Genomic DNA, 57,671 nt, shown 5'->3' with positions numbered 1-57,671 from the left:
ATCTGACCGCAGCGCAGGTTACCGAAGTGCAGGTGGCGCGGAAGAGTGCACTGCAAAAACAGAACCCGGCACAACAGACCTCATCGTCACCCGCCATGACATCAGCTGCCCCGGGGCAGACCCCGCAGCAAACCAAAACCGCCCCGCTCACGTATGCACCGGTAAGTGCAATCGTTCTGATGGCAGGAATCGCCATATGGGTCCGGCGCCGGAATTCACCCCCATAACCATTTTTGTTTTTGGGTAATGTACTATTCCAGCCCCTGAATCCAGGAAGGATTTACGGAGTGAAAAAAGGTAAAAAAAAAATACCTGCCCAAAATTTTAATGCAAAAAGTAAATTCGTTTTGGAGCGGAAATACTGACGCTCCAGGGGCTTCGCCCCGCCGCTATGGCGCTCCGGTTGCGAAAGTGCTGTATTACCTGAATCGGGATTTTTTCGTAATACCGAGGAATCGCATGCGCCCCCGCCCCCAATGGGGCAGGGTTGGCGCAAAGGGGGGGGCGGACTGTTGTGCAGGGTAGATGTCAGGGGCTGGTTTGGCACTTTACCCTTGTTTTTTAACCGTATGGCCGGAGGCAGGATTGCCGGCGGGAATCTGCCTGATTTGAAGTAATAACAGGAACGACCAGGTCCCCCCTTTGCAGGTCTGCGGACGTTTCTCTCTCGTTAGGGGGTGAACGCATGCAGCGAAAAAAAGGAAAGCCCGTTTTCAACCCGGACTTATTTTGGTGTATCCGCCCGGCAGACACCGGCCCGTCTCACTTCTTCTGCACAACCCGCACAAGAGGCGAGCATCGCGAGAAAAAGTTCCCGATAAATGCTGCAAACTCCGCGTGCCAGCAGCCGGCTCCCTCGTCCACCGTCCAGCCGTTTGCAAGCGACTGGCGCACGTGCCGCCCAAGGCTTACCTGCAGCAGGGCACCTGAAGCAAGCAGGTCCTTTGCCGTTGTATATTCCCGAACAACCTCCATCTCGTACCGGGCGTTACTGACATAGGGCCCGGGAAGAGACGAAGAGAGGTGTTTCTCCCGGAACTTGTCGGCATTCACCCGGTTCCAGAGCGGGGGGCCGGCATGGGTGCGGATCTTTGGCAGGGTTGCAACGAGCAGCTCGAAGAGGAACATGCAGTGTTCCGGTTTCATCGTGTAATGCGCATGGTGGACGACAAAGCCGTTTCGCTCCAGGTCCTCGCAGATAGCAGCCGTGCTCCGCTTGAGCTGGGGGACAACGATCTCTTCGATGTACGGCGGGGTGGGAAACGTGATCGCGTAAAGGTACGTGCCGCGCTCAGTTACCCGCACCTCCAGTTCGTCCCGGGTGATTGCCCACGGCACCGGCAGGGCAAAGAAGTCCGGGGACGGGGATACAAGGTAGCCCCGCGCAAGCTCGACAAATTCCGCCATGCGGTCGAGTGAGACGGCTGCCGACACGTTGCGCCGGGGGTCCACGGGATCGATCACGATGAGCGGTTCATCGAACGCTTTCTTTGCATGGTGTTCGGGATCGATGATGATGCCCGGCCGCCATTCTGCCGCAGCAGTCAAAAGCCCGGTAAAGCCCCCGTAATAGAGTACGAGCAGCTCGCAGAGATACCCCGAAAATCCTTCTGTCATCTGGTCCGAGCCGTAAATCCCCCCGGCCTTTGCAAACCGTTTGAGGAGGAGGACATCGTCTATGAGACCATTGATCTTGTCCGTGATGTACCGCGTGTGAAACGGCGTCCGGTCGACAGCGCTCTGGATCTTTTCCGCACTCGCCACATTGTAACATGGAACGAGATCCACGTCGACACCATCAATGGTTGCGTTGATGTAGGGGTGCTCGGCGTACTTCTCGTGATAGTTGTCTGTGAAGCCGGCGGCGATACTGCGGGCAAGGGCAAGCCCCTCGGCCTCCAGCGCCTCCCTTGGCAGCAACGGGTCAAAGAGCATGAACACGTCGAGGTCCCGGTCGCCCCGCACCCAGGTATGGCGGGCAATGGACCCGACAATCATGCCCTCTGCCTTACCGCTTTTGGCAATAGCGGCAAGCAGTTTTTTCCCGAGACTGCAGATCTCGTCCCGCTCTTCTGCACCCGGGCGGATCTCGTCCAGAACTGCGTCTTCCAGGGGGAGACGGCTCACCATTTCACCTCCAGCAGGTCCTCGTAGACAGGGCCCCTTGGGGTAAGCGTACTCTTCTTGAGTTTCAGGCCGGTGACCGTGCAGCTCCCGTAGGTCTTTCCTTCAAGCGTGCGGAGTGCAGGAAAGAGCGAGGGATCCGCACTTTTCACCCGGGCAATCGTGGCATGGGAAAGGAACCTGCGGGTCTCGGGGGCAATGCCCAGCGGGCTGAGCACGGCGTCAATGGCGGACAGGAGCTCCTGGCCGCGCCCGGCATCGTCCAGGCGACACCAGATCGTGTGCGGGCGGTTACGGTTATTCACCGTGACTTCGCCGGCGGTGACGGCAAACGGGGCAAAGGGAATACCAAGGAGGGCATCTTTGATCTGCGGGATCCTGCCTTCATCCACGTCTCCCAAAAACTTGGCCGTGATATGGATAAGATCCGGATCCACAAAGGTCAACCGGGCAGAACAGGTACGGAAAACATCCTGTGCCGCTGCAAGCCTGCTACGGATATCTCCCGACAATTCCAGTGCCACAAATGCCCTGACCATTACGGTACTATTGCTCTATTCACCTACTAATGATAATCGCTCTTTTTACGGGACATATTGCCAGACATACCAAGATTTTTTTATTCACATACTGCCAATTGGATAGATGACAGAGTGAGGGTGTTTCCTGTGCCAGAGAATCCGGAACTGATCGTGTATACGCTAGAATTTTGTCCGCATTGCGACACATTGAAGGGTTTTTTGAAACAGGAAGGCTATACCTTCGTTGAGCGCGACCTCTCAACTGCGGAATCCCTCACCGAACTCCGGCTCAACGGGGTCTTTGTGAATGAAGCTCCCGTACTCCAGAACAACGAGGACTTCTATACATCTGCGGATCTTTTTCCCGCAGGAAACTTTGACGGAGCCCGGATAAAAAAACTCCTTTCGGGTGAGTAATGGCGCACTGGGAAACCAAACAGCTGACCTTTGAGGGATTGGCAGTTCCGGCTCTCCCGCACGTCCGGACAACGGACGGCCACATTGTAGACTGGGACCGGAACAGGATCGTCCGCCAGATCGTAGAAGAGACAAAACTCGTTGAAACCTTTTACGGGTACAAGGGTGCCAGCGAAGGGGTCGCACAGGAGATCGCTCTCGATGTTGAGAACCGGATCAAGAACATGGGACTCAAGTCGCTCTCGGGTCCCCTCATCCGCGAGGTAGTCAACATCGTCCTCTTAGAGCGGGGCATGGTGCAGTACCGGAACGTCTCAACCCGGGTCGGGACGCCGGTCTTCGATGCGCACCTCATCGATGTTGGCAGGGGCTTTGAAGCGCACGACAATGCCAACCTCCAGGAGAATGCCGAGACCTCGCACAAAAAGAAAGCCGACAAGATCTCAAAAGAGCAGTACCTCCTCCAGCTTCCGCCGGACCTGGCCGATCACCACCTATCAGGCGAGATGCATATCCACGACCTTGAATATTTCGGCACCCGCCCGTTCTGCCAGGACTGGGACCTGCGCTATTTCTTCTACTATGGCCTCATGCCGGACGGGAACGGCACAAAGGCTTCAGTTGCCGGCCCGGCAAAGAGGGCGGAAGTAGCCATCCTTCACGCAGTCAAGGCGCTCGGGTCCGCCCAGACAAACTTTGCCGGGGGCCAGGGGTACTACAATTTCCTCACATTCCTTGCCCCATTCATGGAGGACCTGCCCTACGAAGAGATCAAGCAGATGGTCCAGATGTTCGTGTACGAGATGACCCAGATGATGGTTGCCCGGGGCGGCCAGCTCGTCTTCTCGTCCATCCAGCTATCTCCGGGCGTTCCCACGCTCTGGCAGGACAAGCCCTGCGTGTACAAAGGAAAGGTCTGGGATGGCAAGTCAGCACCCTTGAGAACGTACAGCGAGTTCGAGCGCGAGGTAAGGCTTCTCTTCAAGGCACTCATGGAAGTGATGCTTGAAGGGGATTACTGGGGCAAACCCTTCAATTTCCCCAAGCCGGAGATCTCGATCGAGCCGGACTTCATGAACGAGCGCGAGGAGTTCAACAAGAAACATCCCGACCTGCCCACCTACCAGGAACTCTACCTCATGACGTTTGAGCTTGCCTCGAAATTCGGCACGCCCTATTACGACAACCAGCTCCCCGCCTACCGCGGCGCCGGAAAGGGCATCTCATGTTACCAGTGCTGCGCCTACCAGTTCTCGACCGTTGCCGACGAGGACTCGGATTTTGACCGGAAACTCATTTTCAGTGAAGGGAAGCACTTCTCCATGGGGTCATGGCAGGTGGTCTCCGTGAACTGCCCCCGGGCAGCGTACAATGCGGAGGGCGACGATGCCCGTCTCTTTGCCGAACTCAAGAAACTCATGGATGTTGCCGTCGAGATCTTCAAGATCAAGCGCCGCTGGATGGACCTGATCCGGGCCAACAGCCGGATGCCGTTTGCCATGCAGCGCCCCAAGGATCCCAATACCGGTGAACGGGGCGCAATTGCCGTTGATCTCGAAGGGCTGGTTTATACGATCGGGGTTGTCGGCGTCAACGAGATGGTCCAGCACCATACCGGCAAGCAGCTCCATGAATCAAAAGCAGCGTTCAAACTCGCCATCCGGGCCATGACCGAGATGGAGCTCTATGGCCGGGAACTGAGCCGGAAAAACAACATGACAATCGCCCTTGCCCGCACTCCCGCGGAGACCACCGGGCAGCGCTTTGCGGTTGCCGACCTGCTCGACCGCCGCTACCATGACTTTGCCAAAAACGTTATCAAGGGCGATATAGATGCAGGTCTTGTAAAACTCGGCAAGAGCCGGGACCTTCCCATCTACTACACAAACGGCACCCATGTTGCGCCGGGAGCAGATGTACCGCTGACGAAACGGATGGATATCGAGCATGTCTTCTTCCCGATCGTTGACGGCGGCAATATCTTCCATATCTGGCTTGGCGAAGCCCGGCCGGATCCCCGGGGGCTCATGGACATGGCAATGAAACTCTGCCGCAATACCCAGATCGGGTACTTTGCCTTCACCCGCGATATCACCGTCTCGCTCCGCCAGTTCCATGACCTTCGGGAGGACCGCAAATCCCTTGCGGACTGGTCTCCTTCGGACCTGCCGATCAAAGCATAGGCACCCGGTGCCCCTGAACAAGAACCTCCTTTTTTATTATGCACCGGGATGAATACCGGATATGGGAAACCATTTCTGCACCGCATGCGGCGAGGCACTTTCCGACGGTGTAAAATTCTGTGAACATTGCGGGGCCCCGGTGGACATGGACGCGTCCTCACTGGATTTACCGGGCTCATCATGGGAGTTACCCCCCAAAGAATTCCGGCAGCCCTCGGAAGGTTCACCAAAGAAGCTACCGGTCGCAGTTCTCGCAGGCATCATTGTTGTCCTTGTTGTTGCAGCAGTCCTTGCTCTCGTTGTCCTCCCGGGCGTTTCCAAAAATATCCCCACGGAGATACCGGAAACCCCGGCACCCGCCGTAACGACTATGATTCCGGATACCCCGGCACCGGTTCTCACAACCCGGACCCCAAGGCCAGATCCATACCCCGGGGCGCTCCGGATCAAAGACAGTTTTCCCTTTGGCTCCGGTGAGGTTGCCAGTCAAGGCACGGTATACCGCGTCTGGATGAACAGCACCTACCACTGGCACAATGACATGGATAACCGGTATTATACCCAGAAACCCCATGCGGGCAACAAATACCTCATCATCTTTGTAAACGTGTACAACAACGGGACAACACGGGTCTGGCCCCCGGCAGCCGGCACCATCAAAGTGCATTATGAGGGCACCGGGTACTCCATGGATTCCACGCATTATCTCCCCAACAAAGCGTACGACCGCAAGGCCACCCCTATCGAAGTACAGGAGATCCAGTATTACCCCAAGCTGTTCGGCTCGGAGTACGTCGAGGATTACGGCTACTCTCACGGGGACCAGACCGCATACCTGTACCCGGGAAAGAGCAATGCAATTGACGGTTACATCATCTACGAAGTTCCCGAATCGCTGACGCTTGACAGGGCCTATGCCCGGATTGCCTTCAACGGGGCTGATGTGGGCGTGTGGAAACTGGGGTAAGGAACAACACCTCCCGGGGATTCCTGCGGCAGAACGGATTTCCCGCACTTTTTTTCAAGAAACACGGTAAGGGCCAAAGACAGGAACGCAAATCCGTTTTATCGATATGCCGTACCCAGTGTCAACAATCCAGGCGGAGACCGTGCCGCGCCGGGGGGGTTTGGATCTCCTGCCCGGGCGAAAACAGGATGTATCCTTATGATAACGACACGCAGAGAAAAAACAGGTGTCCGGAACTGCAGCTCTCCGGTTTTCAGAGGATATTTTCTTTTTTAAGAGCTATATCCATCACACCGCGGTGGATGCGGTAATAACTGTGGATCCGGTCAACAGGATTGTCCAGCATGATCGTAGTGACGCGATCATCCACGCAGATCCGGACACAGTTCGTTTCGATATCGGCAAAGGGGGCCGTCTTTGTGCTGGCTGGCAGTGCGGCGGTGATAAAGACGTCATCTCCCGATTCCACCACTTCGTACGGAACCTCCCCGTCATCCTCGGGCATGCCGCCACGGAAGGTTTCCGGGTCATCGGACGGGTGACGGGTGATGATGGTATACCCGACAATCCGGGCATGACGGCTCTCGGGCATATCACGGACAAGATCTTCTACAATCTTTGCCAGGTTGTTGAACAGGTCATCGTAGGGACCATTCGGGTTATTCTGCATGGACACCTCGGAGCAGGTACCGCTCATCCTCCCGTGTCACGATCCCGGTCCGCTCGCACCGTTTCAGGATCTCCGCAAGCTCCCCTGCGGGGAGACTGGTTGCCTGAACCAGCTCGTCCAGGGTTAAGGATTCATGGGAGAGGGCAATTATTACGGTAATCTCTCGTTCGCTCCTGAATAAATCCTTATGGTTGTGGGCAATATCGTTTATCATCATCTCGATATCGTGGTTGACCTGTTCGAGGTTTGCGAGGATCCGGTCGTGCGAGCGGATCATCCGGCCGAGCATGGATACTGCCTTTTTCAGCCGCTCGTTCTTCTCGTCATCTTCTGCAGAAACCGCGCTGATGATCCGGATTTCCTTGAGGCTGACATCGATGAGGATATCGTGTGCAAGATAGTAGTATTTCCTGCGCCGCTCATCCATCTGGCAGGAAAGTATGGTCTCCTTCTCCATCATCTGGAGATGGTCGATGACCGCTTTGGGCGAGAGCATGAGCGTATCGGAGATCTCGGTGACAAAACAGGGTTTCTGCCGCAGCAGCTCGATTATCCGCCGCCGGTTCCGGTTCCCGAGTATATCGAGCAGCCGGGCAACTTCAACGCCTTCGCTCATCCTTACGTAATGTTAGTGAAGGGACTATTTAGGATTATTTCCTGCCCCGGGGGACATGAACCGGCCTGGTTTTCAGGTTCCGGCAGGATATGAGCCGGAAGAGGGGGGAGGTTACAGGTACCGGAATTTATTGAGCGGGACAAGAATGATAAACCGCACCCCCGCCTTCGGGTCCCCGGACTCCGTGATGGTAATGCCGGTAAATGCCAGGAGATCCCGGATAAGGAAGAGACCCTGCCAGGTTTTCGGCGACTCTTCGAAGAGGAAGATCTTCGCTTTGTTTTCCTCTGGAATACCCGGCCCGTTATCCTCGTACACGATTGCGAGGCTGTCCCCCTCCCGGTGCGCGGACAACCTGATCCGGGTGATACGTGTACCGCCGTAATTGAGGGAGTTCAAAAGCAGGGTAAAGAAGATCCTTGGCAGGAAGGGATCGGCAAATATCTCGGTCTTCTCAATATCTGCCCTGATCTCCACATCGGTACCGGGAAGCATATCAACGGCGTCGTAAAAAGCATCCCGGACCGGCTGCCATTTCGGGGAGGTGATCCCGCGATCCTGCATGCTGCGCATGAACGAGATCTGGTTCCGGATCGACTCGACGGATATGATCGTCTTGTCAAAAAATGCCTGCATTGCTTCCGGCGTGGTCATGAGCTGCGCCCGTTCCAGGGATTCCATGATCACCGAGAGATGATCGAGGATATCGTGGCGGGTAAGACTGAAGAGCAGTTCGGTTTTTAAGTGGATGGCCTCCTCGGTTAAATCCTCGGCAATGCCCAGCAGGTAGCGTTCGGCTTTCTCTGAATTGAAGATCGGGACAACAATTACATGGATGATCCGGTCGCCCTGTCCCCGGATGGAGATAGTCTTGGTCTTTAAGGCAATCCGGTTCAGGCGGGCTTCAGTGTCCTCCTTCTCGATCTGGGAAACCAGCCCTTTGGAGAAGAGTTCGCGGTCGGCCTTTCCGATAATGTCTCCGGCATGCAGGCCGAACAGGTTCTCACTGGCCTTGTTCCAGTACACGTATTTCCCGTCCCCGACATTCTTCATGAAGATCGCAATCGGCAGCTGGTCGATCATCTCCTGCTGGAAGATCTCATCGTCCTTCATCTTCAAAAAGGCAGATTTCAGCGAATCAACCATCGTGTTGATACTCTCTTCAAGAACCTGGAATTCGCGGACCGGCGGGCTCCCGATCCGGTGTTCGAGATCGCCTGAGGCAATCTTTTCCACATCGGTGACGATACCGGTGATCAGCCGGGTCAGCCTCCGCGAAACGACAAGGGCAAGAATACACCCGAGAAGAATCGCTGCCAGCGAGATAAGCAGGTGGAAAAAGAGGAGTTTGTCGAGAGAGTCGTGCATCAGGTCGGTGTTATACGTGATCTCGACAATCCGGCTTGGGTCGGACCCGTACTTGTCATCCCTGAGATCAACAAACAGGTACCGGACGGTTCGCGAGGAATCCGGGCTTGACACTTCAAAGGTTGAGCGTGTACGGATCGTCTCATTGAGATAATCCCGTACAACCGGCTCCGGTCTCGTACCATTGCTGACATACCTGCCGAGCGTGTTGAAAACCCGGTATTGTACAACGTACGGGTTTCCATACACGATATTCCGGATATTCTTGTGGGCATCCAGCTTGGCATTCATCGCATCGTAGGAGGGTCCCGCAAGTCCCAGTTCGAGCACGTACTTGTGATCCACCGTTGGCATGTAGGCATATTTCCGGTACTGTCCTGCACCCAGGAGTTCGTGAACTACCCGGTCCGGGAAGAAACCGGTAGAATTACGGATAGTGGAGAGGTACTTGAAGAAGTACGGGATCTGCTTAAAATCCTGCCCAAGTTCCGGGGCATAAGTAGTGGCAACGATGATCCCGTTCTCGTCAATGACATAGATGTCGAAACCCTCCCCGAGACCCGCTTGTATGGAAGAAAGATCCATCCTTGCGGGGTTATGACCGGACCGCTCATATTCATTCTTTACCGATATGAGCCCTTTCTGCATCCGGTCGTTGATGCTGTCATCGAGGATGTTCGATGCAGTGTCCGTAAGGTGGAGAGCTTCAATGATGTTCTGTTCGGTCTGGAACTGGAAGTGATGGGCTTCGCTTTCGAAATTATTCTTCGTGACAATATAGTCATTGGCGGTCAGGAGCACCCCCATGCAGATGACAGGGATTATCATGAAAAGGAGAATGAAGAGAGAGAGGGACCGGCTCTTCTGTGTGGGTTTATTGTTAGGATTCATGAGATTCCCGGAATGAAACGAACCGCTGGGGTTTTTTTAGCTCTGATACATTATCCATTTCGCCGTCACCAGAAACACTGCAATGCAGGTTAGCGGGCCTGCCATATTCACCGTGCCGTGACGTTGAGATCCGATCGTATTGTATTATCCAAATCCGCCGAATGTATCCAACTACACCAGATATCATTTTGGCAGATAAAAATCCTGTTATTTACCGTTTGAGGTTGCGGCGGTATATGTCGGGCTTTTCTTTTTGGGGCAAAAAAAAAGGAACTGGGAATAAGTTACTTCAACGCTTCAGCAATTGCTTCTTTTACGTTCTCATCCGGCTCGGTTTTTTGCGCCTGCCTAAGGGCATCGAGTGACTTCTCCCCGCCAATGGCCCCGAGAGCCCGGACCGCCATCATCCGGACATACTGGTTCTCGTCTTTTAACAGGATGATCATCGGTTCAATTGCATTGGAGTCCCCCAGTTCCCGGAGGCCTTTGGCTGCCATGTAACGGACATGGTCGCGGTTGTCATTGAGCCCCTGGATGAGCGGTTTGACCGCTTTCTCGTCAGCAATCCGGCCAAGTGCTTCTGCTGCACGGTACCGGGTCTCCCACTTGGGCTCTTTCATGGCGGCCGAGAGGGGAGCGATGGCAGCCTGGCCAATGGCAGAGAGCGCCAGGGTTGCCTGCTCACGCACGGATTTATCGAAGTCACCGAGCGCTGCGATAAGCGGCGGGATGGCACGGGGGTTCTTCGCTTTTCCAAGGAGGTACGCCACATACTGCCGGATATTGGGATCCGTGCTGTCCAGCAGGCGCTGGATCAGTCCATCGACCCCCAGTTTCTCCAGCTCTTCAAAACCTTCGGGTTTTTTTGGTATATTGAGTTCGGTCATAGTATATCCATGAAGTATCGCTTGTTTTCTTATATAAGGAGTGTCACCACGTTTTCCGGGTTTTCCGAGGCAAAAACCATCTGCAATTCAATAAAAACCCATGCTGCCTGCAGTCTTGTCAAAGTACTGCGCCACAGAAAGGACTTCATGTGCAGTAGCGGGGGGAAGGTCCTCACGGATCAGGATCCTGCGGTACGTGTGTCGGAGCAAAGATACGGTCTCGCCGAGATCGTGGGGGAGGACAGAGAATTCATCGGACATCTGATATGCGAGATAGTTCCGCAGACCTGCAACCTGGCAGATGCCGGTGCAGACCAGCTCATCTGCCGGACTGGTATTGACCCTGTGCAATCGCAGGTCCACGTTCAGCTGCACTGCCCGGAATAATCCGTCCTGGACCTCATCGAGGATTGCATCCATGGAAGGATCACAGTTTCCTGCTGACGGGCAGGAACGGCAGACCGGTTTTACATCCTCCGGTGCGAAAAAACTCGATCTGCGCGCAAGGTTAATACCGGCAGTATTCTGTACAGCGTGTTCAGGGTAATGTTCAGTGAGCATCGACGGTGTCTCCTTTCCGGGTTCCCTGTTGGGAGGGAGCCCGGATTCCGTTTTTTGAGGGCCGGACGAGATACACTTACGGTTTCCCATGCCCTGCATCTGGTTACACGGTCAGCAGCCGGGGTATTAAATTCGTGAAATCCCCCGGGTTGGATCCTGGAACCTGCAGGTTATACGAACAGGGATCTCCAGTCTGCGAGATCGTATTTTTCCGGATAACTGCCAGAATGTTCGCAGTTAACGCTTGATATTTATATTCACGCAGAGATGCTTTGTGTATGAACCACAAAGGCTTCGCACTTCTTGCGCTTGTGATTATTGCCATCCTTGTCACCGGCTGCATGGGACTTCCTGCCACGTCTACCAGCCAGGGTCTATCGGTAAAAGAGGTTTCCTACTCAAGCGAGAATTACGGGGGAGTCGCGTCAGACCGGCATGCAAGTCTGGCTGTCAGCAGTGCCGCACCCATGGCGGTGCCCACAGCGGCCCCTGCCGTTATTGGCGGTTCGGGATCAAGCGCTGTCGAGACCAAGATAATCAAGACCGCATACCTGTCCCTGGAAGTCAAAGATGTACCGGGAACCGTGGAAAGTCTCAAGGGGATTGCCACGGCAAAAGGCGGATACATATCGTCAACCAGTGTCCAGAAGAACTACAATGATGTTCTGACCGGGACCGTTGTCTTAAGAATCCCCCAGGCTGAATTCGACACCACCCTCGCCGGCGTAAAAGCGCTTGGCACGGTCAAATCCGCATCCACCCAGGGGGAAGACATAACCGAGGAGTACGTTGATCTCCAGGCCCAGAGAACCTCCTACCAGAACCAGCTTGCCCAGTACAATGCTATCATGAAGCAGAGTACCAAGGTTGAGGATATCATCAAGGTCCAGGTACAGATAGACCGCGTCCAGACCGAGCTCAACCGGCTTGACGGACGGCTGAAGTACCTCGACAGCCGGGTAGCGTACTCGACTATCACCGTCAACCTCCAGGAGCCCGAACCGGTCGGCGGCGACAGCGGGCGCAGCTTCATCTCCACCATCAACGAGGGCATTGCCGGGTTCTTCGGCATGATTGACGCCATTGTCATCATTCTCTTAACCCTGCTGCCGCTCATCATCATCGGGGGAATCGGCTACGGGGTATACCGTTGGCACAAGGGAAAGAAGCCGGCCGTTGAGAAAAGTGAGATAAAAGAGAAATAATTTTTTGGCGTTCTTACCGGCCCTGTTTTTTCTGTTCTTCGAGAAGGATCCGGATCTTTGTCAGCTCATCGAGAATTTTCTGGTCAGTTGTTGCCGGCAGGTTTTTTTCTCCACCGGTCCCGTCACCGGGCTGGGGCATCTGCCGGATCATGGACCGGATAAATTCCCGGAGTTCCTCAGCACTCGTAACACCCTCAATTTTTATCTCTGACGCCACCTGGCCGGAATATCCCGCAGTCTGGATGGCAAGGGTGGATATGCCAAGAGCCCGCATCACCGGGCCCTGCCTGATATCCAGGTTGGTGATCCGGTTGTAGGGCACAATCCCCGTAGTCCTGAACCAGATGCCGCGCTTCCAGCTCATCTCATCTTCGCGGAGCTCGTACCCATGCTCTCGTAATACAGGTGTACCCAGAGTAGGAAGATGACAATGAGTGTGATGACGAGAATCGCACAGAGCACGAGGACATTTGGACTCATTTCGCTTGCAAGGAGAAGCGGGAAGACCGAACAGCAGAGAATCAGCAGGAGGAACAGGATACAGTTCACCGCGAGGCTCACTTTCAGTGCCGCATCGGGTTTAAACGGAGTATTCAAAGGAAAAACGGGGTTCGATCTCATAGATATCCGGAACAGTATCCGTGCCGGAAATAAAAAAGAAGATTGTCCGGAACGATCATGTGACTTTTGCCGTAGCGCTTGTCGTTGTTTTTGTGGTGGTTTTTACCGTAGTGTTCGCCGCAGAGGTCGTGGATGCACCTGCCGGGGAGGCACTGGTGATCGGAGCTTTGGCAACACCGGTTGTTACATCCGCCTCAAGGGCCACTTTGCCATAGGACGCACTGGTTGAACCCGACGTGAGAAGTTTCCCGTTCTTGTAGATCTCAACGAGCAGGTCATGGCGGGTCGAGCTGTCTGTCTTCTCGAAATTTGCCTGGATTGCGCCTGTAGCGTTCAGGACCTCATAGACCCGGTCACCGGAGCTCTTGACCGTCTGCAGGTCAGATTTGAGGCCGTACGTGCCTTTGAACCCGCCGAGGTAGCTGACATGCACCTGAACCCCCGTCTGGGGAACTGCTGCCTGCGTTGTTTCTATGGCTTTCGGGGTCCAGGTGGCCGATACCGACGAAGAACTGCCGGATGAAGTTGTTGCCGTGGGGACTGGTGTGGCAGATGATGACCCCCCGCTCGTACTTCCGGCGGGTGTGGCTGCGCTACCCTGCGAGATCATGGGGTAAACAACCAGGACACCGGCTGCGATCACGACAAGAATGACAACAAGAACCACGACACCCAGGATTATTTTCTTTCCTGACCCGCTGCTGCGGCGGGGTTTTTCCGGTTTTGGGGCTGCAGCCGGGGGTGATCCGCCCCTCCGGTTTGCCGGGCGGGGTTTTGGTGCAAGGAGCCGGGCGAAAAAACCCTGTTTGCGGGGTTTCTTTGAAGGATCGGCTTCCGGGAGTTTCCGGGGAGAGGGGATTGGACCCGCTTCAGCTGAAACCACGGGTTGCCGCACAGGAGGACGCACCGGCATCTCCTGCGGCGCGATACGGATCGCATCCAGGGTGGGGGCGGTCACCGGGGGTTGCGGGGGTGCAGAATATACATTCGGGGAGGCAGCTGCATACGGCGATGCCGCGGGAGGGACGATGGGGGCTCCGCAGCGGTTACAGAACGCGGAATCCGAAACTACCTTGTTGCCGCACCGGATACAGAAAAGGGTCTCCGGCAGGGCAGCAGCCGGCGCTTCCCGGGCCGGCTCTTCAAAAGGCGGGTTCTCAAGGATCCGCTTTTTTTGGGGCGTGATGACTGGTGCCGATCCCCCGGGCATGGGACGGGCCTGCGGGATATAGTACTCAAGATACCGGGTCCATTCATCCCGCACCCGGGCACGATTCCCGCCGGATTCGCGGGTGAAGGTGAGGACCATCTGCCGTGTCTCGTTGTTATTCCCCGTAACATAACAGGTGATGGTCGGATCCCCGAGAGCATTCTCACCGGCCACGACCTGCCGGACCGTGTCCAGCGGGATATCTTTCTGAGGAAGCACGTTCCGGGCCCGGTCAACAAGGATGATGCGCCGGTCGGTCAGGATACCTTCGAACGGGATCGACTTGACACTGACGCCATCGGTCCGCTGAAGGATTTTCTCATCATTGGGAAATGCAGAATCACCCATAAAAAAAATACCACCCGTTTATCTCTGGTTTAACGATTGTCCCTCTGCCCACAAAAAGATATTTATTGAAAAATAATTGTGATTTCCGACGTGATTTATGAAAAACAGGTGAGTGCATCAACAGGTTTTCACGCACCTTAAAAAAAAGGAAAGACTATTTGACAAACACCACGGTATCCGGAAGCGCCCCATGCCGGGCCAGAATATCCCGGAGTTGCTGGGAGGCGAGCATCTGTGCCTTGATCTCGGAAGAGATCGTAACCCCGCTCTCCCGGGCCTGCGGATCGTCAGGTTCGCAACAGCTCAGTTCATCGGAGAGGCCCATGTCGAAGATGTACTTGATGATGTGGTTCTGGAGAAAGGTGAGTTCCACCATCAGCTGCAAGTCGGGCACTTTCGAGACAGCAAAGGAGAAGCGGATTGCATCTTCAAGCGGATGGGGGAACCCCTCAATGGAGAGCCGGAGGTAACACTCGACCTCGAAACGTTCGTGGTCAATCTTCTTGATTGCCGAGTGCTCGATGCTCAGCATCAGTACACGGTCGGGAGGGATCAGGTGGATGTGGTGATCCTTGTCAAGCATTGCAATGCTGTTTTTTACCATGGTCTTACACCGTTGCTGAATGTGGGGTGCAGGATGTAATAGTGCTTTTGCCGGCAGGGTATAACCACTCCTATCCTCTCAAAATTTATACCCCTTTCACTATCGGGTACGATATGGTACAAGGGCTCCGCGCAACCATCCTTCTCCTGGTTATTATACTTGGAACCGCAGTCTCGCCGGGCTGCCTGTCATCGGTCTTCGGATCTCCCGAGGTATATATTCCACCGGTTGTCGTGACTCCAGTTCCGGAACAGGTTACCCGGGTTGTTACCGTTGGAGATATGGCACTCGGACCGGGGGATCTCCCGGCTGATTATTCCCTCAAAGACCGGTCGGTTATTGCCTATGACGAGACCGGCCAGCTTGCCCATGATCTTGGGTGGATACACGGGTACCGGGTTGTGTATTACCGTCTGAACCACGACAATGACGATATAACCGGAATCCGGCAGGTTATCGGAATGTATCCCGCGGCGAGCATAAACCGGGTGTATGAAATTGAAAAAGAATTGCTTTTTGAGGAGAGCGGGATGAAGAAGTACGAGATCCCCTTTCCCAGGATCGGGGAGAAGAGTATAGCGGTCCGGATCATCGAGCCGGGCGATCCCCGGAACCTTGTGGTGTACTCCGTAGTGTTTATCAAAAACAACATCTTTGAGCAGATTACCATGGGCGGGACAGCAACGGATTATGAGACGCTCAAGAGTATCGCGATTACGGCGGCAGATAAGATTCCCTGATCTTTTGTGTTCCGGATACGTGCCTGGCATCCGGTTTTTCATCCCGCGATACAGTTAGGAGCCGGGAAATGCTACATTATTCTGACTATCCCGCCCCGGCGGGCTATGACAGGGAGAGCAGATAATGACATTCAACTGCCGCCAGTGCGGGACCTGCTGCATGTATCTTGGGGATTATATCGCAATCGAGCGCCAGACCGGGGAGTTCATCTTTGAGTGCGAATGCGTCTCAACCGGCACGGCCTTCACTGCCGAGGTGGATGAGGACAAGCGCCGGATCTTTTCCGATCTCTCTTTTCCCGAAAATCATCCTGCGGCCTGCCGGTTCCTCAGGCCGGACGGGGACCTTCTCCGCTGCACGATCCACCGCGACAGCCCGGCGCAGTGCAAGTTCTACCGGTGCATTGCCATGCGGGTTTCTGACCGGAACGGAAAACCGCTCGGGCATATTACCGGTGCCCTGGCCCTGCACGCCGATGACCAGGAACTCCGCAGGATCTGGGAGGGCATTTTGCGGGGAAGACCGAAAACGGATTCAGAGGCTGAGCCATGGATAGCCGGGATTCTCCGGGAAAATGGCTATCAGGTGGAATAAGCGGTCTTCCGGCCTGCAGGGTGCCTGGAACGCATTTCTGCATAACCGGTTTATTTCGGGATCTGCTCTCGTATCTCTGCCGATGCAGCGGCAAAAAATTAAACGGGGGCTGAAGAGACAACCTGCGTTGTCTGGATACTGTGGACATTCACCATGAGATACAGTGCCAGCACGATGAGAAGGAAGATTGGGATCATCACGGCAATGAACAGGACAAGGATCGCTTTTCCCGAACTTATCTCCTGGAGCTCGCGGATGCCGAGGATCTCAAGAACGATTGCCCACAGGGTGAAGAAGAATCCGATAACAGGGATCCAGCCGAACAGGAGACTAGGGGTCAGGCCGTAAAGAACCGCCTTGACCGTCTGGAAGATCCCTTTGCGTCCCCCGAAGATAAAGACCCAGAGATGGATCCAGGCACTGATGATGAGCGCCCACACAAGTCCTCCGACAAGGACCAGCAGAAAGATAACTACCGGCAGAAATGGGCCCGCATGGGGGAGATACTGCCCGAATGCCCCGAGAAAGCCGATGCCAAGAACCGTGACCGCGGAGGTCAGGACAGCATCGAGTACAAGGAGGGCGGAAAAGTACGCAAGGACTGTTCCTGACGTATCCTCCCGGGAGGACCGGAACGTTTCTACGGGATTTAAGAGGAATCCTTTGATCTTTGCGACAATCAGTTCCAACATTGAGGAAACGTTCGGCAGGATAGTATAAATAAACGCTATTTTCCCTCTAAAAACCCCCCCGGTGTCTTCCCCCCCGCCGGATTTCAGAGAATGACGAAAAAGAAAACACATTTCTTACACTACAATCAATACGATTGACTATGAGATGGCATGCCCTGCTCCTGGCCCTCATCCTCACTGCCGCTCTTCTCGCTGCAGCCTGCACAAACACGTCACGGATGGACGAAAAGAACAGCATCGTCTCCAAGAACGTGACGGCGATACCCGCCACGGGTGGCAAACTCACCCCGCAGGAACTGATCGCAATCGTTGAGGATGCCCGGGAGTATGCACGGAACAATGGAAGAGAGAAAGCCATTGCTGCCTTCAATGACCCGGACGGTTCGTTTGTCAGGAACGGGATCTACATCTTTGCCGAGGATTATAACGGTACCGCTCTTGCCGAACCATTCGAACCGGAGATTGTCGGGACCAATATCCGGAACATGACCGACCGGTACGGCACCCCCCTGGTAAAAAATCTGGAAGAGACGGCCGGCTACGGAATCGGATATGTGAGTTACGATTACCCGGATATGGTGGACAACCATACCATACGGGGTAAACTTTCGGTTGTTGCCGACGTTGATGGCACGTATTATGTCGGGGCCGGCACCTATGCCGGATCCGGGATGATCTACCCGTCAACGGCAATCGGCCCGGCAACCCGGGCATACACAACGGCAGATCTCACGAAGTTCGTCGGCGATGCCGTCTCCTATGCAAAGAAGAACGGGAGGGAGGCTGCACTCGCTTCCTTCAACGACCCGAAGGGGAAATTTGCTGACGGGGAACTGACAATCATGGCCGTGGACTACAATGGTACCGTGCTGGCAAGTTCCTTAACCCCCGATGCCGCGAACACGCGGATCAACCTGATCAATTACCACGACCCCGACGGGGTGACCACGATCCGGGAGATGCGGGACCTTGCCCGCCAGGGTGGGGGCATCTCGTACACGGTAGCGGCAGTGACAAACGACGGGAAGACCGCCTATGCACCCAAGATCGATTATGCCCTCCCCGTGGATGACACGTACTGGGTCTTCTCCGGTATCATTGTGCCGGAGTACGAACAGCTCCGAAAGGGCAACCTGACGGGCATTTCGCTGCGGAACCAGACCCGCACGGATCTCTACGATCTTGTTGACCGGGCGGTCATCTATGCAAAAGCAAACGGGAAGGAGAAGACCCTTGCCGAAATAAACAACCCCCACGGGCAGTTTGTCTCGGGAGGTCTCTTTGTCTGGGCAGAGGATTTCAACGGGACGGTCCTTGCCGATCCGTTCTGGAAGGATCTTGTCGGGAAAAACTGGCTGACCTTTACCGATCCTTATGGATCAAAGATCACGGTCATGAACATCAATGCGATAACGAACGGGACCGGATTTACCCGGGCCATGGTTACGGATACTATGGCAGGAAGAACGGAACCGGTCCCAAAACTGATGTATGGAAAGGCCGTTGACGATACCTGGTGGATTGCCAGCGGGATCTATGGCGTTCAGGTCACCTGAAATGAACAGACGTTCTCTGGGTTGTTCTAAAAAAGAGAAGATACCGCCCGGACCGAGTGAGGGAAAACGCCGCGGATCCGACGGGTATCCCGGGCGAAATGAGGCATGGTTACTTCATCTCATACACCCTATAATATTACGGTGATTCGTTCAGCAGAATCAAAAACCATCTGGGTTTTTCCGGTCACCAGGACGCATTATGGAAAAAATCACCTACGAAACTCCCGAAGTCTTTGTGCCTACCCCCACGCACATCGACATTCTCCAGGCAGTTGCCGACAAGCAGGGCTGCCACATAAGTCATGTAGTTCATGCGTTGCAGCCCAATCACAGCGAGAACAGCGTACGGTCCGCTGTCAGAATCCTCCTCTCCAAGCGCTATCTCGACGGGGGGAAATCCAGCAGCGAGATCGTTCTCCGGCTCACTTCCCGTGGCCGTCTTCTTCTCCAGCCAAAAACAGCCTGTTAATCTTTTTTAATGTCCATTCATTCCGGAGATAAAGCCATACCGGACCTGTACCGATAAACCTGGTTTCCTATACCAGCTCACCCGGGCTGAAGTGTTTTTAAAAAAAAAATTCTTATTTATTTCCAGGAGGTTGCAGACAGATGAGTCGCAAACCTTTCAGGCACATAAGGGGGGGTACCCCCCCTTCTGAAAAATGTTAACCGGGGGGTGACCCCCCCACCATGATCTGCGTGACCAGGGGGGATACGCCCCCTCTCCCGTAAGAGATTCCAAGGAGCCAACTCATTTCTGATGGGATTATACCGTACTTCACTCCGACGATGATTCCACGCGAAGTACCGGATTAAAACCATGAAAAACAGGACCCTACTCACAAATGAGGTGGGGGGACTCCCCATCTACCCCCCCCTTCTGAAAAATGTTAACCGGGGGGTGATCCCCCCCATTATGATCGAGATGACCGGGGGTCCATCCCCTGTCCAATAGAGTCAGAGGGGATCAGTTCCAACGTATCATGTCTGATTTTGTGAGAAAATCTGCACAAAAACGGGGGCAAGGAGGATCGGACACCGGATATGCCCAAACACATGAGGAAAAATACGCAACAATCGGAGTTAAGAATTCAGAAAAAATGGTAGTGGACGCCCAGGTCGGAATTCGAATCCGAGTCGATTGCGTGACAGGCAATCATGATAGGCCACTACACTACCTGGGCATTTTTACAGTAATCCCGCCTCCCAGATTCGAACCGGGGACATCGCGGTAGCCGCGCAGTTACCTATAACGGTAATCCATACTACAGCCGCGCACTCTACCAGGCTGAGTTAAGGCGGGGCACTGCGCTACTAATGTATGGCAAGTTTCTTATTAAACATATCGTAAGACGCACCGTTTTCACCCGGGAATTCATCCTGGATTTGTTCGTGGTGCAGCGATTGTTTAAATAATTCGCATGTCCAGTATTTTGTATGAGTACTCGCAAGGATTTTGCGGGGGATCGTTTTCTTCACCCATAGCGCAGCTCGTGAAGAAGTAACTGTTTTTGACACCACATTACGTGACGGAGAACAGACCCCTGGTATTGCATTCACATTTGAACAGAAGATCGAGATTGCCCGCCAGCTCTCCGCAATCGGCGTACATGTTATAGAAGCAGGGTTCCCTGCATCTTCGAAAGCCGAGAAAGAGACGGTAAGCGCTATCAAAAATCTCGGGCTTGAAGCGAAGATCTGCGGGCTTGCCCGCTCCGTGAAAGCCGATGTGGACACCTGCCTTGACTGCAATGTCGACATGGTCCATGTCTTTATCCCGACCTCAGATATCCAGCGGGAGAACACGATCAACAAGAGCCGCAAGGAAGTGCTTGAGATAACTGCCGATATCATCGGTTATATCCGGAAGCATTCCGAGCTCTGCATGTTCTCAGCAATGGATGCCACAAGGACGGACTGGGACTACCTTATCGAGGTGTTCCAGGTTGCCGCGGACGCCGGGGCAACGATCATCAACGTGCCGGACACGGTCGGGGTCATCTCCCCGTCCGCTATGAGGACGCTGATTGCGCGCATCAACAAAGAGGTCCGGTGCCCGATCGATGTCCACTGCCACAACGACTTCGGCCTCGCGGTTGCCAACACCATCGCGGCGGTCGAAGCCGGCGCTTCGCAGGTGCAGGTGACCGTGAACGGGATTGGCGAGCGGGCCGGCAATGCCGACCTTGCACAGACCGTGATGATCATGGAGTCGATGTACCGGATAAAGACCGGGATTGCAAAGGAGCGCCTTGTCGAAACCTCGCGTCTTGTCTCCCGGTTCTCCGGTCTTGCCATCCCGCCCATCCAGCCGGTTGTCGGGGAGAATGTCTTTTCGCACGAGAGTGGCATTCACTCGGCCGGTGTGCTCCAGAACTCGGCTACCTTCGAGCCGGGCATCATGACACCGGAGATGGTGGGACACCGGAGGAGGCTGACCCTGGGAAAGCACGTGGGACACCATGCGGTCCGGCAGATGCTCGCTGACGTCCACATAACCCCGAGCGATCCGCAGCTCAAAGTGATCATCGAGAAGGTGAAAGCGATTGCGAATCGCGGCAAGCGGGTCACCGATGCAGACCTGTATGAGATCGCCGAGAGCGTGATGGGTATTGAGCTCAATCACAAGATGCTCGATCTCCAGGACATCGCGATCATGACCGGCAACCATGCCATCCCGACCGCCAGCGTCCGGGCAATGGTAAACGGGAAGGAACATGTCTTCTCCGCGGTAGGCAACGGCCCGGTCGATGCCGCGCTGAACGCGATCCTCGGGATAACCCCCTCAAAACTCCTGCTCAAGGAGTTTGCCATCGAAGCTATCTCCGGCGGGTCGGACGCGATGTGCCACGTCACTATCGCAGTAGAGGACGAGCACGGAAAGATCTTCGATGCAAGCGGGAGCGGCGACGACATCGTACTCTCCTCGGTCGAGGCCCTGGTCAACGCGATCAACCTGGTCAACCGGGCGTAAAACCCCGTTCCCCCACTTTTCTGACTGCATTTAAGCCCGGGGGAACATCTCCATTTTGTCGTCGTATTTTCGATATCTTTTTTACGTTTTATGGCCTGCTCATACTAGCAGATCATGATCCCGGTCCTGACGCAGCATTTCGTGGATTTCTGCCGCTTTTCTTTCGGCCTCTCCAGAAAAACCCGCCCGTTCTTTGTTTCCTGCGAAGTGACATTCCGGTGCAACCTCCGCTGCGAATTCTGCAATATTCCGGATTTCAACCCCATTCCGGAAGAAGCTGCAACACAGGTTATGGAAAAACGGCTGGAAGAGAGTTACCGTCTCGGCTGCCGGGTGATCTCTTTTACCGGGGGAGAACCCCTCATGCGCAGCGATATCGGGTTGCTTGCCACACGGTGTTGTGAACTGGGATACTTTACGGGCCTTGTAACCAACGGTCTCCTCCTCGGGAAACAGGTAAACTCGGAGTGGCTCCATAAAATCGATGCCCCGGCCGTCAGTTTTCTTGCGGACGAAGAATCCTATAACCGGACCCGCCGCATCCCGAACGCTTACGCACTCGTGAGCCGGAACATCCGGGATGCAGTGGATGCCGGCCTCTCGCCAATTCTCTTCTCAACGCTGACAAAGGAAACATTCCAGCACGCGGAAAAAACCGCTGCTTTTGCTCACAACCTCGGGATCAATGTCTACTTCTCCCTTGTCCAGCGATCCCCCCGCGAAGAGTTCGACACCATCAACTATGAGTCCCTCAAAGTCAGCAATGCCCATTCCGCAATAGAACAGCTTCGCACTCTCCGGAGGGAGTACGGCTGTGTCCGGTTCGATCCCGATTTTGAGCGGATGCAGGCAGCCGGCGGGTTCAATGATTTCATTCATTGCAGGGCTGCCCAGACCGTTGTTTCGATCAAACCGGATGGAAGTGTCAGCCTCCCCTGCCCTCCAAAGACACTCCTCTCGATAAAAACGGATATGCCGCTCGAAGAGCACTGGAATGGTAAGAAAGCCAGGCAGATCCGCAGTGTACGGGGTACGATGCCGTTCTGTAAAGACTGCCAGGTGAACTGCATGTATCTCCCCTCGCTGGTAGGCCACCCGGTCCTTCTTGCAAACTGGATCCGTAATAACGGTCGGTAATAATTATCAGCCGGCTTTTTCCCTACCCCACGGGAGAATTACTCGCGCCCGCTCTGCATTCAAAGTTTCTTCAGGTTGGCATGCCGGATCTGCACCAGGATGCCGAGCGCCGCATCGTACCCGTACAGGGAAGCCCGGACAGAGAGCTTGTCGATCACCACATCAGTCGAAGCAAGATAGCGCTTCGTGAACCTGCCGTTCCGGTCCGCTGAGTCGAGGAGGTTGTCGATCCGGTCGCAGAGTTTGACAAGCGTTGCCTCCGGGGGGGCATCGAGTATACGGTCGAGGCTGTCAGAGAGCCGGGCGGTTTTCCCGTAAATCGTGTTCCTTTTCGTCATGGCATCGACAATCGCCGCTATCTCCCTCCGCTCATCGGCAGGGAGCGGGAGACTCTCGATAAGCTCGTCCGTTTTTATGAGCCACTCGGGTGAACAGTCTTCGTATACATCGTGGAGCCAGGCAGCAATGATGGCAACGTGTGAGCCATTGAATGTCCCGACCAGACCTGCCACACGGGCCGGGTGGGTGATGTACGGCGTCCGCCGGTCCTTTCGCATCTGCCCCTTGTGGGCGCGGGAAGCATGGTCGGCAGCGGTCTTGATGACAAGAAGCCGGTGGGCCGGTTTCGTTGCCAGGAAATCTGCCAGGGGACTCATATCAGGACTGGTACCCGGAATACGATGAGTGTTTGGGTTTTATGGCAGGTGAAAAAAATTATGCCGCAATTGGGGCATTTGTGAACGCGATCAACCTCTGGAATCGGACCGGTTCTCCCTGATTTTACCAAAAAAGATCCGTTCAATCATCAGCCGGTTCTTTCCTGAATTCCGGTCATCCTTCCATAATTTCTATCGGATAACGATCATCATGATACGTGAACGCCGCATTATTCGCGGCAGTATCTCCTGGGACAACAATTCTGCGGACTATTCCATTACTATGAAGAGGTGATTACTACCCATTTTTCCTGATGCCGGTTCCTTTATATATAGTAATTATAAAATATAAATTTGGTCAATGGTACAATACATAATTGTCAACAATAAGGTGCTGAATGAAAAGAAGATCCCACGTGATCATTGGAATTGTTCTGATACTGGTTATATCCGGTTTTATTACCTATGCTGCCGGGCTCGGACCTTTCACGGCAAAAAACACCGCGGACCCAACAGAATCCATCCGCAGTTTTATCGGTGACCCGGATGCCATCGTTGTATTTGATAAGACAAATACAAACATCCTGGGTGAATCTTATGAAACCTACCTGGTGGGCAGGGATCATTTCACCATAGATCCGGCAACAGGATTTGTAAGCGGCGCCCTTTTTCTCTCGGTCCCGATGACAGGAAAAAACAATCTGAGTTTGGAACATGCTGAAAAATACGCCCGGGAATGTGCTGTACGCAATTACCACAATTTCAATTCGCGAAATATGCAGCTGATGGAATCCAAATTACTTGACCACGGCGATTCAGGTGTCGAGTACTCATTCACATGGAATGAGCAGGACAAGGGAATCAGCATCGGTAACCTGGTCCATGTATCGGTCAACACGGACGGCAGGGTCATATCGTATCATGCACGGGACAAGCCTTCCGCAAAGGTCGAACCGGCTAGAGTCGGGAAAGAACAGGCGATCGAAACCGCGACCAGATATGTTATCGATACAACGAAGATAACCAATATCACCGGGAATAAGACTTCTGCCCAACTTACGGTCATGTCAGACGATAATAACAGAGTTGTCTGGAATGTCGACCTGGAACTCCTGTTTGTGAAGAACACCCGGGGCAATTGGGAAGATCACCGGGGCGGGCGGGTCTCGGTCGATGCAATGACCGGTGAAGTTGTGAAATATTACCCTTGTCAGTAACAGGGGTGGGACGTCACAGACGGATTTTTTTAAAAAAAGTTATGCCGCAGTCGGGGCGCCCTTGCCCTCGAATGCTGCCTTGAGCTGGGCCTGCATCTGCTCGAACTTGCTCTGGAGCATCTTCTCCTGCTTCTCAAGGGACTTGATCCGGAGTTCGAGCGTCTCGACCTTCTCGGTAAGTTTTGCAGATACATCGGCTTTCTTCTTCTGCAGCATGACCGTGCCGACCGTCATGTACATGACAGCGTCATCCGCTGCATCGCTGATCTCTTCCTCTGCCCGCTTTGCTTCGCGGACGGCCATCTCGTACTGGGCCTTCTGCTGGAGGATGGTCTGGAGCTGCTGCTGGATCTGCTGGAGCATGGCGAGCTGGTTCTGCATCTTGGGTGAAATGTTGTTCATATGAAACTCCTGTATCACTATCGGTTGCTATCGATAAAAAGAGTTATTCCCCGACTCCGTCACGATCCTCCTGAACGGAACCCACCTGCTGCATCTCATCGGCAACGTTCACGAGGCGCAGGTACATGTTGAGGGCCGCCCGGAGGGAGGGGGTGTCGTCAGCTTCGACCGTGAGGACGAGCGTATCGCGCCCGTCAAGCCTGCACCCGACCCGGGACCGGGGGTTCACCTCATCGGCAAGCTCGGGTTCAAGCGACCGGAGAATCCGGCCGGCCCGGGACGTCGTGAACCGGAAGATCACTTCATGGTGTGGCATAGGATACCCTCTGGAGGGAGAATCAACAAATGAAAATATGCGTATTTCCGGGGAAAACCCGGTCTGGCAGTGCACGGGATTAACGGGCTTTCAGTTCCTTGATAGCCGCGCCGCGCTCTTTGAAGAGAATCCGGTGACCACAGTAGGGACACCGCACATTGACGTCGATCTCAACCTTCTGCTTGCACCGTGCGCATTTGTATGTGCTTGCCATAATCCTGTCCGCTTATTTCCTGTTCTGTTCGGTCGAACGGTCAATCGCGCGCTGCGCGATCTTCATTGCCGGGGTGACCGGCGTATACGTGCCGCCGGCAAATTTGTATCCGCACTTGCGGCATTCCCAGATACCGGTTCCCTTGCGTGCAACAGAATCCATGTCGCACTTGGGGCAGCGGTGGAGCGCACCTGAGATCTTCTCAATCTCACATACTCGCTTGCGCACAAATCGTCCGTACCGGCAGCCGAAACGTCCTGCACTGCCGGTGACTTTTCCTTTTGCCTTATGAGTTGATGAACTTGCCATGATGGGTAACCCCAATTTTGTCTTCTCTTATTTGTCCCCGGAACTAATATACTTGATTGAGGATCTTGACCTGTCCTTCGCCTTTGGTGAGTTTGTTGATGAGATCATAGAACTCAACCTGGATCCCGGCGGGGATGCGCACAACGCAGACCCATGACCCGTCCTTGAGCCATTCATCCTTCTCCATCGTCGAGCCGGCAGCGATATCTCCATACGCCTTGGCAGCGAAATCCCCGGGGATCTTGATAGCGAGCCGGAGTTCCTCGAACCGTATCGGGAGCAGGGGGCGCAGGGCCTTGACCGTCTCCTTGACCTGTTCGTCGAGATGCTTGAAGGGATCAATATTTACCCGGGCCTCATCCATAGCCCGCTCGATGCGCAGCGGCGGATGCGGGTGACCGGTCTGCGGGTTGATCGCGTTCCTTGCAATGAAGTTTATGACCTGGCGCCGCTTCTCCTCGACCATGTGCCTGCGCTGATCGGCGGTGAGGTGGATCTCCCCTTTCTCGATGATCTTCCGGGCAACCGTATCAAAGTCGGTTGTGTGGAAGACCTTGAGCAGCATCTCATCGGAAGCGCGGGTAGCCTTGGAGGCATTACCAAAGACATTGAGGGCCGCAACCACGTCCTCAATATTGACGGGCTGCCCCTGCCGGACAAGTGCAGCCTGGTTCGGGTCAACGAGGATCTCGAACTTCTCGCCAAAACTTTCCAGCCGCGCTACAACTGCCCGTTCAAGCGGAATCATGGAAGATCACGGTTTGAACTGCTCGACAAAGGAGGCCACTTCTTCCCGGCTCATCTTGCGGAAGACCGGGTTCTCCTTGCCTATCACGCCGATCTCGACCTGGTCCTGGTCAAACTTGCCTTCCGTGGCCGAGTGGAGTGCCTTGAGGCCGAGGAGGATGACATCCTTTATCACGGCTTCCGGGTTGTACTCCTCTTCGAAGACCTTCATGGCTGCGGGCCGGCCGATGCCGATACCGGTTGCCTTGTACTCGAGAAGCGTTCCCGAGGGGTCGGTCTCGAAGAGCCGGCATTCGCCATCGCTGACGCCGGCGATGAGGAGAGCGGTACCGTACGGGCGGATGCCCCCGTACTGGGTGAGCGACTGCATATGATCGCAGAGTTTCTTGGAGAGGGCCTCAACTTCGATCGGCTCGTCGTACGAGACGCGGTTGATCTGGCACTCCACCCGGGCTCTGTCAACGAGGGCACGGGCATCGCCGACAAGGCCGGAGGACGCAACTCCGATGTGCTCGTCAATCTTGAAGATCTTCTCAATGGACGAGGCCTCAAGGAGTTTCGAGCTGACGCGTTTGTCAACAATGAGGACGATGCCGTCCTTTGCCTTGATGCCGACTGCGGTTGTCCCGCGCTTTACTGCTTCACGGGCGTACTCTACCTGGTAGAGCCTTCCGTCGGGTGAAAAAACGGTGATCGCCCGGTCGTATCCCATCTGGTATTGTGGTTGCATTAAAATTTCTCCAGATCCTGTCTTGTTAAGAACAATCGGTGTGTATTTTTAAATCCCTTTTCAATTACATCAACTTTCTGACCGTCACAATATGCAACGGTGTACACACTGCCACCAATCGGGTATTCCCTGACCGTTGCCGGGGGACCCTGGCAGGGTTCAGGATGTGTTGGGGATTCTGGCTCTCCTGAAGGTTCATCTGCATGAGGAGCCTGTGGCGGAGGAGTCCGCCGGATCCGCTCCCGCAGGCTCTCCATCGTGCCGGAGGTGGCAAGAATACGGAGGGCCAGCCGGGTCTCGCGGCAGCCGGTGACCGTCGAGAGTGCTATCGCGAGTTCCCGCTCGGTCCCGCGCCGGCACCGGATGAAAACAAAATCGCCTTCAGCGGCAACAACCGCCGGGGTGATGACGGCCGCCATACCGTCCCCCCAGAGGGAAGTGACTGCGTCGGCTATCGTGTAATAGAGCTCTTTCTGATCGATGAGAGTACCGGCGGGCAGAACCCGGGCAAGGATATAGCGCCGGTTCTCCCGCAGGGTTGGCGGCCGGACGCTCATCCGATCACCCTCACGGCTGCCGGGGCTGGAGTATCGAGAAGCCCGATACCACCCAGCGCCCGTGCAACATCATCCGTATCCATGCCGAGAAGAGAGCAGAGCCCCGTAATCTCCCGGACTGACCGCATATCCAGAATGGATCTGGCCTGGGATGAGATGGTCAGCGGGAACTCAAACCGCTGCTCCAGGACCAGGATATCCAGGTAGCGATGGATCACCCGCTGCCGTGCTATGCCCCTTGCGGAAACAAGGATCGAGAGATCCAGGTCAACAGCCACGCGGTTATCGGCGGCCATCTTGGCAGCCACGTGATCGAATGCTGTCTTGTCGGCAGACTGGATCCCGCGGAGGATATGCACGCCTTTGAGCCCGAGAGCGGCCCGGTTGAACCCGTTATCTCCGGCCTGGACTGATATGACGGCATCGGTAGTCCGGGCCTGCTTGACCCGGGCGATCACGTCACGCATTGCATGATCGCGGATACAGCGACCGGAGCAGACCGTTATGCCCTCGTATTCGCATGACTGTGCATCGATAGCAACGATACTGTCAAAGCCAAGGGCCTTTGCTTCAAGAGCCATCCTGCGGACTGACGAGTCACCGGACGGGTGCACAAAAACTGCGGCATCGGTGATCTTCATGAAAGGAGACTTCGTAAAAAGAGAATAAGATTATTTGCCCTGGTTTGCATGCGAACGGATGCTGGGGCGGGTCTTCTCGGTACCCTTCCCTCGGGTCAGCATACCCCGTCCCTTGAGACCGGCTGAGGTCTTGCCACGCTCGGCACGGCCGCGGTGGGTGGAGTTTGCCATCCATGCCAGGTTCTTGTCAGCACGGATTGAGGGGTTGTGGCCGTCAACGAGAATGACCTCGTAGTATTTCAGCTTCCCGTCCTGTCCTACCCAGTAGGAGTTGAGGACTTCCATGTTGGGGAATTTCTTGGATGCGCGCTCTTCGGCAATGCGCTGGATGCTCTTGCCGGCAGTGAGGTGGTTCTTGCCCATCCGTGCTGAACGGCGTGCGCGGACGTACCGGGATGCCCGGCGGCCACCGCGGCGGACCTGGACACGTGCAACGGCAATACCCTGCTTTGCCTTGTAGCCGAGCGAGCGTGCGCGGTCAATGCGGGTTGGCCGTTCAATGCGGACAACACTGCCTTCACGGCGCCATTCCTGCATACGGTTCCAGAGGAGCTCCTTGACTCCGCTGTCTGCCGGTACTTTCCATGCCTCCCTGACGAAGGCGTACATTGATTTTACCATGGTATTCTCCTAAGGTTCGGCCCAAAGAGGGCTACATTCCTTGTCTACGGGATGAGATCCCGCATTCCCATATACTATGATTAGCGGGATATTAAAGTACACCATCCCGGATACCGGGGAAAAAGAGAGTTATTTGCCTTTCTTCTTTTCAAGAACACGGATATTCTCGATTCTTGTGACGGGGTACTGCCCGTCCTTGTCCTTCTCTGCGGATTTCACCATATCCCAGACGGTCAGGAGGGCAACCGAAACACCGGTCAGCGCTTCCATCTCCACACCGGTCCTGCCGGTCATCTTCACAACAACGATGGCCTCGATATACCCGGTCTCCTCCGTGAAGTCAACGGTGATGGCGCTGATGGGGATGGGATGGCACATGGGTATAATTCCTGAAGTATTTTTGACCGCCATGGTGGCAGCAACCCGGGCCGTTGCAAGGACATTGCCTTTGATAACCTTGCCATCACGGATTGCAGCAAGGGTCTCCGGCCGCAGGTAAATCCTGCCCGATGCCGTTGCCTCGCGCACAACTTCTCCTTTTCCACTGATATCCACCATCTGTGCCCGGTCATTTTCAATATGGGTAAATTTCGGCATCATGCACCTTTCCTGAATAGTATCGCCGGGATCTTGTCCACCAGATCCGAGGGGAGCATGCCTCCGCCCCGCCCGGCAACAACTGCCTCGCCCGCCCGTCCGCAGACATAAGCGGCAATGCAGGCTGCATCGAATGCCGGAAGCTGGCAGAGCAGGGCTCCGGCAATACCGGCCAGCACATCTCCCGTTCCACCGACCGTCATGGCAGGGTCGCCGGTCCGGTTGAACCGCACACGGTTCCCGTCAGTAATAATATCGGTCTTCCCCTTGAGAAGAACCGTCCCGTTAATCCCTGCCGATTTCGCTGCACGGGCACGCCCGACAGCATCCTCCGGCAGGGAAGTTCCGGTTATCCGGGTGAATTCACCCCCATGGGGAGTATAGATTGTATCATCACGGGCCCGGGGAAGAGGGAGACGAAGGGCATCCGCGTCAAAAACCGCTTTTTTGCACCAGGGGGCAATTGCCTGAACCACCGCATGGCTCTCCGTGCCCATGCCATTCCCGCAAACAACCACATCCGCTTTCCTGGCAAGTGAGATGAGCCGCTCACTATGATCCTCCGTGATCCGCTCCCCGCTCAGTCGCTCGAAGATGAGATCGGGTATGGGCTCGAACACCGGAGACGCAATACGGACAATATCGGCCCCTGCCCGGAGGGCACCGAGCCCGGCAAGGTACGGGGCGCCCTGGTAAGGCCCCCCGCCAATGATGAGAACAGTTCCCCCGACACCTTTGTGTGCTTTCGGGTCGCGTGAGGGGAGGAGGGTAAGGTCACCGGGTCCAACACCGCATTCGGCCCCGGCCGGGATGCCAATGTCAATGACCATCGATCCCGCCATCTTTGCCCGGTGGAAAGCACAGATCCGGTCAAAACGTATGCCGGGTGTCGGCATGTCCGCGGCAAGGATCTTCGCGGGGGAACCATTGGCCATTGCAATACAGGAGGCAAACGGCTCCCGGACCCCGGATGTCATGCCGGTACCGAGCAGGGCATCCACGATCACATCCGCTTTTAAAAAGAGATGCTTGAAGGGAACGAGATCATCCCTGCACGTGAACGGGTGAAGAGAGACCGCTGCATGCCGGAGCGAACGAAGCTGGTGTTCGCACGTACTGCTCCGCGTGCCGGAGTCAAGATACAGAACATCCGTTGTTACTCCGCGCTGGAGATAACGGGCTGCAACCATGCCGTCGCCCCCGTTGTTACCCTTCCCGCAGAGGATGAGTACCCGTTCCGGGTTATACGTGAGGACCTGCTCGGAAAGCCCTCTCCCGGCGCTCTCCATCAACTGCAGCCCGGTGACACCAAGCGCCATTGCGTTGGCATCAACAACCCTCATCCGGGCAGGGGTGATGAGCCCGGATTCCACAAATTCCCCAAACCGTTCTGGTTGCATTGTTCGTACAATTCATCTGTATGAACTCCCTAAATATATGGCAATGGGTTTTTGTGATGATGTGAAAGCAGCCGCTGAGCAGATCGCGGCAGCACCGGAAATTACCATCATCTCCCACATTGATGCCGATGGCATCTCCAGCGAGGCTGTCCTTTCCCAAGCAATTTCACGGCAGGGCATCAAGGTCAAGTCGGTGTTCGTGCGCCAGCTCGAACCCCTCACCATGCCGCAGGTTCCCTCCGACCCGTCACTGAAGATCTTCTCTGACCTTGGTGCCGGCCAGCAGAACCTGCTCGCGGAACGCGGTCTTACGGAAAAAGACGTGATCATTGTTGATCACCACGTAAGCCAGCCCGCAGAAATTGCCTACACGCAGGTCAACTGCCTTCCGTACGGCTTCACCCGCATGAGTGCGGCCGGGGTCTGTTACCTGATCGCAAAAGAGCTCGACGGGGCCAATATCGACCTTGCCAAGCTGGCGATCGTGGGCAATGTCGGCGACATGATGGCGCGGGAGAAGTGCGGCCTTGTTGGCCCGGCCCGCGATATCATCGTGGAGGATGGCATAAAGAGCGGGAATGTCGAGGTACGGAAAAAGGATCTCAACTGTTACGGCACCGCAACCCGGCCGGTCCACCTCTCGCTTGCCTACAACGATGACCCGTTCATCAAAGGGATCAGCAACAATCCCGAGGGGACCCGTCAGTTCTTAAAAAAACTCGGCATCCGGCAGCAGACTCCTGACGGGCGGTGGTTTGTCTGGGAGGAGATAGCGGTCGAGGACCGTCGGAAGATCATCTCGGCGCTTGCCGAGCAGCTCATAGCCAACGGCGATCCGGTGGACCGGCTCCTTGCGGAGACCTACGGCTTTCCCGACGAGATCCCGCGGACACCGCTGCGGAATGCACAGGAATACGCAACCATGCTCAATGCATGCGGCCGGTGGTCGAAACCCCAGATCGGGGGCGCAATCCTCCGGGGCGACCGGGGGCCGGCATACCGGGATGCAGAGCACATGCTCAACAACCACCGGGCCATCATCAGAAACCTGCTCCAGTATATCATCGATACCGGGGTCAAGGAGCTCGACAACCTCCAGTGGCTCCACGTTGGCGGACGGTATCCCGACACCATCGTGGGCATCGGGGCCGGCATGGCCCTCTCGAAGCTCAACAGCAAAAAGCCCATCCTGATCATGTGCGAGGTTCCCGAGGATACGAACCTCACCAAGGTCTCGATGCGGACTACCGAGCGGGTCGTAGAGCAGGGCATCGACCTCCAGCAGGCCTTGAGCGACGCCTCGGCCGAATATGGCGGCGGTGGCGGGGGACATAAGATCGCGGCGGGAGCGTATATCCCGAAAACAGCAGAAGAGGAGTTTGTTTATCGTGTCAACAGGATACTCGGAGAACAGTTCGCTGCGGCGGGTTCAGGTCATAGCTGATTTCCAGTTCGGGAATGGCGTCGGAGCCGGGCTCTTTCCGGAGGGGTGCCGGTTCATGCTCTCCACCACCGGACGGATACGGCAGATCCTCTTTGAGGGGGCACGGCTCGCAACGATCCGGGCATCGGATGGCAGGCTGACGCTGGGCATGGAGGGGGCCCGCAGGCTCCAGGCCCTCCTCCCAGCCCCGGGGTACCGCGTCGTCATCCGGGATGATGTGGCGGAGTTCGTGGCGCAGGGCAAGAACGCGTTTGCAAAGCATGTTGTCGGCGCAGACCCGGCCATCCGCGCGGGCGATGACGTGCTCGTCGTTGCCGGAGATGATCGCCTGATAGCCTGCGGCGGAGCGGTTGTTTCAGGCACCGGGATGCTTGCATTTAATTATGGAGTAGCTGTAAGAGTACGGCAGGGTAGTGAGAAGGATGCTTCCGGGAAATATCAACCCACGCCAGATGAAGGCGATGATGAAGAAGCTCGGCATGAATGTCGAGCAGATTGAAGACGTGCAGAGTATTGTTATCAAGACGCCCAAGGGCAACTGGATCTTTGATTCAGCCGAGGTTTCGGCAATGACCATGCAGGGCGCCACCAGTTACCAGATCACGGGTGAGCCCCGCTTCGTGCCGGCAGAGGTTGAGATCCCGGCAGAAGATGTGACCATGGTTGCTGCGCAGGCAAACGTGTCCACGGAGAAGGCGAAGGAAGCCCTTATTGCATGCAACGGCGACATTGCTGAAGCCATCATGAAGCTGGCCCAGTGATGATCGAGGCAGGCGACCGGGTCCTTCTCGCAGGAGAGGGCAGGGAATTCTGGGTCAAAGCCGGGCCGGGGAAGCTCGGCACCGACAAAGGGCAGATCGAACTTGAATCTCTTGTCGGGAAAAACGGCGGGGACGTTGTTGCCACCCATAGCGGATCGGCATTCGTCATCCGTATCCCGAGGCCGACTGATTTCTTCGCATACGGCAAGCGTTCAGGCGCACCGATGCTGCCAAAGGACATCGGGCTTGTTATTGCCTATACCGGCATGAACCACAACGATGACGTGCTCGATGCCGGGACCGGCAGCGGGATTGCAGCCATCTATTTTGGCGGGGTCGCAAAGACCGTGAAAACCTACGAGATCCGCCCGGAGTTTTCCACGCTCGCGATGAAGAACATCACCGAGGCGAAACTGCCAAACGTCGAAGCAGTTGCAAAGGATTTCCTTGATGCAGAGGGTTCATTCGATGTGGTCCATCTCGATCTCCAGATCCAGACCGAGCACGTGACCCATGCATTTTCCCTGCTGCGATCCGGCGGGTACCTCGCGTGCTACACGCCATTCCTGGAACAGATGGCAATCGTGGTGGATGCAGCAACCCCGCTCTTCCGCGAGGTGCACACCCATGAACTCATCGAACGGGAGATGACCCGGTCGAAGAGGGGGACCCGGCCTTCGACGAGCGTGAGTCACTCGGGATATGTGACGATCGCGAGGAAATGATTTTTTTCAGGGAAAATTGTATGTGCCGAGTAGGTCCATCCGCGGGAATCTCCTTTAAGAATCTCCACAATCCTTTGCTTTGATGTTGGAATATTCTTCGAGCAATCTGCCAGATCACATTATGATCTACGTCATAATAGTAATGGATCTCCTTTTTCTTAGGTGTAGAGTGCCTCTCTATTCAGGAAAGATTCTGGAATAAACGGTGGACAAAACCGGAGCATCTGGTTTGCCGATGAAGGATACAAAAAAAGGAGTCACCCGGTAATTTATTTCGAAAAAATGAAAGATTATTCTTAACGTTTAATCACACTATGAAAAATATCTTCTTCAATAGATTCATAATTTTGAAATTTCCCGAAGTTCAAACACTCGGGAGATGCCACCATCGAAAACAATCCGATAACGACCGGGGGTCCAATCGGTGGTAATTAATCTGCGCAAACGCGTAGAATCACCAGGTTTTAAATATGAGATGCGAGGGGACATCGTCTCACCCGCTTCTGTCTGATACTCCCAAGTATTATCATCTTTTTTATAATATATGCGGAATGAAGGCGGGGTGTTTGCACAGGTAAGTGTTTCTGGTCCTTCATTTACAACATAAAACTCAACAACTTCTCCAACATTATACACATCGGAATCCATCTTCATAAATTCCGCATGACTGCCATTGGGTTGTGCAATTGTGACCTTATAAAGCGCCTTGGAGGAGGGGGTCGGGGTACCGGCCGGGTTTTCCAAAGCCGGTTTTGTCGTGCATCCCACGACCATAAGGATACAGACACACACGATCATGAGAACAAACATTGAGCGGAACAGAGTCATGGGGTAACCACCGCAAATGAATGCATATTCGGTTCACCAGAATCCGAAATTGCAGCAGGTAATGATCCTGCAGTTGTAACTGCGATACTACGGTTACCCTTTTCACTCATGCGATAATCCCCCTGTCATAATCATGTGGTTGTTCTTCTTCATACACCCCGCCACCGGCACGATGAACAACACGCTCGCTGCCTGCACGGGTATCCTCCAATTATGAGGGAGGTAGTGAAATCCAACCGTCATTCATTTCCTTACGGGAAAGCAGTGGTGATGACTGCCCAGCTGGCAATAACACTCGCTGCAGTTGTCAGAGCCCCGTACTTCACATAGATCTCTGCCGAAACCTTCTCAGCCTCGTGAATATTTCCGGATGGATTGGGAATCTGGGGATCCGACGCATTGCGGATTGCATACCATTTTATTTTCGGGTACTGCTGAAGAACCTGCCCTACCATCGCATCGCCCATATCGCAGGTACGGCCCCGTCCCTGAAGACCATAAAAGTTGGTGGAATCGTCAAACCCAAAGAAATCGGTTGTCACGATTACTGCCTCACCCCCGGACCAGATCTCCGGAATCAGGCGGCCCCCTTCAATCTTTGCCGCGTTCACCTTTGTCAGCGAGGGCGTGATGGCAGACAGCGTACCCGGTGGCAGGGGGGAGGTATCATACGACGCCGATTTCCAGGGCTCGTTTCGGAACTGCTTCGTGCAATAGAACCGGGTTTTCCCGGCAATGACAACATCGCCAAGGAACACATCGGTCCCGATCCCGCCCCCCGTTCCCGTAGTTATGAACAGGGTGGGCCGGACTGCTTCTATCACATCTTTAATCAGGAGAGATATTGGCAGGTTCTCCCCGTCCTTGTCAAGGTGCAGCCCGGACTTGATGAGCAACACCCGTGCCCCGCCAACCCTGCAGGGAAAATACAGGCCAAGACTGTGATAATAACGCTCGGATTTCCTATCATTGAACGGAGCATTTGCCCCGGTAACAAGCGGAATATATTCGTTTACATTATGCCGGTACTGGTACCACTGTGAAAGGGAATATCCGGGCGACATCAGGGTTGCGAGGGTGACTGCTTCTGCAACGGTCCAGGTCATAATGACTGCATCGTACCCATTGAATTTTGTCAGATCCTCGTCCTCCGCGGGTATCGTTGAGAGCGGCGCTGCAACCGGTGCAGTCTTTTCCGGCCACGGGACCGGGCCCGGCAGTCTTTCACCCGCTGCATACGCGACACCTTCGAGACCGGCGGAAAGGAAACGTTCCTGTGGATTCTCGGGATCGTAGTTCAGAATTAAATCTTCAATATCGTACTTTTGAGTCATGCCTTCTCCTTGTTCCGGATATCTGGCAGGGTACCGGCAACCGGATACCGGTCCGGGTAACCGGAAATACCCTGAACAGGAATTCCTCAAGACCTGGAATTACTCGCGGAAACCGAGAGGATGGCAAAATAATGTTTGCCCTCCTATCCCGGCAAACCATATCTCCATGGAGGGATTATCTCCATTAAGGAAGTGAGCAGGGTGGAGTTCACCCTGCCTTGTGCAGCCACCTCAAACGGGAAACTCCAGAATGAGATGGGGAACCTACGGGGTCACGATGACGGTGCAGATAGCCGTCTGGACAATCGGGTGCCCGACCGGGGGTACCAGCTGGAAGGTCATCTTGGCGGGTGTTGCGGTCTTGGTGACACCACGGAATATAAAGTAGTGAAAGCCGGGCTCACCGGGAAATACGGGGCCTGGAAGCACAGGGATCCATCCATCAGCTGTGCGATTGATACAGTTCGGCATAGTGGGGAGGAGCCAGTGATACCCTGTGGAACCTTCCTGGCTGGGAAGGCAAACAACGCCGTACTCGCCGACTTTAATGTTCAGAGTGCATTCAATATCCGGTTTCTGTTCAGTTTTTGCGGTCATTTTTTTCTCCATCAGAGGCCATCCAGTCATATCGTAACTCTTTTGACGGTGGTTTTCCCCAAAAATCTGCTCCAGCACGGTAACTGACCGGAATAGTCTCCAAAAAATCTTTAATTTATAGATATAAAAAGATACTTATTTTGTTTATAATAACATCTAAGTAAGCTAATAAAAATAACATATTATAGAATAACAAACAAACAATTTTTGTTACATAATATATATTCTGTCTTTGAACTATGGTATAAATACTCGTTCTTGCTACGATCAGCGACCGGGGCAATCCGACAGGAACGGCAACGTTCATCGCACCCGGGTCAAACAAAATAAAAATTTATGTCGAAATATAAACAAATAACAATTTAACCCATAACTCCAGACACTAATCAATGGATCAGAAAGAACACGTCCATATCATCAGCGCCGGCGAGAACATCCACACCGCGTACCCGGCCATCTTCCGCACCCTCCCCACCATCACCCGCACGTACGTCCTTGCGGACAGCACCACCTACGAAAACTCGTCCAATCCGGATATTGAGGAACAGCGGCTTATGGTCCGTCATGCGGTCGATGCCGTGAAGGAGATCTCCGCATCGCTTGCCATCCCGTTCTCCCGGGAAACAGTTTTCCCGCCAGCCTACCCTTCCGTCCACACCATCCTCATGAAGGTCCACCGCGAATATCCCGGTGCCCGGTTCACCTTCGATCTCTCGGGCGGATCGAAACCGCTCTGCATGGCGCTCCTCTCGTTCGCGCCATGGCTTGGCGGGGAAGTCTATTCCGCATTTGATGAAAAGACAGCAAGGAGTGTCCCGTTGCCGGAACGATCGGTTAAGGGGATGATGGAAAATCCCAACTACCAGACTATCCTTGCCCTGCTCCTCAGGACAAATCCGAAAATAACGGAAGCTGGCCACCGACAATGGATTTCACGGGAATATATCTACAAACAACTCTGGTCCGTATATGTCCCAACCCGCGTGAAGAGGGCAAAGCCGGGCGATCCCCCGGTTCAGCCCGTCAAATACAAAAACGGTAGGAAGCCGGCCGCGGAACTTACGCACGCGACACTCTCAACCTTCATGCGGACACTTGAAGATGCAGGACTTGTTCTTGAACGGGTATCAGAAGATGAAAGGAGGGAGAGGCAGTATCGGATTTCCGAACGTGGCGGGATCGCACTTGGTTTTTTTGCTGATCCGGCAACCAATACGCTTGTCCGGACCGTACTCCAGAAACAATAATCCAATTCCTTTTGCACCGGAGTCTGCTGAAAAAATTTCAGGCAGGGTCCGGGGGTGTTGGTAAATCAGCCGTTTGTAGGTTAATTATCCTACAGTAGGATAATTATCTCACAGTAAACACTTTTCTCCGGCGTGAAGGTTCAGTCCATTGTACCAGGGTCTGCCGAAAAAAAAACATGCAGGGGGTTGGGGGATGATTGAAATTTTTTTGCCGGAGATCGATTGCAGTGTGAAATCTGTCAACAAGTCCTGATCCCTGATGGACCCCACATACCTCTGCCAGAAAAAGAAAACTATTAGTCAGACAACGGTCAACGGTGATCTGCAAGTGGAGATACCGTCTGCCACCAGGCAGCATATCCCGATAAAGGACGTCTGTTTTGCAGGAAACGCCGGGGATGGACGCATGGCAGCGGATCGACAATAATCACAAAGGAGGTTTCGAGTAATACCATGTCACAACAACTCGGTGGACAAAACATCATCATTGTCAGGGAAGGAACAACGAAGACCAGCGGCCAGGAAGCCCAGAACAGCAACTTTGCAGCGGCCAAGGCCGTGGCAGCAGCGGTCCGCTCCACGCTCGGTCCACGCGGGATGGACAAGATGCTCATCGACGGGATTGGCGAGATCACCATCACCAACGACGGCGTTACCATCCTCAAGGAAATGGATATCGAGCACCCCGCAGCCAAGATGATTGTCGAAGTTGCAAAGACGCAGGATGCTGAAGTCGGGGACGGCACCACCACGTCCGTCATCATTGCCGGCGAACTGCTCAAGAGTGCCGAGGGACTCCTTGCCCAGAGCGTCCACCCGACCGTTATTGCCGAAGGTTACACAATGGCAGCGGCAAAAGCGCTCACCATTCTCGACGGGATTGCCATCACGGTCAAGCCCACCGACACGGCAATGCTCAAAAAGATCGCCGGGACGGCCCTGACCGGCAAGAATGCCGAGGCATCGAAGGACCTGCTCTGCGACATCATCGTCAAGGCAGTCACCTCGGTCATCGATCCCGACGGCAAAGCGGACCTCGCCCACATCAACGTGGAGAAGAAAGTCGGCTCTTCCGTAGAAGACACGGAACTCATCGAAGGCATGGTCATCGACAAGGAGCGGGCCCACCCGTCCATGCCGGAGTCTGTCAAGAACGCGAAGATCCTGCTCCTCAACGCGGCCATCGAGTTCAAGAAGACCGAAGTGAACGCGAAGATCAACATGACCACGCCAGAACAGGTGCAGGCATTCCTCGACGAGGAAGAGCACATGGTCCGGGTCATGGTGGACAAGGTCATCAAGAGCGGTGCAAACGTTCTCTTCTGCCAGAAAGGTATCGACGATGTTGCGCAGCACTACCTGGCAAAGGCCGGCATCCTCGCCATCCGCCGGGTCAAGAAGAGCGACTGCGAGAACCTTGGCCGGGCAACCGGGGCAACGATTGCCAACAGCATTGATGCAGTCTCGTCAAAGGACCTCGGCACTGCCGGGCTTGTCGAGGAGCGCAAGGTCTCTGGCGGCGAGATGATCTTTGTCTCGAAGTGCAAGAACCCAAAAGCGGTCTCCATCATTGTCCGGGGCGGTACAGAGCATGTGGTCGATGAACTCGAACGTGCAATCCACGACGCACTCATGGTGGTTTCCGTAGTAGTCGAGGGCAAGAAGATCGTTGCCGGTGGCGGCGCACCCGAGACCGAGCTCTCGCTGCGTCTCCGCGAATATGCCGCAACGGTCGGGGGCCGGGTCCAGCTGGCCATCGAAGCGTTTGCAGCAGCAATGGAAGTCATCCCGAAAACACTCGCGGAGAATGCAGGGCTCAATGCAATCGACATCCTCGTGGATATGCGGGCAGCTCATGAAGCAGGCAAGAAGACCTTCGGGGTCGATGCCGACGCAAAGAAACCCTCCGATATGCTCAAGCTCGGCGTTGTCGAGCCCCTCCGGGTCAAGACGCAGGCAATCTCGAGCGCGGCAGAAGCTGCAGTCATGATCCTGAGGATCGATGACGTCATCGCCGCCGCAAAGTCCGCTGCTCCGGGTGGCGGTATGCCCCCCGGCGGAATGGGCGGCATGCCACCGGGCATGATGGGATGATCTCACCCCCGATCTTTTTTTTAAGATGCCAGACCGTTCTGGATAAAGATAGTGTAATTATTTCCGCCATCACCCGGAGGGGCGCGGATATAAACCCTGCGATCTTTCGGATAAACGCCGGGATGAACCCTGGCAGAATGCTAAAATCTCAAATCTCAATTACACCCTGATTTATCGAGTGGATGATGATCCAGTTCAGACCTGTGATATGCGGTTAACGTCAGTCACAGGATATTATGCACCTCTCAAAAGGAAATAAGAGGGAATGCACGGTAACCTAAAAGACCAGGTAATGTTCCCTATTCTCGGGTCAAGAAGTGGAGTATTGAATGAAAATGCGGATACTAAAAGCACTCTGCGCAGAATCTTTACCCCAGAAAAATTTCTTCACGGCTTCGTTAATTCATCCTATTTTCAGTTTCCCGCTCAACGCGCCGTATATTATTCAAAGAAGATAATCTATGACAATATTAATAAATAAATTATAAATATTTTAATTAGAAATCAATTTGTGGGGATAGCCGGTGGTTGTCCCGAAAAAGGAAGAAGGACGGGTTCACCAAGCGACGAAACTCTGTTGAACCCGGTCCTGCCCGTAGGCATGAGAACCGGATCTTCCATCCTGATGAAGATTTTCCATGCCTCTTAAAGACATGCAACATATTCCTGGAGGCAACGAAACTGATGAAATCAGATTCTCTCATTATCCTTTGCATCATAGTCTTGTTTTTGGCATTTTTTGAAATGCCAGTAGTCGGTGCTGATGAAATAGTCAAAACGGCAATCCCAATGAATGCTACGCCGGTATTGATTTTGCATGATATGAATATCGGGTCCCCCATAGCAAATGTTACCGGTTGGGATAACAAAACCCTCATCGATACTTCAACAGCGTTTAAAGGAAATAATTCTCTGAATATTCCCGTGCACGGAAAAGAAAAAATCCTGATATCTGATACTGCAAACGGGGTTAAACCGGAGGTTGCGAAATCAGCAATTGACCTATCTCCTGTACCTACGAAGGCGAAACAAAAAATACATGAAAACCGTACAACGAATCATTCTGTTTCCAAGAGAGGATTGGTGTATCGATCCAATAACGGAATCCGGGAAGTCCTTGACCGGAGAGGGAATAAAATATTTTCTACGGAAGATTTCAAAAATAAATCGATTATCATTCCGGCGACTCATTCCAAAACAATCAGGAATACAAAACAATATGGAACAAATCTTTCAGAACGCGCGATAAATGGACAATTTGATCAGGTAACTGAGACGTATGAACAGGAAATCCTGAATGAGCAACAAGGCATCTGGTGGCCACCAATACCTGATGGGTGGACATTTACCAGTGAAAACGGACCGGAAATGTATTGGGAACCTGATGACTGGGAGGCGGACTATTCAGATTATCATGCCACAGTCATCTTCTGTCATACAGGTGATCGGGGGACAATGCAGACAACTCTTGATGCAACAGGGGGTCAGTATGTACGTGTTACCATGGGACTCGGTTACTATGATTCTGAACCTATAGAAGTATACCTCGACAACATTTTACTGGGAAACATAACCGCGTGTGATTCTACAGTTCAATTTGATATTTCTGACAGGTCATGGACAACTGCAAGTACCCTAAAAATTGTTGCAGCAGGAAATCAGTGGACAAATAATCTTGTACGAAGCATTTCCCTGATGGCGGAGGATACGATCGAACTACCTGTTGCCGAATTTAATGGTACACCACGTTCCGGAAACATGCCGTTAGACATTATTTTTACTGATGCATCACAAGGAGATCCTTTAACGTGGTTTTGGTCTTTTGGCGATGGTGGGACATCAACGCTGCAGAACCCGACGCATACGTATTCGAATGCCGGGAATTACACGGTCAGCCTGACCGTTACGAATGCCGGCGGGAACAATACCATGACAAAAGTGGGGTATGTGGTGGTGACGGCGCTGATATCGAATCAAGCAACGGATATTGCGGGTCGTTTAATGCATCAATCAGATATTGAAGATGCAGCAAGTAAACAACAATTGATGAATTATAATCCAACAACATTCTATAACGCAGATCCTATAACCATAAAATCAAGGCTTCCAAACGATCAGATATTCTTTTTTAGTGGCCATGGTAATCTCGGGGAGATTCAGCTTAATGATTCTTTCTTTGACCCTGGCCAGACTCTTTTTTATGCGAAGAATAATACGAATAGTTTTGATGAAGCCAGTACATCATACAGCAATATGAAACTGGCGGTTTTTTTCGGATGTCATACTGGCAATACATCTGCCGACCATGGAAATCTTGTCGATGTTGTAATATCAAAAAGTGCCGGCTGTGCGATGGGATGGACTGAATTGATTGCAGCTGATGGTATGCATAGTTATAGTTCTGCTTTTTGGAGTGCACTACAAAATGGAAAAACGATACAGCAGGCTCATGAGGATGGGAAAAATGCAGCAACAGAAGATTCATATTGCAAGTCTCTGGAAGGTCCAATAGATAATCCAGATAAGTACCAATATTGTCTTTTTGAACATCTTTATTCTCAAGGATCTAGTTGTTCACAATCTCTTCCCACAGGTGCTGTAAATCAAATGATCCAGCGTTTAAAATTGGACCAGTCAGAACAGGAATCCTCACCAGCTAGTGAAAGTCTTCTAGGAAAATCCACTTTGCTAAAAGAACAACAATCAATCCGAAAATTTTCTTCTGATAATGATAGTAAAGGTCCGGTATATCAGAAAACTACACATTATTCATACGGCTACTTGGATACATTCACAGCTGACAATGTTACCTATAATGTCAACCGTAATACGGGAAGGATACAATCTCAATATACAAATGTGATCGAACCCTCCACGGGAAATAATATTATCAGCATTAATCAGGGATTGTTAATCGCTGATAGTTATGCCAAAGAAAAATGTCCTGAATTCTGGGAAAATGAAACAAACAAAGTGATTAAAAAGATTAGTCAGATAGCAAAAGACAGTGGATTCGTATATTCGTGGAGGCAATATTTTGTTCTTCCAAATGAATCATTAACTGATTCTAAAGAGATTGCTGGATTTAATCAAATTGATGTTACTCTTGATGCACATGACGGGAAAGTCAAATCCTATCATGAATGGTACATTCCCAGGGATGCAAATCTCAACCTGAATCCCGATCAATCGGAAGAACAAGCTTGGGAAAAGGTGAAAAAATATTTAGAAGACACGGGAATTAGAGCCATTGGCGTGACCCAAAGGAAAAATCTTGGGTTAGTCATCGCTATTGATGATAATAACATCCAACATCTCGCATGGCAGTTTGAAATCAAACAAGACATGATGAATCCAAATTTTTATGGCGGGCAGATCATTGTTGATGCGCATAATGGGCAGATTGTCCGGTATATTAAATTCGGATAAGCGGAGAATGTTACATGAATTTTACTGGAAAACCATCAAAAATTTTTCTTTTTTTATTAATCATCGTAATCACCATGATTTCAGGGTGTATTGTTAACAATGAACATCTCGACTATCAACAAAAAACAACCTTTTCCACTATATCGACGACGTTAAACCAAACATCTGGAACAACCCCATTCACTATTCAGGCTGAAAATATTATCCGTAATTTTACCAGATCACCCGAAATAAACCTCACGTTTACCGGCATCAGGAATTACTCGTATGCGGATTTGTATGAATTTGAATCCGGAAATTATTCATTCAAGGTAAATAATGTCACTCGCAGAGTACAGTCCATGTCATCATATGACACAGGATTAAAGATCAAGAACGAGACAATCAATATCAATTCGGGATTAATGATAGCGGAATCATATGCCAAAGAAAAATGTCCTGAATTCTGGGAAAATGAAACAAACAAAGTGATTAAAACGATTAGTCAGATAGCAAAAGACAGTGGATTCGTATATTCGTGGAGGCAATATTTTGTTCTTCCAAATGAATCATCAACTGATTCTAAAGAGATTGCTGGATTTAATCAAATTGATGTTACTCTTGATGCACGTGACGGGAAAGTCAAATCCTATCATGAATGGTACATTCCCCGAGATGCAAATCTCAACCTGAATCCCGATCAATCGGAAGAACAAGCTTGGGAAAAGGTGAAAAAATATTTTGAAGGCATGGGTATTAGAGCCATTGGCGTGACTCAAAGGAAAAATCTTGGGTTGGTCATCGCGATTGATGATAATAACACCCAACATCTCGCATGGCAGTTTGAAATCAAACAAGACACGAGTAATCCAAATTTTTATGGCGGGCAGATCATTGTTGATGCACATAATGGGCAGATTGTCCGGTATATTAAATTCGGATAAGGGGAAATAATGGATCGGAATGATGTAATAATCCGGAAAGTATTTTTTTCAGTCATCATTGGACTCATTCTTGGTACCAGCGGCTGCATCGGAACTCCGCAACCGAATGCAATTAATATTTCAGCAAACACTCGCCCGGAGACTCATAACGCTCTGTCCACTCCACAACAACCGCCGACATCAGTCTCCCCGACGCAAAACCAGACAATAACTCCCGTCACTGTCGTGACTACACTCACTCCCCATTTTTACGGGACACTATCCTTTGGATCCAACCGATCATCTGCATTGACGGAAGATCAGGCATGGAAATATGCAGATGCATTTTTTCTGAAGATTGGACTACGGGATCTCCAACCCGCCGAGATAGTCCCACTTGGACAAAAAACCTGGAAGGATATGGATGGGAACCAGGAAATGGTTTGGTCTTTTCATGTTCACAGAATAGTTATGGGAACTCATGAAGGGGGGATGATTTCTATTGATGCATACGATGGACATGTGGTAGATTTTTCCGGATATCAATGATGATGGTAACACACCCGGGTTCCAGTTACAACGCAGATCATGAATTTTTCTTCCAGAAACCATCATCTGCGTAAAAAAGTGAGAATTTAATCCAAGTCATGGTACAGGGCCGGGTTCTGCCTTCGTATTCACCAGCGGCGGGCGAACACGATTCCCACACCCAGAATCACGATCGCCACAACGTCAATAATGATCGAACCCGTAGTCTGCATGAAAGCCGGGTGTGGTAAACCGGTGAGTCTGGATCAAACCCCCCGCAATTTTACCGGGCGACCCCCCGTCCGGAAAAAGAACAGATCGTGCACTGGAACGGGACTAAAAAGGCCGTTTTTGGGGGCTGAAATGCCCATCAAATGCGCAAAATAACGATGATTTGGACAGTTTTCAAAATCGGTGTGCTGCAATTCGCAAAAGAATGCAACCCTCCGAAAAACCGGTTTTGCAAATCGGGCTCCGATTGCCAAAAGGAGCATTTTTAGAGGAGATCATTCCGTATGGGTTTTGATGCCCGGCACGCTCCCACATGGGGGGTTCCTTTCGGAGTCCTGTGCATTCATTCGTTCCATTCCTTCCAACCCCCCGGTTTGTGAACTATCACAGGACCGGGTTTTTCCGGGTGGAAAACGTCCGAAAATTTTGATTGCAATAAAATGTCGGGCTGGGGGTTATCGCAGGTTATTCCATCATCACGCACGAGTTCTTGTCGCCATGCCCGGTGCCCTTGTAGAGAAAACCCCGGCACGTATGCAGGCGCATCGATCAGATTGCACCTGTCCCGCACGTTCCAGGGCCTCCCTGAATAGTGCGATAACGTTCAAAAGCATGACGAAAAACCATCAGCATGGCAGGTCACACACAGAACCCCTTTGAAAAAACGTGATGTGAGGGAGATGGGGTTTTCAATCGGGATTTTTTAACAACCACATATTGATCGGCCATTTCTTTTTCCCGGCCATCCCCTCATCAATTACCGTCTATCTTATTCGGTAACTATAATTACTTTTATACTACATTTTCAAAAAGTGTGATTGAAATGGCTGAAAACACGGGTAATGGATTCAAACTGTCGCTCGTCGCATTCGTTCTCATCACGGCAGCAGCCCTGATGAGCATACGGACATTTCCGACCCAGGGCGAAGTCGGATGGCAGTCGATCATCTTCTGCCTTCTCGCAATCGTTATCTACCTTATCCCCGCATCCCTCGTGTCTGCCGAGCTTGCAACCGGGTGGCCCCAGGAAGGCGGGGTCTATGTCTGGGTTAAGGAAGCATTCGGTGAGAGATGGGGTTTTACCGCTGTCTGGCTGCAGTGGTTCCAGATGACCATCGGGTTCATCAGTATTCTGACGTTCATTGCCGCAACATTCTCCTTTCTCTTCAATCCGGATCTCGCGAACAACAAGCTGTACCTGTTCATCGTAATTGTCGTGATCTGGTGGGGCCTCACGTTCCTCAACTTCCGGGGGCTCAAGGAATATGCACGGATCAGTTCCTGGTCGGTGGTGCTCGGGACATTCATCCCGGCAGCAGTCCTGATCATCGGGGGATTGTGGTATATCCTTGCAGGTAACCCGGTCCAGCTCACGATGCACCCCGCAGTCAGCGACTTTATGCCCGATTTATCTTCAGCGTCGAATCTTGTTCTCCTAGTCACCTTCGTGTTCGTCTTCATCGGCATCGAGATGACGGCAACGCATGCAAAAGAGATCAGGGATGTCCAGAAGAACTATCCGCTCGGCATTCTCATCGTGGGCGTTGTCATGGCGGTCGTGAGCATCATAGGGGCACTCATTGTCGCCATGCTCGTCCCGGTCAACAACCTCAACCTGCTTGCCGGTATCATGCAGTCCTTCAATGTCATCTTTGCGAGCATTCACCTCTCGTGGCTGACCATGCTCTTTGCCCTGCTCATCGCAATCGGGGCAATCGGGCAGGTCTCGACCTGGATCCTTGGACCGGTACGGGGTCTTTTTGCCACCGCGTCTGAGGGAACGCTTCCCCCGGTCCTGCAGAAAACCAACAAGAACGGTATCCCGGTCAACATGCTGATCCTCCAGGGCATCCTCATCACGTTCTGGGGCGCAGTCTATGTCCTCCTGCCCGGTGGCGTGAACAGTTCATTCTGGATGCTCTTTGCCCTGACCACGACCGTGTACATCGTCATGTATTTCCTGATGTATGCAGCAGCAATCAAACTCCGGTACTCCCAACCCGAAGTCAAGCGGGCATTTACGATTCCCGGAGGAAAAGCCGGCATGTGGATAGTTGCCGGCTTCGGGTTCCTCATGATGGCCCTCCTGTTCATCCTGGCCATGCTCCCGCCTACCCAGATCAAAGAGGGAAGCAGCTTTGTGACCTTCATGGTTGTAGGAACGATCCTTGTAGCAGTCATTCCCTTAATCATCTACGCATTCAAGAAACCGGCATGGAAGATTGGAAAAACTGCTGAAGAGACAACTGAATAATCATGAACAATGGTGATCCGATTATGGCTGAGAAAACAAAAAAAGCAATAAAAAAACCAACCAAGAGCACGCAGGCAAAAGCAGAGGATGTTGACGTAAAGGCCCTGTTCCTCGGCCCCCGGTCAGAGAACCGGGACTATTTCAAGAACATGCTCTCCTTCCTCATGGATGAGCACCTCCACTGGCGCAGGGACTTCCACCCGGAAGACCCTAACGTGACATCCGCTTCAGAGATGCGCAGCGAGCACTTCCAGGCAACCCTTGACCGGACTTCGGAAGTCCTGCTCAGTCTTTCCGCAAAACTCAAGGAAGATTCCATGCCCTGGTTTTCGGCCCGTTACCTCGGGCATATGAACAGCGACACCCTCATGGTTGCAAACCTTGCGTACATGGCCACCATCCTCTACAACCCGAACAACTGTGCCTATGAGGCTTCTCCCGTGACCACGGTCCTTGAGATCGAAGCGGGAAAAGACATGGCAACCATGCTCGGGCTTGACCCGGAAACCTCCTGGGGACATATCACCACCGATGGTACTATTGCCAACTATGAGGGACTCTGGATGGCCCGGAACATCAAATCGTTCCCTCTTGCGGTAAAAAAAGTGAAACCCGAACTGGTCAAAGGGATGGACGACTGGCAGCTCCAGAATATGCCCACGGGAAAAATCCTTGATCTTGTAGATAAGGTACGAAAAGCCGGGTGTTTCGATGCCGTCAGGAACGAGACCGTCCGGGGCACCGGGGTCGGGAAGGGAACGCTCGGGGTTGTCCTCGTTCCCCAGTCCAAACATTACTCCTGGGTCAAAGGGGCCGATGTCCTTGGTATAGGGAACAAAAACTTGATCGAGATCCAGGTTGGCGATAACTTCCACATGGACCTGGATGTCCTGAAAAAGACCATCGATGACCACGTTGCAAAGAAGATCCCGGTAATCGCTGTTGTTGCGGTTGTGGGAACAACGGAAGAGGGATCGGTTGACGAGATTGCACGGATTGTAAAACTCCGGGACGATTACGAGAAGAAAGGGATCTCCTTCTACTTCCACATCGATGCAGCCTATGGCGGCTATTCCCGTGCACTCTATCTCGATGAAAACAGCAGGTTCATGGAATACGATGAGCTCAAAAAGCGCCTGAAATCCGACAAGATATTTATCCATGACCACACCTACCCGAGCAAGTTGATCTATGACTCCTACAAAGCAATGGGAAAAGCGGATTCTATCACGATAGATCCCCACAAGATGGGATATGTCCCGTATGCAGCAGGAGGCATTGCAATCAGGGACCGGCGTATCCTCGACCTTATCTCCTACTTTGCAGCCTATGTCTTCGAATCCGGTGAGAACGCCCCCACGCTTCTTGGGAGTTACATCATGGAAGGTTCAAAAGCCGGTGCAACTGCCGCGGCAGTCTGGGCCAGCCACCGGGTCATTCCCTTAAATATCACCGGGTACGGCCAGATCATCGGACGGAGTATTGAGGGGGCACAGATGTTCACCCAGGCACTCCAGAAAACAAAAAGCCTGAAAGTCAAGGGAAGGGAGTTCATCGTAGAACCGCTCGTGGGAACACCGGATTTCAATATCGTCTGCATGGCGTTCAACGAGAAGGGAAATACAAATCTCGACAAGATGAACGATCTCAATGAAGCCATTTACAATGAATCCTCCTACATCAGCGGCCCGGTGTACAAGAATGACTGGATCACCTCCAAAACTGCCTTAAGCGATGCCGATTATGGCGTTGCCCCCAAGGCATTTGTCAAGCGGCTGGGCATTTCGGAGAAGGAATGGAACCGGGTCAAATCGGTGTATGTCCTGCGGATCTGTATCCTCAACCCGTTCCTCTCCCATTCGGCACATATTCCGGTTGCATGGGAGCAGTACCTTGAGATCATGAAAAAGAAGATAGAACAGGCAATAGAAAACGAGAAGTAACCCGGAATGGGTTAATACCGGGGCATAGCAGGAGTCATCGGAGGAGAGGAGGTTAGCTTACTACATGGATGAAGAAAAGAGATCGGCCTTCCGGATGGGGCTTGCGGTATTTACCCTTCTGACTCTTGCGGCCCTGTTCAATATCCGCAAATATCCCAACATGGCCGAGACCCAGTGGCAGCTGATCGCCTTTTGCCTGCTTGCCATCCTCCTCTATCTCATCCCCGCATCCCTTGTATCAGCCGAGCTCGCGACCGGCTGGCCGCAGACCGGCGGGGTCTATGTCTGGGTCAAAGAGGCGTTTGGCCAGCACTGGGGGTTTGTTGCGGTCTGGCTGCAATGGTTCCAGATGACGATTGGTTTTGTCGCTGCCCTGACCTTTATCGCTGCAACCTTTGCTTACGCGTTCATCCCCCAGGTTGCCGACAACAAGATGTACCAGTTCATAATCAGTGTTGTTATCTGGTGGGGCATGACATTCCTGAATTTCCGGGGGCTCAAGACTTACACCCGCATCAGCTGGTCATTCCTCGTTATTGGTATGCTGATTCCCGCGGCTATCCTGATCGTGGGGGGTATCCAGTACATATCTGCAGGCAATCCCGTCCAGATCACCCTTCACCCGACAGTAAGCGACCTGATGCCGGATTTCACCAACATGAGCAGCATCGTTCTCCTGCTGACGTTCGTATTTCTCTTTATCGGCATAGAGATGACAGCCGCACATGCAAACGAAGTTAAAAATGTAAAAAGGAATTATCCCCTTGCAATCCTTATCGTCGGCATGGTAATGGCCGTCGTGAGTATTGCCGGATCGCTCGTTGTCGCACTCCTGGTGCCTGCCGGCAACCTGGATATCCTTACCGGCATCATGCAGGCATTCGAGATCATTTTCGCCGGTGTCCCATGGCTTCTTCCCCTCATTGCACTCCTGATCGTGCTGGGTTCCATCGGTGAAGCCTCGACCTGGATCCTTGGCCCGGTGAGAGGGCTCGTATCGACTGCGAGAGACGGGAACCTCCCGCCGGTACTGCAAAAGACCAATGCCGAAGGGATTCCGGTGAACATGATGATCCTCCAGGGTGTTTTCTTCACGTTCTGGGTTGGGGTATACGCAATCCTTCCCGGGGGGGTCAACAGTTCCTACTGGATTCTCCTCGCGCTGACAACGATCGTGTATATCGTGATGTATTTCTTCATGTATGCCGCAGCGATAAAACTCCGGTATAACCATTCCGAAGTCCCCCGTTCATTTGTCATTCCCGGCGGAAAAGCAGGGATCTGGCTGGTGGCCGGCGGGGGTTTTGCAGCAATGGTCTTCCTGTTTATCCTGGCCCTCATCCCACCAAGCCAGATATCCTTTTCGTCATTTTCTTCATTGCACTATGTACTCTTCATGATTGCGGGGCTCCTTATCGTAGTGGCCATCCCGCTGATCATCTACCGGCTGAGAAAACCGGGCTGGAAACCGGAGGAGAGCGCAATTTCCCCGGAGTGATCCTGGGGGACAGGTTGGTTCTTCGGGACTGCAACCATATCTGTCCTTCAGGAACAAATAAGAACAAATAACTAACGATCTCTCAAGAGGTATCTTATTCCAGGGGAGCAGCCGGGCATGAACATTGAGGACCTGTATGGCGGCATTGCCGTTGTAGTCAACCGCTACCCGAAAGTTATCCTGGCAGTGATGATGGTTCTTGCCATCATTGCTGTCGGCTTCATGACAACGATCCCGTCCCAGACAGAATCCGACGCCTTCATGGACAAACAGTCTCCCTCCGGGGTTGTCTATGACCTGTATAACAACCGCTATGGGCAGGATACCTACATCCTGCTCATCAAAGCTTCCGATCCAACGGATCCTGAACTCTTAAATCGCCTTCTTCTCCTGGAAAAACAGATCGGACGGATAAACCAGGTCAGCTCCACGGAGTCTATAGCGGATATTGTTGCTGAGAACCATGGAGGATCAATCCCCTCCTCCCGGGCAGAGATCCAGAAAATCATTACCAGCCTGCCCGTGGCAACGCAGGAGCAGTTCGTTCCTGACAAGGAGACGGCCCTCGCCTATGTGTTCATCGACCAGGGGGTGTCTACGGATGCCTCGCAGAATATCGAACCGTTTGTTGTCAGCGCGATCCGGCAGGCCACCCTCCCGCCGGGCGTATCCATCGAACTGACCGGCAACACGCCCTATAATATCCAGCTGCAGGATGCCATGATGGCAAATTTCAGCGTCCTTATCCTGGCATCTATGGCGTTCATGCTCATCGTGCTGGCACTTCTCTACTCGAAAATCCGGTTCTGGATTCTCCCGATCGTCCTCCTCACGTTCGGCCTGTTTTATACCTTCGGCATCATGGGGATCCTGCAGATACCGGCAAACGACGGGGCTGTTGCGGCATTCCCCATCCTCCTCGGTCTTGGGATCGATTACGCGGTCCAGTTCCACTCGCGGTTTGACGATGAGCGCAGGCAGCGCGATGCTCCGTCTGCCCTCACCGAAACGATAATCCGGACCGGGCCCGCTGTACTCATTGCCCTCGGCGCAACCTCGCTCGGGTTTGTTGCCATGTATATCACGCCGATTCCGATGATCCAGACCTTTGCCACGGTATCCATTCTCGGGATCATCTGCTGCTATCTCACCTCCCTCTTCGGGTTCGGAGCATTTGCCCTCCTGCTCCAATATGAACCAAAACCATCCGGCAGATCGATCACCGAACGGCTCGCAACCGCGTACGAGAACGGGCTGTCCGGGGTGGCATACCGGGTGGTCAGGATTGCCGCCCCGGTAGTACTGGTAGCAGTAGTCATAGCATCGGTCGGCATTGTCCTGGATAAAGGCATCCCGGTCAATGCTGCAGAAAAATCGATCGGACCTGCTGACCTGCCGGCACAACTGGTTGCCGATGAAGTCCAGTCCGTGGGGGCATCCTTTACGCCGCTCCCGCTCTACCTCCGGGGGATTGATACGAAAACGGTGCAGGGTGTCAGGTGGACCGACCGGCTGTGTACCGATCTGACGGGTAATTACCCTCAGATTTCCGGTATTTCCAGCATCTCGACCCTTGTCCGGTCCTACAATAACGGCGTGATTCCCGTAAACCAGGTTGATCTCGACCGGGTGCTCAAGACCATCCCGCCCGACCAGCTCCAGCTGTACCAGCTTGACGATACAACCTCGGTCATCACCATCAGTACCATTTCGATGACCATCAATGAACAGCGGGCCCTTTCAGATAATATCGTCAAGGATATCGCATGGCTTGAACCCCCGCCGGGAGCGGAGGTCGTTCCGACCGGCGACTTTACGCTCTATACGATCCTGACCGACCAGATCGTGCTCAACAAGGACCGTATGACCTTCATCGGGTTTGTCCTGATATTCATCTTCCTGGTCCTTGTCTACCGCAAGGGTGTTGCGCTGACGCCGCTTGTCCCGCTCATCTGTGTCATTGGCTGGAACCCGCTTGCCATGATCGCCCTCGGGCAGGAATACAGCATCATGACCGCCGTTCTCGGCTCCATGACCATCGGGGTTGGATCGGAATACACCATCCTCGTCATGGAACGATACTTAGAAGAGCGTAAAAAAACAGGGGATCACGTCGAAGCAATCCGGGAAGCGGTGCGGAAGATCGGCTCGGCAGTCTCGGTATCAGGCCTTGTGACTGCGGCCGGGTTTGCCGCACTGCTGCTCTCCACATTTCCCGTGCTCTCGGGTTTTGGTCTTGCAACCGTGATTGTTGTCGTCTTCTCCCTGGCAGGTGCAATCGTCATTATGCCGGCCACACTGGCACTTGTCGGGAATCATAGCAAGACCAGCACCTCCGATTAGAGGAGGATCACGAGGGCTCTGGTGCAACAGTACTACCCGGACCGCATTTACAAGGAGAATTCTTTTTAAAGTGGGAATTCCCGGACCGGTTTTCGGCCGGAGGATGGAGAAGAAATCCATAAAACGAGGGATCTGTTTCGGGAATACGACCGAATGAAGAAACGGAGAATTCGTTCCCGCACTACTATCCCTTTTTCCGGCGCAGCGTCCAGACCGCATAGGCAAGAATCGCAAGTATCCCGGCAATAATGATGAGGAGGGCCGGGTTCGAGGTAATTGCTGCAAGACCCGTGGGATTCACGACATCCACTCCGAAACTCATCTTATCGGATAACATCAGGGCATCCAGGGTGTCCCGGTATTTTACTTCGGTATCAATGACGTATCGTTTTCCCACAATAGCGGAATCTGCCGAAAGGAGGTAGTACGCAGTCCGGGTTTCATGCGGGCCAAGGTTCCCAAGAGAAGCGGTATCCGTAACCGGCACGAGCACCTGGCTCCCGATAATCCGGACCGTTGCATCCCGCGCTGTTGTATCCCCGGTATTCGTATACGAAACCGCGATTGTCTGTTTTCCTCCGGGGCCGATAGTCAGGTTCCTGGTCACCGCTTCAATAACCGCTCCCTTTGCAACCGGGATACCAAGGGGAACCGACGGGGTTGTACGGGAAACCCCGTCTGCGTCACGGTACTGACCCACAAGAACCGCCGGGTATGAGCCGGCTCCGGTATGCTCCTTGACCGCAATACGGGCCCGGACCGGGGCAACATCCCCGGGGCCGAACCTCCCGAGATACACGCTCTGGTCCACCATCTGGAACGTGGCATTATCATAAGGAATGATAAAGAACGTCATTTCACTGCCGGTGGCATAACCGATGTTTTTGACATCTGCGGTCAGGTAGCCCTGCGTTCCAGGCACCAGGTTCATGGCACTCTCATGGATAATTGCAGGACGAACCTCGCTCTGGATATGGAACGTAACCGGCAGGGTCTGCACTTTCTCGCGATAGAGCATATCCACCGAGCCAAAATCAGAGCCGATCATGGGGATAGCATATACGTACTGGCAGGTCACCTCAAGGGGGATTACGTAAATGCCAGGGGATGCATTCTGGTGAACAGTGCCCCGGATTGTCACCGGGACCTGATCCCAGGAACCGATATCTCCGGCAACGGTTGGCAGGCTTTTGAGGGTGACCGGGGCATCGGCGGCCCGGGGCCGGACCGTGACACCGAGCGCAGTACTTGGGTCATAGATTCCCGGAGACATCATTGGAGCCACCTGCATGCTGGTATCCTTTCCCTTGTTGGTCAGGATAACCGTCATTGCAAACGAATCCCCGGGATAATACCGGGTTTCGCCTTCCGCATGGGCAGAAAGGACCGGCTGGACCCCGGAATCCAGATAGGTCCATCCCGCTGCAAGACAGGGAGGGCAGCACAGGACAAGGGCGATTATAAGGCACCCGAGCACACGTGCAGGTGCACCCGGAGAGCGCACCTCATAACGGGGGAGGAAGCGGATCATGGGACTGTCACTTCTGATCTGCCGCTTTCTTGTTCCGGAACCAGAAGTATGCCCCTCCCAATATAGCGAGGATGAGCAGAACCATGACAATAACCCATGGACCGGAAGCCGGCTGCACTTCGATGAGCACCGGAATATTGTCAGAAGTAAATGCCGTATTGGCAGCATCGGTATATTGGATTTCAGAGGCAACCGAGTAGGTCTTGATCGTTGCTCCGGCAGTTGTCTGGACACTGAATAATGCATCTGCGGACTGTCCCGGTTTCAGGTCGCCGAGATATGCGGTGTCATCATCGCTGGAGAACGGGTCGATGACACTGATGCGGGCCTGCGCATTATAGACCGTTGCATCCCCGGTATTTTTATAGGTGACATGGACGATACCGGTCTTTCCCGGATTGATGACCGAAGGTGAGCTGGTTCGTTTGAAGGTCACTTTCTTCCCGAATTTAACACCGGCGCTTACAGGGGGAGATGTGGCAGTGTTGCCCTCGTAATCGCGATAGACCGCATACAGGGAGACCGGGTAGTTCTGCGAAGGGTCGGCATTGTCCGAGATCGCAACCTTGAACCGGGGCTGAACCGTTCCACCCGGGGGGAGATTCCCGACATAAATCCCATTGCTGTAAGGAATAACGGGGCTTGCGCCTTCCGGCATGAGATAGACTGACGTGCGGTTACCCGTGTCCTGGCCGGTATTCCGGATGGTGAAGGTGATAAACCCTTCACCACCGGCCGGGAGGTTGTTGCTCCGGACGGAATCTACCGCGAGAACAACCATCGGCCGTACCACAACTTCAACGGGACGGGTGGTTTTTGCGTCCTTGAAATAATATTCTATATCGGCAGTTGTCTGCTGTTCCACCTGCGGAACATACTGATAGCTGATGATCGCCTCCATCGTGTATTTTCCGGCTTTGGCATCCTGCGGGATCTCGACAACAAATGCTGCAGGTACGAGTGAGCCGGACGCGATGTCCCCTACAATCTGGGGATTTGATTTGACCTTGATCGGAGCATCCCCCGGGACAAGCCGGATGGTTGCAAATTTTGCTGTTGACGGGAGGTAATCCGGCTGGAGGGTGTAGGCATTGTACAGTTCCATCGTGTTCTTGCCTTTGTTCTCGATCACAACAGGCAGTTCAGCGGTAGTCCCCGGGATAAGCTGATTGGTGGAATCAAGCGAGACAAAAAGATCGGGCCCACCGGAGATATACCGGACACCCGCCTGGCAGGGAGTAATGCAGAGTCCTATACCTATGCAGAAGATGCATAACAGCAGCAGTTTTCGTTGCAGCCCCGGGGACAGCATATTTCAGTCGATCTCCGTTTTAAGGTTATACGGATCACGGTTTGATTAAATTACCGATGCAGTTCAGCGTTGATTGGGACGTTTTGTCCGATCCTTTGCATAATCCCGGTTGGCAATGATTCGGGTACGAAAAAATCAGGTCCGGATCAACCCCCCGCCATTTCACCGGGCGACCACCCGTCCGGAAAAAGAACCGTACGTGCGCTGGAAAGGGACTAAAAAGGCCGTTTTTGGAGGCTGAAATACATCCCGATGCGCAAAATAGTGATGATATAGCCGTTTTTCAAAAACAGTGTGCTGTAATTCGCAAAAAAATGCGACCCTCCAGAAACCCGGTTTTACAAATCGGGCTCCAATCGCCAAACGGAGCCATTTTAGAGGGATTTGTATCGCATGACTTTTGAGGTCCGGGACGCTCCCGAAAAATGAGGGTTTCATTTCAGAATCCTGTGCATTCTATCGTACCACCCCTTCCAATCCCCCGGTTTGTGAACTATCACAGGACCGGGTTTTTCCGGGCCGGAACGCTTTTGAAAAAAATGCTTGTTAGAAAAATTCATCGGGGCAGGATTTATCGCAGGTTATTCCACTATCGTGTGCGAGTTCCTGTCGCCCCGGCCTATTCCCTTGTAGATGAACCCGGCCCGGATATAGATCTCGGGATCAACCATATTACGCCCGTCAACAATTACCGGGTGCTTCTTCCCGGTCAGGTTCCGGAGATAAGGTGCATCCAGGCCACGGTAAAGATTGTGGCCCGCGAAGATCACGATGGCATCGGCATCGCGGACCGCACCTTCCACGAACGGCTCGAACGTCAGGCCGGGATACTCGGCAACATAGGGATCGTGGATGCTGACAATTGCACCTTCCTTGACAAGGAGGTCGCGGTAGGGTTCCGAGGGCGTATTCCGGGTATCGTCGGAGTTCGAAAGGAACGCCCAGCCCAGGAGGGCGATCTTCGCACCTTTCAGGGGCCGTTCCGCCCGTTCGAGCGCTTCCTTCGTGAGCCGGAACATGTGGGTGGGCATAAAGTCGTTGATCCGCCGGGCAAGTACGTAGAGGGACGGTTCACCCTGCGGGTAATCGAGCCGGCCGGGCCCCAGCACCTGCACCCCGCGTTCAAGGTGATAGGTGTCCTTCGTCAGGCAGTGACCGCCAACTCCGGCCCCGGGCCAGAGCAAGGCCCGCGTGATTCCCTCCCCCTTGAGGCTGTCGACACCGGTCCGGACATCGTAGACATTGATTCCCATAGCCTCGCAGTAGAGCGCCAGCTCGTTGATGGCCGCAATCTGGAGATCCCGGAACGTGTTCTCGGCAGTCTTGGTCACTTCCGCTGCGGTGGATGACATCGGGATGACCTTTCCCTGGGTAAG

At 53.4% G+C, this 57,671-nt stretch carries 55 protein-coding genes and 2 tRNA genes (2 of these 57 running past the window's edge); 25 read left to right on the top strand and 32 right to left on the bottom strand.

All coding sequences use genetic code 11. The features are described from left to right. Positions 1 to 227: the 3' portion of a tetratricopeptide repeat protein gene (locus WC598_RS01665; RefSeq protein ID WP_372959722.1), read on the top strand. 916 nt of this gene lie to the left of the window's left edge; only the last 227 of its 1,143 coding nucleotides appear in the window; its start codon lies off the left edge, out of view; it ends in the stop codon at positions 225 to 227. A gap of 535 nt (positions 228 to 762) precedes the next feature. On the opposite strand, the gene cca is transcribed toward WC598_RS01665, so the two are convergent. Further along, positions 763 to 2,130: a CCA tRNA nucleotidyltransferase gene (gene cca / locus WC598_RS01660; RefSeq protein WP_372959721.1), complete on the bottom strand. Its 1,368-nt coding sequence runs from the start codon at positions 2,128 to 2,130 to the stop codon at positions 763 to 765. Beyond that, complete coding sequence (gene thpR, locus WC598_RS01655; protein ID WP_372959720.1) at positions 2,124 to 2,663, bottom strand: RNA 2',3'-cyclic phosphodiesterase; 540 nt, start codon at positions 2,661 to 2,663, stop codon at positions 2,124 to 2,126. The genes cca and thpR overlap by 7 nt, the downstream gene beginning before the upstream one ends. A gap of 129 nt (positions 2,664 to 2,792) precedes the next feature. Here thpR and WC598_RS01650 point away from each other — a divergent pair, with 129 nt between their 5' ends. The 3 genes from WC598_RS01650 (at position 2,793) to WC598_RS01640 (ending at position 6,212) form a co-directional block, all read left to right on the top strand. After that, positions 2,793 to 3,062, top strand: coding sequence for a glutaredoxin family protein (locus WC598_RS01650; protein ID WP_372959719.1), 270 nt, complete (start codon positions 2,793 to 2,795; stop codon positions 3,060 to 3,062). Then, positions 3,062 to 5,245 (top strand): anaerobic ribonucleoside-triphosphate reductase, encoded by a 2,184-nt coding sequence (gene nrdD / locus WC598_RS01645; RefSeq protein ID WP_372959718.1) that lies wholly within the window; start codon positions 3,062 to 3,064, stop codon positions 5,243 to 5,245. Before WC598_RS01650 ends, nrdD begins: the two co-directional genes overlap by 1 nt. A gap of 61 nt (positions 5,246 to 5,306) precedes the next feature. Continuing rightward, the gene (locus WC598_RS01640) at positions 5,307 to 6,212 is read left to right on the top strand and encodes a zinc-ribbon domain-containing protein (RefSeq protein ID WP_372959717.1); all 906 of its coding nucleotides are present in this window, start codon (positions 5,307 to 5,309) and stop codon (positions 6,210 to 6,212) included. 253 nt (positions 6,213 to 6,465) lie between these two features. On the opposite strand, the gene WC598_RS01635 is transcribed toward WC598_RS01640, so the two are convergent. From WC598_RS01635 to WC598_RS01615, 5 genes are all read right to left on the bottom strand, one after another. After that, a complete protein-coding gene (locus WC598_RS01635; protein ID WP_372959716.1) occupies positions 6,466 to 6,882 on the bottom strand; it encodes a hypothetical protein in 417 nt (138 codons plus the stop codon). After that, positions 6,872 to 7,498: an ArsR family transcriptional regulator gene (locus WC598_RS01630; RefSeq protein WP_372959715.1), complete on the bottom strand. Its 627-nt coding sequence runs from the start codon at positions 7,496 to 7,498 to the stop codon at positions 6,872 to 6,874. Before WC598_RS01630 ends, WC598_RS01635 begins: the two co-directional genes overlap by 11 nt. Positions 7,499 to 7,609: 111 nt before the next feature. Further along, positions 7,610 to 9,757, bottom strand: coding sequence for a PAS domain-containing protein (locus WC598_RS01625; protein WP_372959714.1), 2,148 nt, complete (start codon positions 9,755 to 9,757; stop codon positions 7,610 to 7,612). A gap of 284 nt (positions 9,758 to 10,041) precedes the next feature. Continuing rightward, on the bottom strand, positions 10,042 to 10,644 hold the full coding sequence (locus WC598_RS01620; protein ID WP_372959713.1) for a HEAT repeat domain-containing protein: 603 nt from the start codon (positions 10,642 to 10,644) through the stop codon (positions 10,042 to 10,044). A gap of 87 nt (positions 10,645 to 10,731) precedes the next feature. Next, complete coding sequence (locus tag WC598_RS01615; RefSeq protein ID WP_372959712.1) at positions 10,732 to 11,205, bottom strand: hypothetical protein; 474 nt, start codon at positions 11,203 to 11,205, stop codon at positions 10,732 to 10,734. Between the two features lie 278 nt (positions 11,206 to 11,483). Between WC598_RS01615 and WC598_RS01610 the strand changes: the two genes are divergently transcribed. Then, positions 11,484 to 12,410, top strand: a complete 927-nt coding sequence (locus tag WC598_RS01610; RefSeq protein ID WP_372959711.1) for a DUF4349 domain-containing protein — start codon at positions 11,484 to 11,486, stop codon at positions 12,408 to 12,410. A gap of 13 nt (positions 12,411 to 12,423) precedes the next feature. Here the strand turns inward: WC598_RS01610 and WC598_RS01605 are convergent, their stop codons facing one another. The 4 genes from WC598_RS01605 to WC598_RS01590 form a co-directional block, all read right to left on the bottom strand. Continuing rightward, a complete protein-coding gene (locus WC598_RS01605; protein ID WP_372959710.1) occupies positions 12,424 to 12,774 on the bottom strand; it encodes a PH domain-containing protein in 351 nt (116 codons plus the stop codon). Continuing rightward, positions 12,771 to 13,007 carry a hypothetical protein gene (locus WC598_RS01600; RefSeq protein WP_372959709.1) on the bottom strand — a complete coding sequence of 79 codons (237 nt, stop codon included), beginning with the start codon at positions 13,005 to 13,007 and terminating at the stop codon, positions 12,771 to 12,773. The genes WC598_RS01605 and WC598_RS01600 overlap by 4 nt, the downstream gene beginning before the upstream one ends. A 79-nt stretch (positions 13,008 to 13,086) precedes the next feature. After that, positions 13,087 to 14,589 (bottom strand): hypothetical protein, encoded by a 1,503-nt coding sequence (locus WC598_RS01595; RefSeq protein WP_372959708.1) that lies wholly within the window; start codon positions 14,587 to 14,589, stop codon positions 13,087 to 13,089. Between the two features lie 154 nt (positions 14,590 to 14,743). Beyond that, a complete protein-coding gene (locus tag WC598_RS01590; RefSeq protein WP_372959707.1) occupies positions 14,744 to 15,193 on the bottom strand; it encodes a hypothetical protein in 450 nt (149 codons plus the stop codon). Positions 15,194 to 15,306: 113 nt separating this feature from the next. On the opposite strand from WC598_RS01590, the gene WC598_RS01585 reads away from it, so the two are divergent. Both WC598_RS01585 and WC598_RS01580 read left to right on the top strand, forming a co-directional pair. After that, a complete protein-coding gene (locus tag WC598_RS01585) occupies positions 15,307 to 15,933 on the top strand; it encodes a hypothetical protein (protein ID WP_372959706.1) in 627 nt (208 codons plus the stop codon). Positions 15,934 to 16,057: 124 nt separating this feature from the next. After that, a complete protein-coding gene (locus tag WC598_RS01580) occupies positions 16,058 to 16,528 on the top strand; it encodes a hypothetical protein (protein ID WP_372959705.1) in 471 nt (156 codons plus the stop codon). 98 nt (positions 16,529 to 16,626) lie between these two features. Here WC598_RS01580 and WC598_RS01575 read toward each other — a convergent pair whose 3' ends face one another. Next, on the bottom strand, positions 16,627 to 17,220 hold the full coding sequence (locus WC598_RS01575; protein WP_372959704.1) for a YIP1 family protein: 594 nt from the start codon (positions 17,218 to 17,220) through the stop codon (positions 16,627 to 16,629). A gap of 140 nt (positions 17,221 to 17,360) precedes the next feature. On the opposite strand from WC598_RS01575, the gene WC598_RS01570 reads away from it, so the two are divergent. After that, positions 17,361 to 18,776 carry a cache domain-containing protein gene (locus WC598_RS01570; RefSeq protein WP_372959703.1) on the top strand — a complete coding sequence of 472 codons (1,416 nt, stop codon included), beginning with the start codon at positions 17,361 to 17,363 and terminating at the stop codon, positions 18,774 to 18,776. Positions 18,777 to 18,975: 199 nt separating this feature from the next. Next, positions 18,976 to 19,245: a hypothetical protein gene (locus tag WC598_RS01565; protein ID WP_372959702.1), complete on the top strand. Its 270-nt coding sequence runs from the start codon at positions 18,976 to 18,978 to the stop codon at positions 19,243 to 19,245. A gap of 642 nt (positions 19,246 to 19,887) precedes the next feature. On the opposite strand, the gene WC598_RS01560 is transcribed toward WC598_RS01565, so the two are convergent. Together WC598_RS01560 and WC598_RS01555 are read right to left on the bottom strand one after the other, a co-directional pair. Next, a tRNA-Asp gene (locus tag WC598_RS01560) sits at positions 19,888 to 19,960 on the bottom strand. Between the two features lie 13 nt (positions 19,961 to 19,973). Next, positions 19,974 to 20,079: transfer RNA gene (locus WC598_RS01555), tRNA-Tyr, on the bottom strand. A gap of 153 nt (positions 20,080 to 20,232) precedes the next feature. Here WC598_RS01555 and WC598_RS01550 point away from each other — a divergent pair. Together WC598_RS01550 and WC598_RS01545 are read left to right on the top strand one after the other, a co-directional pair. Beyond that, complete coding sequence (locus WC598_RS01550) at positions 20,233 to 21,750, top strand: 2-isopropylmalate synthase (protein ID WP_372959701.1); 1,518 nt, start codon at positions 20,233 to 20,235, stop codon at positions 21,748 to 21,750. Positions 21,751 to 21,864: 114 nt separating this feature from the next. After that, positions 21,865 to 22,887: a radical SAM protein gene (locus WC598_RS01545; protein ID WP_372959700.1), complete on the top strand. Its 1,023-nt coding sequence runs from the start codon at positions 21,865 to 21,867 to the stop codon at positions 22,885 to 22,887. 59 nt (positions 22,888 to 22,946) lie between these two features. On the opposite strand, the gene WC598_RS01540 is transcribed toward WC598_RS01545, so the two are convergent. Next, a complete protein-coding gene (locus WC598_RS01540; RefSeq protein WP_372959699.1) occupies positions 22,947 to 23,543 on the bottom strand; it encodes an HD domain-containing protein in 597 nt (198 codons plus the stop codon). 398 nt (positions 23,544 to 23,941) lie between these two features. Between WC598_RS01540 and WC598_RS01535 the strand changes: the two genes are divergently transcribed. After that, positions 23,942 to 24,760 carry a PepSY domain-containing protein gene (locus tag WC598_RS01535; protein ID WP_372959698.1) on the top strand — a complete coding sequence of 273 codons (819 nt, stop codon included), beginning with the start codon at positions 23,942 to 23,944 and terminating at the stop codon, positions 24,758 to 24,760. A 39-nt stretch (positions 24,761 to 24,799) separates the two neighbouring features. On the opposite strand, the gene WC598_RS01530 is transcribed toward WC598_RS01535, so the two are convergent. The 11 genes from WC598_RS01530 to WC598_RS01480 all read right to left on the bottom strand — a co-directional run bounded on the left by WC598_RS01530 (position 24,800) and on the right by WC598_RS01480 (position 31,294). After that, positions 24,800 to 25,162 (bottom strand): prefoldin subunit beta, encoded by a 363-nt coding sequence (locus tag WC598_RS01530; protein WP_372959697.1) that lies wholly within the window; start codon positions 25,160 to 25,162, stop codon positions 24,800 to 24,802. Between the two features lie 43 nt (positions 25,163 to 25,205). After that, positions 25,206 to 25,478, bottom strand: a complete 273-nt coding sequence (locus tag WC598_RS01525; RefSeq protein ID WP_372959696.1) for a KEOPS complex subunit Pcc1 — start codon at positions 25,476 to 25,478, stop codon at positions 25,206 to 25,208. Between the two features lie 79 nt (positions 25,479 to 25,557). After that, positions 25,558 to 25,692, bottom strand: coding sequence for a DNA-directed RNA polymerase subunit P (locus WC598_RS01520; RefSeq protein ID WP_012107386.1), 135 nt, complete (start codon positions 25,690 to 25,692; stop codon positions 25,558 to 25,560). A gap of 12 nt (positions 25,693 to 25,704) precedes the next feature. After that, positions 25,705 to 26,001, bottom strand: coding sequence for a 50S ribosomal protein L37ae (locus WC598_RS01515; RefSeq protein WP_372959695.1), 297 nt, complete (start codon positions 25,999 to 26,001; stop codon positions 25,705 to 25,707). A 43-nt stretch (positions 26,002 to 26,044) separates the two neighbouring features. After that, positions 26,045 to 26,749, bottom strand: coding sequence for a ribosome assembly factor SBDS (locus tag WC598_RS01510; RefSeq protein WP_372959694.1), 705 nt, complete (start codon positions 26,747 to 26,749; stop codon positions 26,045 to 26,047). Positions 26,750 to 26,755: 6 nt separating this feature from the next. Beyond that, positions 26,756 to 27,478 carry an archaeal proteasome endopeptidase complex subunit alpha gene (psmA, locus tag WC598_RS01505; RefSeq protein ID WP_372959693.1) on the bottom strand — a complete coding sequence of 241 codons (723 nt, stop codon included), beginning with the start codon at positions 27,476 to 27,478 and terminating at the stop codon, positions 26,756 to 26,758. Next, positions 27,478 to 28,035 carry an Rpp14/Pop5 family protein gene (locus tag WC598_RS01500; protein WP_372959692.1) on the bottom strand — a complete coding sequence of 186 codons (558 nt, stop codon included), beginning with the start codon at positions 28,033 to 28,035 and terminating at the stop codon, positions 27,478 to 27,480. Before WC598_RS01500 ends, psmA begins: the two co-directional genes overlap by 1 nt. After that, positions 28,032 to 28,676 (bottom strand): RNase P subunit p30 family protein, encoded by a 645-nt coding sequence (locus WC598_RS01495; protein ID WP_372959691.1) that lies wholly within the window; start codon positions 28,674 to 28,676, stop codon positions 28,032 to 28,034. The genes WC598_RS01500 and WC598_RS01495 overlap by 4 nt, the downstream gene beginning before the upstream one ends. A 30-nt stretch (positions 28,677 to 28,706) precedes the next feature. Then, entirely contained in the window at positions 28,707 to 29,297 is a 591-nt protein-coding gene (locus tag WC598_RS01490) for a 50S ribosomal protein L15e (RefSeq protein WP_372959690.1), read from the bottom strand. A gap of 129 nt (positions 29,298 to 29,426) precedes the next feature. Next, entirely contained in the window at positions 29,427 to 29,894 is a 468-nt protein-coding gene (gene moaC / locus WC598_RS01485) for a cyclic pyranopterin monophosphate synthase MoaC (protein WP_372959775.1), read from the bottom strand. After that, complete coding sequence (locus WC598_RS01480; protein ID WP_372959689.1) at positions 29,894 to 31,294, bottom strand: NAD(P)H-hydrate dehydratase; 1,401 nt, start codon at positions 31,292 to 31,294, stop codon at positions 29,894 to 29,896. The genes moaC and WC598_RS01480 overlap by 1 nt, the downstream gene beginning before the upstream one ends. A gap of 43 nt (positions 31,295 to 31,337) precedes the next feature. Between WC598_RS01480 and WC598_RS01475 the strand changes: the two genes are divergently transcribed. Genes WC598_RS01475 through WC598_RS01460 form a run of 4 tightly spaced genes read left to right on the top strand, consistent with a single transcriptional unit; the run spans position 31,338 to position 34,224 of the window. Further along, on the top strand, positions 31,338 to 32,738 hold the full coding sequence (locus tag WC598_RS01475) for a DHHA1 domain-containing protein (RefSeq protein ID WP_372959688.1): 1,401 nt from the start codon (positions 31,338 to 31,340) through the stop codon (positions 32,736 to 32,738). Then, positions 32,683 to 33,237, top strand: a complete 555-nt coding sequence (locus WC598_RS01470) for a PUA domain-containing protein (protein WP_372959687.1) — start codon at positions 32,683 to 32,685, stop codon at positions 33,235 to 33,237. The genes WC598_RS01475 and WC598_RS01470 overlap by 56 nt, the downstream gene beginning before the upstream one ends. Further along, complete coding sequence (locus tag WC598_RS01465; protein ID WP_372959686.1) at positions 33,161 to 33,499, top strand: nascent polypeptide-associated complex protein; 339 nt, start codon at positions 33,161 to 33,163, stop codon at positions 33,497 to 33,499. The genes WC598_RS01470 and WC598_RS01465 overlap by 77 nt, the downstream gene beginning before the upstream one ends. Then, positions 33,499 to 34,224, top strand: a complete 726-nt coding sequence (locus WC598_RS01460) for a methyltransferase domain-containing protein (RefSeq protein ID WP_372959774.1) — start codon at positions 33,499 to 33,501, stop codon at positions 34,222 to 34,224. Before WC598_RS01465 ends, WC598_RS01460 begins: the two co-directional genes overlap by 1 nt. A 339-nt stretch (positions 34,225 to 34,563) precedes the next feature. On the opposite strand, the gene WC598_RS01455 is transcribed toward WC598_RS01460, so the two are convergent. The 3 genes from WC598_RS01455 to WC598_RS01445 all read right to left on the bottom strand — a co-directional run bounded on the left by WC598_RS01455 (position 34,564) and on the right by WC598_RS01445 (position 36,983). Next, positions 34,564 to 35,052, bottom strand: a complete 489-nt coding sequence (locus WC598_RS01455; RefSeq protein ID WP_372959685.1) for a hypothetical protein — start codon at positions 35,050 to 35,052, stop codon at positions 34,564 to 34,566. A gap of 251 nt (positions 35,053 to 35,303) precedes the next feature. Continuing rightward, entirely contained in the window at positions 35,304 to 36,386 is a 1,083-nt protein-coding gene (locus WC598_RS01450; protein ID WP_372959684.1) for a hypothetical protein, read from the bottom strand. 264 nt (positions 36,387 to 36,650) lie between these two features. After that, complete coding sequence (locus WC598_RS01445; protein WP_372959683.1) at positions 36,651 to 36,983, bottom strand: hypothetical protein; 333 nt, start codon at positions 36,981 to 36,983, stop codon at positions 36,651 to 36,653. 389 nt (positions 36,984 to 37,372) lie between these two features. Here WC598_RS01445 and WC598_RS01440 point away from each other — a divergent pair, with 389 nt between their 5' ends. The 9 genes from WC598_RS01440 to WC598_RS01400 all read left to right on the top strand — a co-directional run bounded on the left by WC598_RS01440 (position 37,373) and on the right by WC598_RS01400 (position 53,452). Further along, entirely contained in the window at positions 37,373 to 38,230 is an 858-nt protein-coding gene (locus WC598_RS01440) for a hypothetical protein (protein ID WP_372959682.1), read from the top strand. A gap of 453 nt (positions 38,231 to 38,683) precedes the next feature. Beyond that, the gene (gene thsA, locus WC598_RS01435; protein WP_372959681.1) at positions 38,684 to 40,324 is read left to right on the top strand and encodes a thermosome subunit alpha; all 1,641 of its coding nucleotides are present in this window, start codon (positions 38,684 to 38,686) and stop codon (positions 40,322 to 40,324) included. 684 nt (positions 40,325 to 41,008) lie between these two features. Then, positions 41,009 to 43,753, top strand: a complete 2,745-nt coding sequence (locus tag WC598_RS01430) for a PKD domain-containing protein (protein WP_372959680.1) — start codon at positions 41,009 to 41,011, stop codon at positions 43,751 to 43,753. 14 nt (positions 43,754 to 43,767) lie between these two features. After that, positions 43,768 to 44,676, top strand: a complete 909-nt coding sequence (locus tag WC598_RS01425) for a hypothetical protein (RefSeq protein ID WP_372959679.1) — start codon at positions 43,768 to 43,770, stop codon at positions 44,674 to 44,676. A 9-nt stretch (positions 44,677 to 44,685) separates the two neighbouring features. Then, positions 44,686 to 45,204: a hypothetical protein gene (locus WC598_RS01420; RefSeq protein ID WP_372959678.1), complete on the top strand. Its 519-nt coding sequence runs from the start codon at positions 44,686 to 44,688 to the stop codon at positions 45,202 to 45,204. 1,033 nt (positions 45,205 to 46,237) lie between these two features. Continuing rightward, complete coding sequence (locus tag WC598_RS01415; RefSeq protein ID WP_372959677.1) at positions 46,238 to 47,668, top strand: amino acid permease; 1,431 nt, start codon at positions 46,238 to 46,240, stop codon at positions 47,666 to 47,668. 23 nt (positions 47,669 to 47,691) lie between these two features. After that, positions 47,692 to 49,611, top strand: coding sequence for an aspartate aminotransferase family protein (locus WC598_RS01410; RefSeq protein WP_372959676.1), 1,920 nt, complete (start codon positions 47,692 to 47,694; stop codon positions 49,609 to 49,611). Positions 49,612 to 49,675: 64 nt separating this feature from the next. Then, on the top strand, positions 49,676 to 51,109 hold the full coding sequence (locus WC598_RS01405) for an amino acid permease (protein ID WP_372959675.1): 1,434 nt from the start codon (positions 49,676 to 49,678) through the stop codon (positions 51,107 to 51,109). A gap of 117 nt (positions 51,110 to 51,226) precedes the next feature. Then, positions 51,227 to 53,452, top strand: coding sequence for an RND family transporter (locus tag WC598_RS01400; protein WP_372959674.1), 2,226 nt, complete (start codon positions 51,227 to 51,229; stop codon positions 53,450 to 53,452). A gap of 184 nt (positions 53,453 to 53,636) precedes the next feature. Here the strand turns inward: WC598_RS01400 and WC598_RS01395 are convergent, their stop codons facing one another. The 3 genes from WC598_RS01395 to WC598_RS01385 form a co-directional block, all read right to left on the bottom strand. Beyond that, positions 53,637 to 54,983 carry a COG1361 S-layer family protein gene (locus tag WC598_RS01395; RefSeq protein WP_372959673.1) on the bottom strand — a complete coding sequence of 449 codons (1,347 nt, stop codon included), beginning with the start codon at positions 54,981 to 54,983 and terminating at the stop codon, positions 53,637 to 53,639. A 7-nt stretch (positions 54,984 to 54,990) separates the two neighbouring features. Further along, positions 54,991 to 56,295: a COG1361 S-layer family protein gene (locus WC598_RS01390; protein WP_372959672.1), complete on the bottom strand. Its 1,305-nt coding sequence runs from the start codon at positions 56,293 to 56,295 to the stop codon at positions 54,991 to 54,993. A 581-nt stretch (positions 56,296 to 56,876) separates the two neighbouring features. Continuing rightward, positions 56,877 to 57,671, bottom strand: the 3' portion of a protein-coding gene (locus tag WC598_RS01385) for a nucleotide sugar dehydrogenase (RefSeq protein WP_372959671.1). 633 nt of this gene lie beyond the right edge of the window; only the last 795 of its 1,428 coding nucleotides appear in the window; its start codon lies off the right edge, out of view — the gene reads right to left on this strand; its stop codon occupies positions 56,877 to 56,879.

The organism is Methanoregula sp., from assembly GCF_041645475.1.
Lineage (GTDB): Archaea > Halobacteriota > Methanomicrobia > Methanomicrobiales > Methanospirillaceae > Methanoregula.
Note: the sequence above shows the minus strand (reverse complement) of the source record. Positions and strands in the feature narration are given on the sequence as shown.

Bases quoted from the DNA above. Each gene is read 5' to 3' on its own strand.
- cca (WP_372959721.1), bottom strand. From the start codon at position 2,130: ATGGTGAGCCGTCTCCCCCTGGAAGACGCAGTTCTGGACGAGATCCGC.
- thpR (WP_372959720.1), bottom strand. From the start codon at position 2,663: ATGGTCAGGGCATTTGTGGCACTGGAATTGTCGGGAGATATCCGTAGC.
- nrdD (WP_372959718.1), top strand. From the start codon at position 3,062: ATGGCGCACTGGGAAACCAAACAGCTGACCTTTGAGGGATTGGCAGTT.
- WC598_RS01640 (WP_372959717.1), top strand. From the start codon at position 5,307: ATGGGAAACCATTTCTGCACCGCATGCGGCGAGGCACTTTCCGACGGT.
- WC598_RS01635 (WP_372959716.1), bottom strand. From the start codon at position 6,882: ATGCAGAATAACCCGAATGGTCCCTACGATGACCTGTTCAACAACCTG.
- WC598_RS01630 (WP_372959715.1), bottom strand. From the start codon at position 7,498: ATGAGCGAAGGCGTTGAAGTTGCCCGGCTGCTCGATATACTCGGGAAC.
- WC598_RS01625 (WP_372959714.1), bottom strand. From the start codon at position 9,757: ATGAATCCTAACAATAAACCCACACAGAAGAGCCGGTCCCTCTCTCTC.
- WC598_RS01620 (WP_372959713.1), bottom strand. From the start codon at position 10,644: ATGACCGAACTCAATATACCAAAAAAACCCGAAGGTTTTGAAGAGCTG.
- WC598_RS01615 (WP_372959712.1), bottom strand. From the start codon at position 11,205: ATGCTCACTGAACATTACCCTGAACACGCTGTACAGAATACTGCCGGT.
- WC598_RS01610 (WP_372959711.1), top strand. From the start codon at position 11,484: ATGAACCACAAAGGCTTCGCACTTCTTGCGCTTGTGATTATTGCCATC.
- WC598_RS01605 (WP_372959710.1), bottom strand. From the start codon at position 12,774: ATGAGCTGGAAGCGCGGCATCTGGTTCAGGACTACGGGGATTGTGCCC.
- WC598_RS01595 (WP_372959708.1), bottom strand. From the start codon at position 14,589: ATGGGTGATTCTGCATTTCCCAATGATGAGAAAATCCTTCAGCGGACC.
- WC598_RS01590 (WP_372959707.1), bottom strand. From the start codon at position 15,193: ATGGTAAAAAACAGCATTGCAATGCTTGACAAGGATCACCACATCCAC.
- WC598_RS01585 (WP_372959706.1), top strand. From the start codon at position 15,307: ATGGTACAAGGGCTCCGCGCAACCATCCTTCTCCTGGTTATTATACTT.
- WC598_RS01580 (WP_372959705.1), top strand. From the start codon at position 16,058: ATGACATTCAACTGCCGCCAGTGCGGGACCTGCTGCATGTATCTTGGG.
- WC598_RS01575 (WP_372959704.1), bottom strand. From the start codon at position 17,220: ATGTTGGAACTGATTGTCGCAAAGATCAAAGGATTCCTCTTAAATCCC.
- WC598_RS01570 (WP_372959703.1), top strand. From the start codon at position 17,361: ATGAGATGGCATGCCCTGCTCCTGGCCCTCATCCTCACTGCCGCTCTT.
- WC598_RS01565 (WP_372959702.1), top strand. From the start codon at position 18,976: ATGGAAAAAATCACCTACGAAACTCCCGAAGTCTTTGTGCCTACCCCC.
- WC598_RS01545 (WP_372959700.1), top strand. From the start codon at position 21,865: ATGATCCCGGTCCTGACGCAGCATTTCGTGGATTTCTGCCGCTTTTCT.
- WC598_RS01540 (WP_372959699.1), bottom strand. From the start codon at position 23,543: ATGAGTCCCCTGGCAGATTTCCTGGCAACGAAACCGGCCCACCGGCTT.
- WC598_RS01535 (WP_372959698.1), top strand. From the start codon at position 23,942: ATGAAAAGAAGATCCCACGTGATCATTGGAATTGTTCTGATACTGGTT.
- WC598_RS01530 (WP_372959697.1), bottom strand. From the start codon at position 25,162: ATGAACAACATTTCACCCAAGATGCAGAACCAGCTCGCCATGCTCCAG.
- WC598_RS01525 (WP_372959696.1), bottom strand. From the start codon at position 25,478: ATGCCACACCATGAAGTGATCTTCCGGTTCACGACGTCCCGGGCCGGC.
- WC598_RS01520 (WP_012107386.1), bottom strand. From the start codon at position 25,692: ATGGCAAGCACATACAAATGCGCACGGTGCAAGCAGAAGGTTGAGATC.
- WC598_RS01515 (WP_372959695.1), bottom strand. From the start codon at position 26,001: ATGGCAAGTTCATCAACTCATAAGGCAAAAGGAAAAGTCACCGGCAGT.
- WC598_RS01510 (WP_372959694.1), bottom strand. From the start codon at position 26,749: ATGATTCCGCTTGAACGGGCAGTTGTAGCGCGGCTGGAAAGTTTTGGC.
- psmA (WP_372959693.1), bottom strand. From the start codon at position 27,478: ATGCAACCACAATACCAGATGGGATACGACCGGGCGATCACCGTTTTT.
- WC598_RS01500 (WP_372959692.1), bottom strand. From the start codon at position 28,035: ATGAGCGTCCGGCCGCCAACCCTGCGGGAGAACCGGCGCTATATCCTT.
- WC598_RS01495 (WP_372959691.1), bottom strand. From the start codon at position 28,676: ATGAAGATCACCGATGCCGCAGTTTTTGTGCACCCGTCCGGTGACTCG.
- WC598_RS01490 (WP_372959690.1), bottom strand. From the start codon at position 29,297: ATGGTAAAATCAATGTACGCCTTCGTCAGGGAGGCATGGAAAGTACCG.
- moaC (WP_372959775.1), bottom strand. From the start codon at position 29,894: ATGCCGAAATTTACCCATATTGAAAATGACCGGGCACAGATGGTGGAT.
- WC598_RS01480 (WP_372959689.1), bottom strand. From the start codon at position 31,294: ATGCAACCAGAACGGTTTGGGGAATTTGTGGAATCCGGGCTCATCACC.
- WC598_RS01475 (WP_372959688.1), top strand. From the start codon at position 31,338: ATGGGTTTTTGTGATGATGTGAAAGCAGCCGCTGAGCAGATCGCGGCA.
- WC598_RS01465 (WP_372959686.1), top strand. From the start codon at position 33,161: ATGCTTCCGGGAAATATCAACCCACGCCAGATGAAGGCGATGATGAAG.
- WC598_RS01460 (WP_372959774.1), top strand. From the start codon at position 33,499: ATGATCGAGGCAGGCGACCGGGTCCTTCTCGCAGGAGAGGGCAGGGAA.
- WC598_RS01455 (WP_372959685.1), bottom strand. From the start codon at position 35,052: ATGACTCTGTTCCGCTCAATGTTTGTTCTCATGATCGTGTGTGTCTGT.
- WC598_RS01450 (WP_372959684.1), bottom strand. From the start codon at position 36,386: ATGACTCAAAAGTACGATATTGAAGATTTAATTCTGAACTACGATCCC.
- WC598_RS01445 (WP_372959683.1), bottom strand. From the start codon at position 36,983: ATGACCGCAAAAACTGAACAGAAACCGGATATTGAATGCACTCTGAAC.
- WC598_RS01440 (WP_372959682.1), top strand. From the start codon at position 37,373: ATGGATCAGAAAGAACACGTCCATATCATCAGCGCCGGCGAGAACATC.
- thsA (WP_372959681.1), top strand. From the start codon at position 38,684: ATGTCACAACAACTCGGTGGACAAAACATCATCATTGTCAGGGAAGGA.
- WC598_RS01430 (WP_372959680.1), top strand. From the start codon at position 41,009: ATGAAATCAGATTCTCTCATTATCCTTTGCATCATAGTCTTGTTTTTG.
- WC598_RS01425 (WP_372959679.1), top strand. From the start codon at position 43,768: ATGAATTTTACTGGAAAACCATCAAAAATTTTTCTTTTTTTATTAATC.
- WC598_RS01420 (WP_372959678.1), top strand. From the start codon at position 44,686: ATGGATCGGAATGATGTAATAATCCGGAAAGTATTTTTTTCAGTCATC.
- WC598_RS01415 (WP_372959677.1), top strand. From the start codon at position 46,238: ATGGCTGAAAACACGGGTAATGGATTCAAACTGTCGCTCGTCGCATTC.
- WC598_RS01410 (WP_372959676.1), top strand. From the start codon at position 47,692: ATGGCTGAGAAAACAAAAAAAGCAATAAAAAAACCAACCAAGAGCACG.
- WC598_RS01405 (WP_372959675.1), top strand. From the start codon at position 49,676: ATGGATGAAGAAAAGAGATCGGCCTTCCGGATGGGGCTTGCGGTATTT.
- WC598_RS01400 (WP_372959674.1), top strand. From the start codon at position 51,227: ATGAACATTGAGGACCTGTATGGCGGCATTGCCGTTGTAGTCAACCGC.
- WC598_RS01395 (WP_372959673.1), bottom strand. From the start codon at position 54,983: ATGATCCGCTTCCTCCCCCGTTATGAGGTGCGCTCTCCGGGTGCACCT.
- WC598_RS01390 (WP_372959672.1), bottom strand. From the start codon at position 56,295: ATGCTGTCCCCGGGGCTGCAACGAAAACTGCTGCTGTTATGCATCTTC.